This is a genomic window from Pseudomonas sp. M1 (assembly GCF_022760135.1).
GTDB classification, from domain to species: domain Bacteria; phylum Pseudomonadota; class Gammaproteobacteria; order Pseudomonadales; family Pseudomonadaceae; genus Pseudomonas; species Pseudomonas citronellolis.
On the sequence record NZ_CP094343.1, the window covers coordinates 6566755 to 6623857 of the forward strand.

A 57103-nucleotide genomic window follows, 5' to 3' on the forward strand; every position below is an offset into this window, starting at 1 on the left:
ACGGTCGCCTGGAGCCGGTCACGGTGACCGATCCGCACTCCCATACCTACCTGCCGGAGGTGGCCGCGGTGGCCTGGGCGATGGGCCTGCCGCGCGAGCTGATACCGCTCTGCGCCGATGGCGACGACTACTATGCGGTGGCCCAGGACGGCGAGGTGGTGCTCTGGGCGGACGGCGAACTGACCGAGGAAACCTGGGACTCGGTGTGGACCTGGGCACGCGACGTATGGTTGGACACCTGAGCCCGGAGCACTGAATTTCCAAGCGGAGCGGTTGTCACAGTGGCTACCGAGCGTGTACCCAAACCTTCTGCCAAGGCCGGTCCACGATGTCCCTTGGAGACTCTATGAAGCTGAAATTCCTACTCCTCAGCGCGCTGCTGTTCGGCCTGGCCGGCTGTGCCGACAAGGCCGTGGTGATGCTGAACGACGGCAGCGAGGTCCTGGTAAAGGACCATGCCGATTTCGACAAGTACCACGACTACTACGAATTCGAGCAGCTCGACGGGCAGACGATCCTCATCCGCAAGGAAAACGTCCGCTACATCAAGACCGAGTGACGCGCCCTCAGCGCGTCACGCTCGCCCCCGACTCCAGCGCCAGCAGATTCAGCAGGTATTGGCCGAAGTAGGCCAGGTCCTGCTCGATGGCCGCCCGCGCGCCGCGGGCATCGCCCCGCCGGATCGCGTCCAGGGTCTGGCCGTGGAAGTCGTTCAGGCGCAGCGACAGGTCGGCGCCGGTGAACAGCCGGTTGAAAAAGGGCCCGACCTGCAGCCACAGCGCCTCGATCATGCGCAATAGCGTAGGGTTGCCGCAGGCGCGGTAGAGCGTCAGGTGGAAGCGGCTGTTGTGTTCCAGGTAGGCCTGCACGTCGCGCCGCCGCACGGCCTCCTCCATGGCTTCGGTACAGGCCTGCAGGACCTCGATGTCCGCCCCTTGCAGGCGCGGCACCCCGTCCTCCACCGCAAGCCCCTCCAGTGACTGGCGAATCTGCAGGATCTGCAGGAAGCGCTCGCGGGTCATCAGCGGCACCCGCAGCGAGCGCTGCGGCTCGCCCTCCAGGGCGCCCTCGGCTACCAGCCGCTGCAACGCGGCGCGCACCGGCATCGGGCTGGTGCCCCATTCGTCGGCCAGATCGCGGATCTTCAACCGCTCGCCGGGCTGGAAGCGCCCGCTGAGCAGGGCCTGGCGCAGGTTCTGGTACAGCTGCTGCTGGAGGTTCTCGGCCATGGCGTCACTCCGCGCGGGCCGGCGGCGCCGGCAGTTGGGCGAAGGTCAGGCTGCAGTTGTGCGTCATTTTCTTTTCCCTTGTTCCGATCAGGCGCGCCAACTGGCCTTGCCAGTGCGCTCCCATGAGCCATTCTGTTTTGTGATCACAAATTCTGTTGAGAAGAAAGATTAACAGGCGTCCCGCAGCATGTATTGACTTTTTTGTGATCACAAATGGAAGATGTGCGAAAAAACGAACGAGGTGTGCAAGATGACCGCCAGCGGAATCGCCCAACAGGCCGTGGACGTATTCACTGCCCGCGAACGCCAACGCTTCCTGGAGCAGAACCCGAAATCCGTGGCCCTGGCCGAACGCGCGCGCAACTCGCTGTACGCCGGCGTGCCCATGCACTGGATGGCCGACTGGTCCACCCCCTGCCCGCTGTTCGTCGAGCGCGCCAAGGGCGCCCGCTTCTACGACGTGGACGGCCACGAGTACATCGACTTCTGCCTGGGCGACACCGGCACCATGTTCGGCCACTCGCCGGCCCCGGTGGCCCGCGCCATCGCCGAGCAGGCCAACAACGGCCTGACCACCATGCTCCCGGGCGAAGACGCCGTGGTCTGCGGCGAACTGCTGGCCGCGCGCTTCGGCCTGCCGTTCTGGCAGGTCACCGCCACCGCCACCGACTCCAACCGCTACGTGCTGCGCTGGGCCCGCGCCATCACCGGGCGCAACACCTTGCTGGTGTTCGACGGCTGCTACCACGGCACCGTCGACGACGTCATGGTGCGCTACCGCGACGGCGAGACCGTGCCGCGCTCCGGCTTGGTCGGCCAGGCCTACGACCTGACCCAGTACAGCCGCTCCATCCCCTTCAACGACGTCGAAGCGCTGGAAGCCGCGCTGGCCAGGGGCGACGTCTGCGCCCTGCTGTGCGAGCCGGCGATGACCAACATCGGCATGGTCCTGCCCGATCCGGGCTTCCTGCAGAAGTGCCGCGAGCTGACGCGCAAGTACGGCGCCCTGCTGATCATCGACGAGACCCACACCATCTCCACCGGCATCGGCGGCTGCACGAAACTGTGGAACCTCGACCCGGACTTCTTCGTGGTCGGCAAGCCGATCGCCGGCGGCGTGCCCTGCGGCATCTTCGGCTGCAGCGCAGACATGGCCGAGAAGATGCTCGCCTCGCGACAGAAGGCCCAGGAAGACAGCCATGGCCACGGCCACAGCGGCATGGGCACCACCCTCTCGGCCAACGCCCTGGCCATGCACTGCATGCGCGCCAACCTGGAACAGGTGATGACCCAGGCCGCCTACGAGCACATGCTGCCGCTGGCCAGGCGCCTGGCCGACGGCTTCCGCCGGCTGATCGCCAAGCACGGCCTGAAGTGGTCGGTGACCGAGCTGGGCGCGCGCAGCGAGTTCCAGTTCTGCCCGGTCTCGCCGCGCACCGGCGCCGAGGCCGAAGCGGCCTTCCACGACGAACTGCAGATGGCCCTGCACCTGTACCTGATCAACCGCGGCATCCTGATCACGCCGTTCCACAACATGACCCTGTGCTGCCCGGACACCAGCGAAGCCGACGTCGACCGCCTGATCGACACCCTCGACGCGGGCATCAGCGAGCTGCTGGCGATTCCCGGCGCGCGCGAGGCTTGATGCACCGCGCCCCTGGGCCCGCTCAAAACACCGTCGCAGGAGCGGACTCCGTCCACGATGCTTTCCGCCGCCTGCCGGCGGATCGCGGATGAATCCGCTCCTACAAGGAACAGGAGCAGCGCCGTCGTAGGATGGGTTGAGCGAAGCGATACCCATCACCACGGCAGCATGGGTTTCGCAGGCTCAACCCATCCTACGGTGCAGCCTGCAAGACAGTTGCTCCTACGAAGAGAACATCCGGCGCGCCGCGCCAACCGAGGACCACCATGCAATTCGCCGATCGAAAGGAAGCCGAAGCCTTCCTCGCCGCGCACCCCGAGGTACGCAGCATCGAGCTGTTCATCATCGACGCCAACGGCATCCCGCGCGGCAAGCTGCTGCACCGCGACGAGCTGCTGGCCATCTACGACAACGGCCGGCCGCTGCCCAGCTCGATCCTCGCGCTCACCGTGCAGGGCGAGGATGTCGAAGGCACCGGGCTGGTCTGGGAAGTGGCCGACGCCGACTGCTGGACCTACCCGCTGCCCGGCAGCCTGACCCTGCAACCCTGGCGCAGCTCGCCCACCGGCCAGCTGCAGGTCAGCATGCACCCGACCCAGGGCCTGCCGGCCACCCCGGCGGACCCGCGCCAGGCCCTGGTGCGCGTGGTCGAGCGGCTCAAGGCCGAGGGCCTGCACCCGGTGATGGCGGTGGAACTGGAGTTCTACCTGCTGGACAAGCAGCGCGACGCCCAGGGCCGCCCGCAGCCGGCGCTGCAGATGAACGGCGTGCGCCCGCAGGCGCCGCAGGTCTATGGCGTGTACGAGCTGGAACAGGTACAGCCCTTCCTCGACGACCTCTACGCCGCCTGCGAGGCCCAGGGCCTGCCGGTGCGCACGGCCATCTCCGAATACGCCCCTGGCCAACTGGAACTGACCCTGGAGCACCGCTTCGACGTGCTCCAGGCCATCGACGAAGGCGTGCGCTACAAGCGCCTGGTCAAGGGCGTGGCCAACAAGCACGGGCTGCAGGCCTGCTTCATGGCCAAGCCGTTCGGCGACCGTGCCGGCAGCGGCATGCACCTGCACGTCAGCCTGGCCGACGAACAGGGCAACAATCTCTACGCCAGCGAGCTTTCCGACCTTGAAGGCCCGCATGGCACGCCACTGCTGCGGCACTCCATCGGCGGCATGATGGCCACGCTGCTCGACTCCCTGGCCATCTTCTGCCCCAACGCCAACTCCTTCCGCCGCTTCCAAGCCAACAGCTACGCGCCGCTGGCCAAGAGCTGGGGGGTGAACAACCGCACCGTGTCCTTCCGCGTGCCCGGCGGCCCGGCCAAAAGCCGGCACATCGAGCACCGCATCTGCGGCGCCGACGCCAACCCCTACCTGGCCGCCGCGGCGATTCTCGCCGGCATCCACAAGGGCATCCGCGAACAGCTCGACCCGGGCGCGGCCATCGAGGGCAACGGCTACGAGCAGGCCCGCGAGTTCCTGCCCACCGACTGGCTCACCGCGCTGCGCGCCCTGGAGGCCTCCAGCTGGGCCCGCGAGGCGCTGGGCGAGGAGTTCCTCAAGGTATTCCTGGCCATCAAGTGGGAGGAATACCGCCAGTTCATGGGCGAGGTCGGCGAGCAGGACTGGCGCTGGTACCTGCACCACGCCTGAGCCAGCGCGACCATCAGTCGCCTACGAAAGCTCCAGCGGGATTTACGAAAAAATTACCCTGGCAAAGCGAAGATTCTGGTCTTTTCTTGGTCAGTAGAGACAGAGGGCCGCCCGTGCGGCCCTCTTCCTTGCGGCGTGCCGCCACTGCCTGACGGCGCGCCGTTTCCCTATCAGGCAGGGAGATCACTCAGTCAATGAGCACACCCGTTGTTCTGATCACCGGGGCCGCCGGCGGCCTCGGCAAGGCCATCGCCAAGCGCTTCGCCCAGAGCCACTGGCGCATCGCCGCCACCGACGTCGACAAGAGCGGGCTGCATGCGCTCAACGCCCAGGTGCCGCTGGACGCCAGCGCCGTGGCCGACCTGCGCCGGGCGGACCACTGCCAGAGCCTGGTGGCGGACATCCTCGCCCGCACCGGCCGCCTGGACGCGCTGATCAACGCCGCCGGGGTCTGGCGCGAGGGCCCGGTGGAGAACTTCAACGAGGACGACTTCGACCTGGTCCTGGGGGTCAACCTCAAGGCCGCGTTCTACATGTGCCAGGCCGCCACGCCCTACCTCAAGGACAACCGCGGCTGCATCGTGAACATCTCCAGCGACTCCGGGCGCCAGGCCTACCGCGGCTCGGCGGCCTACTGCGCGAGCAAGGCGGCGCTGACCATGCTCACCCGCACCCTGGCCCTGGAACTGGCCGCGGACGGCGTGCGCGTCAACGCCATCTCCCCGGCCGACATCGCCACGCCCATGCTCGACTACCAGGCCGAGCGCTACGGCCAGGGCAACCCCGCCGCCTACAAGCTCGGCCTGCTGCGGGATTATCCACAGGGCAAGGAAGCGCGCTTCATCCGCCCGGAAGAGGTCGCCGACCTGGTCTGGTACCTCTGCGGCCCGCAATCCGAAGCCATCACCGGCGCCGACCTGGCCATCGACTTCGGCCTCTCCGCCGGCCGCTGAGCCGCGCCGCGCGCCAATCGCCCGGCGATTGGCGCGCGCCCCTGTTCGCCGGGGCCAATGGGGGGTATAGAAAAGAGTGTGTCGCGGGGCTGGGCGCAGTGCGTCCAGTCTTGGCATCCCCCACCCGCCTTGCGAGAGCGATATGGAACCCGGCAACCACCAACTCAGCATGACCGTCCTGATGACCCCGGACATGGCCAACTTCTCCGGCAACGTCCACGGCGGCACCCTGCTCAAGTACCTCGACGAGGTCGCCTACGCCTGCGCCAGCCGCTACGCCGGCCATTACGTGGTGACACTCTCGGTCGACCAGGTGATCTTCCGCGAGCCGATCCACGTCGGCGAACTGGTGACCTTCCTCGCCTCGGTCAACTACACCGGCCGCACCTCCATGGAGATCGGCGTGAAGGTGGTCACCGAGAACATCCGCGAGAAATCCGTGCGCCACACCAACAGCTGCTTCTTCACCATGGTGGCGCTGGACGACGAGCGCAAACCCACTGCCGTGCCGCCGCTGCAGCCGGTCACCCGGGAGGAGCGCCGGCGCTTCGCCCAGGCCCAGCAGCGCCGCCAGCTGCGCCAGGAACTTGAGCAGCGTTACCAGGCAATTCGTGAAGAATGGGACAAGGATGCCGACATTTCTTGACAAGATTTCTCAAGTGCCGCTGAAAAAGTCCGGCGCGTCAACAAGTTAACCTTGAGCGTCGGCAAGGCCGAAAGCCTCGCCAGCGCCTAGACTTGCCCAATCCGCGGGTTTGCCCCCGTGATCCACCTTCGAACCACCGCCCTCCCGGGGCGGCAGTTCCCTGCGTGCCCGGAGCCCAGACCATGCACCACACACCGCTACTGACCACCCTCGCCGTCGGCTTCGTGCTGGCCTTCATCCTCGGCGCCCTGGCCAACCGCCTGCGCATCTCGCCGCTGGTCGGCTACCTGCTGGCCGGCGTACTGGCCGGGCCCTTCACCCCCGGCTACGTCGCCGACCAGGCGCTGTCGACGGAAATCGCCGAACTGGGGGTGATCCTGCTGATGTTCGGCGTCGGCCTGCACTTCTCGTTGAAAGACCTGCTCTCGGTGAAGGCCATCGCCATCCCCGGCGCGGTGGTGCAGATCGGCGTGGCCACCCTGCTCGGCATGGGCCTGGCCTGGATGATGGGCTGGCCGCTGGGCGGCGGCCTGGTGTTCGGCCTGGCGCTGTCGGTGGCCAGCACCGTGGTGCTGCTGCGCGCCCTGGAGCAACGCCAGCTGATCGACACCAAGCGCGGGCGCATCGCCATCGGCTGGCTGATCGTCGAAGACCTGGCCATGGTCCTCACCCTGGTGCTGCTGCCGGCGCTGGCCGGCACGCTTGGCGGCAAGGCCGAGGACGGCGCCAGCGGCGGCATCCTGCTGCCGATCCTGCTGACCCTGGGCAAGGTGGTGGCCTTCGTCGCGGTGATGATCCTCGGCGGCCGCCGCGTGGTGCCCTGGGCCCTGGAGAAGGTCGCGGCGACCGGCTCGCGCGAGCTGTTCACCCTCGCCGTGCTGGCCATCGCCCTGGGCATCGCCACCGGCTCGGCGGTGGTGTTCGGCGTGTCCTTCGCCCTCGGCGCCTTCTTCGCCGGGATGATCCTCAACGAATCCGAGCTCAGCCACGAGGCGGCGGAGAACTCGCTGCCCCTGCGCGACGCCTTCGCCGTGCTGTTCTTCGTCTCGGTGGGCATGCTGTTCAACCCGGCGATCCTGATCCACGAGCCGCTGCCGGTGCTGGCCACCTTCCTGGTCATCGTCTTCGGCAAGTCGGTGGCCGCCTACGTCATCGTGCGCCTGTTCGGCCACCCCAACAGCACCGCGCTGACCATCGCCGCCAGCCTGGCGCAGATCGGCGAGTTCTCCTTCATCCTGGTCGGCCTGGGCGTGACCCTCGAACTGCTGCCCGAGCAGGGCCGCGACCTGGTGCTGGCCGGCGCCATCCTGTCGATCCTGGTCAACCCGCTGCTGTTCATCGCCATCGAGCGCCTGCAGGCGCGCAAGGAAAGCGCCCAGCCCAGCGAGGCCCAGGCGCAGGACGAGGACCTGCCGCCGCCGGTGCGCGAGCACGAGCACGCCATCCTCATCGGCCACGGCCGCGTCGGCGAACTGGTCAGCGCGCGCCTGCAGAAGGACGGCACGCCGCTGGTGGTGATCGAGGACAAGCGCGAGAAGGCCGCCGAACTGCGCGAGCGCGGCCTCAGCGTGGTGGTCGGCAACGCCGCCAACCCGGAAGTGCTGGCCCTGGCCAACATCACCACCGCGCGCTGGCTGCTGATCGCCATCCCCAACGGCTTCGAGGCCGGGCAGATCGCCAGCCGCGCCCGCGCGGCCAACCCCGAGCTGGACATCATCGCCCGCGCGCACTTCGACGCCGAGGTGGAATACCTGGAACAGAACGGCGCCAGCCTGGTGATCATGGGCGAACGCGAGATCGCCCAGGGCATGTACCAGCGCGTCGAGCAGCACGGCACCCCGGCGCCGCAGCCGGATGGGTTGCCGCAGTCGGCTTGAGTTCGCAGCGGGTGCCGAGCGCTTTCGGCCCCGCCTCGACGACAGGGCCTGACGCCTCCCTCAGATCGCCTTCGCCTCGAAACGCACCCGCGGGTGCGCGATGCGGTCCTGGGCGCGCACCAGTTCCAGCTCGTAGCTGCCGCAGTGCTGGGTCTCCAGCAGCACTTCGTGCACCGCCGCGGCGGTGAATTCGAAGGCCGTGCAGGGCGCCTCGCCCAGCAGCAGGCGGGCCAGGAACAGGCCCGAGGTCAGGTCGCCGACGCCCACCGGCTGGCGCGGGAAGGCCAGCAGCGGGCGGCGCAGGTGCCAGCTGCCCTCGGCGCTGACCAGCAGCATCTCGAAGGCATCCGACGGCTTGCCCGGGTAGTTCAGGTGCTTCACCAGCACCGCCTTGGGGCCGCGTGCCAGCAGGCTGCGCGCCATCTCCACGCAATCCTCCAGGGACTGCGGGCTGCGCTGGCAGAAGCTGTCCAGCTCCAGCTGGTTGGGGCACAGGTAGTCGGCCACCGCGGCGGCTTCCTGGAGCAGGAACTCGCCGACCTCCGGCGCCACTATGCAGCCCTTATCCGGGTGGCCCATCACCGGGTCGCACAGGTAGATCGCCCGCGGGTTGGCCTCGCGGATGCGCGCCAGCGCCTCGAGGATCGCGCGGCCCTGGGCGGCGCTGCCCAGGTAGCCGGAAAGCACGGCGTCGCAGTTGCCCAGCTCGCCGATGGCGGCAATGCCCTCCACCAGCGCCGGAATCTGCTCCGGCGGCAGCACCTGGCCGGTCCAGTGGCCATACTGGGTATGGTTGGAGAACTGCACGGTGTTCAGCGGCCAGACGTTCACCCCGACGCGGCGCATCGGGAACACGGCGGCGCTGTTGCCGGCATGGCCGAAGACGACGTGGGACTGGATGGCGAGGACGTGGGGAGTGCGCGACGACATGACGAATTCCTGCAACTGGATGTGTCAGTATGGGGCGCAAATCACCACCTGGGAACCGGCGGCTCTCGCCGCGTTCCTACAGACTCGGTAAGCTGGAGCGCCTCTTCCCGAGCGGAGCCTTGAAGTGACCTTGGGCAACCTTTTCGTATTCCTCCTGCTGGCCACGGCCGCCGCCTGGTGGTGGCGCGCCCACGGCATCCGCGAGCGCGCCCTGCAGCTGGCGCGCCAGCACTGCGCGCGGCAGAGGGTGGAGCTGCTCGACGAGAACGTCGCCCTGCGCCGCCTGCGCCTGCGCCGCGGCGCCAACGGCATGCTCTGCCTGGCCCGGGAATACGGCTTCGAGTTCACCGCCAGCGGCCAGGACCGCTACAACGGCAGCATCACCATGCTCGGCCAGCGCCCCGGCCCGATCGAGCTGGAGCCCTTCCGCTTCCACCCCGAGCCCCACGAGGTGCACGCGGTGGTGGAAATCGCCCAGGCCCTGCCAGCGCCCACGGCAGAGCCACAGGCGCCACGGCACAAGGCCGAGGTGGTGCGGCTGGACGAGTGGCGGCGCAACCACGCCGACAAGAAGGTCGGCGACTGAACCTGACCGCTCACAAGGCATAGCCTGCCCCTCAGGCAAGGGATAAGACGAAACCCAGCGGACAATGGGCGCGACTCGCTTGCCCCTCCATGAACATGCCCGCGGCTTGTGCGCCCTAGGTCAAGGTGCATAGAGAATTCGCCGTTTCCCATTCATAGCCAGGACCGTTCCGATTGCCCCTGCGCGCAGGGCCAACCCAAGGTCATCCCTCATCAAATAATGAAGAGGGATGACCCATGCTCGATACCCCCATTATCCCCATCCTCCAATGCTGGATCGACAAGCCTCGCACGGGCCTTCCAGCCGCCTCTCCGTCGACCAGCGTGCCATCTGGCAAGGAAGCCGCGTGATGGGCAGGCGCATGAATATCCACGGCAAGGGCGTGGGCCTGGCGGACGATATCACCTCCACCGGGGCGAAGTGCCTGGCCGGGCAGACCACCTTCACCAACCATGACCGAGCGGTGCTGCGGGTGGGCGACATGACCACGCCCTGCCCACGCTGCGGCGTGCCGGGCATCATCCAGCAGGGCGACCTGACCACCGAACACCTCGGCATGCTGGTCGCCGTCGATGGCTGTACCGTCGCCTGCGGCTGCCCGCCGGGCAGCCACTACCTGATCGCCCCGCTCGACGGAGGCTCGGGGGCCGCCGTTTCTGGCGTGATGGGCCTTGGCGCCGCCCTTGCCGTACCGCTGGCGGGCACCAAGCCAGCCGGTCCCGGCAACGAGCAGGGCGAGACGCTGGCCGAAGAAGAGGAGGAAGAGGAAGAACTCACCGGGATCGTCCTGCGCCTGGGCCTGTTCTTCGACGGCACCGGCAACAACCAGAGCAACAGCGAGGCCGCCGCCGAGTGCCGCGCCATCAACGTGGGGCTGTCGCAGGAGGCGGCAGAGGATATCCGCCAGCACTGTGCCGCCTATGGTTTCGACGGTAGCGGCGCCACGCCGGATAACAGCTATGGCAATGATGTGAGCAATGTGGCGCGGCTATATGACCTCTATCCAGACCAGGCGGATGAGCATCTGCCACCTGAATCCGACATGGCTCATCTGAAGGTCTACCTCGAAGGCGTCGGCACCAGCGCCGGCCAGCAGGACTCGCCGTTCAGCCAGGGGACCGGCCGTGGCAGCACGGGAGTGCTTGCGCGGGTGAAGCAGATGCCGGCACTGGCCTTGGAACAGTTGCGTCGTTTACGGCAGGCCAATCCCGATCTGAAAATCCGACGTATCGAAATCGATCTGTTCGGCTTTAGCCGCGGGGCCGCCGCCGCGCGGCATTGCGCCAATGATCTGCTCAAGGGCGCGGACAGCCTGCTGGCCAAAGCCATACCGCCAGGAACGGAGGGCTTGGCCGAGAGCTTCGCCTGGCGCCACCGCACGGACTTCTCCCTGGGCTTCATCGGCCTGTTCGACACCGTGGCCGCGGTGGTGGCGCCCTGGCGTGGCGATTTCAGCCCGCACGATGGGCGCAATGCCGACCTGGAGCTGGGCCTGGCCCCCGGCTGCGCCCGCCAGGTGGTGCAACTGGTGGCCGCCAACGAGTACCGCCACAACTTCTCCCTGACCCGCACCGACCACGACATCCGCCTGCCCGGCGCCCACTCGGACATCGGTGGCGGCTACCTGCCCCTGGCCACGGAAAAGGTCTTCCTCAGCCCGCCGGAAAGCAACCAGGTCAGCCTGGGCACCGCCAACGAATGGACCCAGGCCTACCTGCGCACGCGTCAGACGCTGGAGCGCCGCCTGCCGGCCTGGCAACCCTATGCGCAACGCATCGGCATCGAGACCTGGGAGGTCCGGCTGCCCTTCAACAAGAAGCACGACCATTACCCGGAAAAACGCGTCTACGCCGCGGTGCGCAGCGAGCGCCAGGTGCGTGGGGAACTGTCGCGGGTGTACCTGCGCATCATGCGGGAACTGGCAGTGCGGGCTGGGGTGGCGTTCGACCCCATCGATCCCGATGACAATCGCACAGCATTACCAATGGAGCTGCAAGCCATCGCCGCGAAGTTGCAAGCCTATGCCCTGGGCGAATCCCTCCCTGGCTTGAGCGAGGAGGAAGTCGCCCTGTTGCAGCGCCGCTACATCCACCTCTCCGCCCACTGGAATGCAGCCAAGGGCAAGCATGAGAGCGAACTGGAAGTGATGTTCATCAATCGTCCCGCCAAGGGCGGCAAGCGCGCGGAGTATCCCAATGAATAGGCTGAAACCCCTGCTGGTAGTCGCCCTGGCCTGGCTGCTGAGCGGCTGCGCCACGGGCGCCAATGGCCTGCCCTACGACGCCTGGCGCCTGGGCTTTCTGGCGCCCAACTACATGGAGGTATGGATCGAGACCGCCGATGCGGTGGACGTACATGACCGCGTGTTCCGTCGTGCCATGAGCGGGGTGGCGGCGATCCAGACGCCAAAGAATCTCAAGGGCGATCCCCGTGGTTGGCCGGAACGCCCGAGTTGGGGGGCCGGTAAGCATGTCCGCGGTGCAGCCCTGCCGCGCTTGATCTACGTGCGCTGGCAATCGTTGGTGGAGCCGCAGACCTACGAGGCCTATATCGTCATTCCCGAAGCCACCCAGCGGGCCATGGTCAAGAGCGAAAAGGCCTTTTGCAGGTTCGATGAAAAGTGGATTACCGACTACCGCAAAGGCCTGACCATCGGCCTGGCGCCCGGCGGCATCGCCAAGGTCTGGATCATGGGACCTTGCCTGGATCCCATCGAGGTCACGCGGGTACAGGGGACGGTGGTGAAGAAAGGTCCCTATGACGGCACCTCAGAAGGACGGCATCGCCCCCTCTCCAATACAGCCAGAACCTACATCGAAAAATATGGCATCCCCTATGGCTCCTGGTGAGTTTTCCTCGACTGCCGTGGCCAAGGGCAAGCACGAGAGCGAACTGGACGCGATGTTCATCAACCGCCCCGCCAAGGGCGGCAAGCGCGCGGAGTATCCCAATGAATAGGCTGAAACCCCTGCTGGTAGTCGCCCTGGCCTGGCTGCTGAGCGGCTGCGCCACGGGCGCCAATGGCCTGCCCTACGATGCCTGGCGCCTGGGCTTCGGCGCGCCGCCTTACATGGAGGTGTGGATCGAGACCGCCGATGCGGTGGACGTACATGACCACGTGTTCCGCCGCGCCATGAGTGGTGTCGCCTCTACCATTCCCCCCACGAAACTCAAGATAGATGCCAGTGGCTGGCCAGAGCGCCCAGGCTGGGGAGCAGGCAAATACGTGCGTGGTGCAGCCTTACCACGGCTCATCTACGTGCGCTGGCAATCGCTGGCGGAGCCGCAGACCTACGAGGCCTATATCGTGATACCCGAAGCCACCCAGCGGGCCATGGTCAAGAGCGAAAAGGCCTTTTGCAGGTTCGATGAAAAGTGGATTACCGACTACCGCAAAGGCCTGACCATCGGCCTGGCGCCCGGCGGCATCGCCAAGGTCTGGATCATGGGACCTTGCCTGGATCCCATCGAGGTCACGCGGGTACAGGGAAAAGTGGTGAAGAAGGGGCCTTATGGCGGGCAATCAGATGGGCACTATTACCCATTAAGCGACATCTCCAAGACCTACATCGAAAAGTATGGCATCCCCTATGGCTCCTGGTGAAGGCTTCCTCGATTGTGGCGGCCTAGGGCTAGTACGAGAGTGAATTGGAAGTTCGGAAGCGGTTTCCGTGCCCTGACTGATTCCCGCACTACTCGTGCCCGAGCAGGAAGCGCGCCACCCGCTCGGCGCTGTCCTGGGGATATTCCTGCATGAAGCAATGCCCGCCGGCGACGCTCTGCCCGCCGACGTGGGTGTTCTGCGCGCACCAGCGGGCCACCGACCTGGGCACGAAGGGGTAGGTCCGCTCGCCGAACAGCACCAGGGTCGGCGTGCTCACTTTCGCCAGCGACGGCCACAGGCGCTTGGGGAAGGAACTGAAGATTTCCGCCTCGCGGCTCGGCCGGCACTTCAGTTCGACGCCGCCGTCCACCGCCTTGATGGCGTTCTCCACGTAGGCCCATAGCGCCTCGTCGGTCCAGCCCTTGAAGATGCCGCGGCCGTGCAGGCCGGCGTAGGCGGCGGCGCGGTCCGGCCACTGGCTGCGCCGCGCCCTGGCCTTCTGCGCCATGGCCCGGCGCTCGTGCAGGCCGAGCACCTCGGACAGCGCCATCACGCCGATCATCGCCGGGGTGAACAGCACCGGGTCGAGCAGCGCCGCGCGTTCGAACAGCTGCGGATGGCGCGCCAGGATCAGGCTGCTGAGCACGCCGCCGAAGCTGTGCCCGCAGGCGTAGCGCGGCACTTCGCCGTAGCCCCCGCGGCCGGCCTCGAAGGCTTCCACGGCCATCTCGGCGTTGCGGTTCCAGCCGTGGAAGCGCCCGCCGTGGTCGCTGTCGCCATGGCCCTGGACGTCGCACAGCCAGAGGTCGAAGTCCCGCGCCAGGTGCTTGAGCATCGGCTCGTAGGCGCGCCCGCAGAAACCATTGCCATGCAGGAAGTGCAGCAACGGCTTGCCGCTGGGTTCGCTGCGCCAGCCGCGCAGGGTGAAGCCGGCGGAGCAGGAATGGGACCAGGCGATCAACTGCATCGGACGTTCTCCTCGAGGGTCGCGCAGTGTAGCGACCCGCGGCCGCGCCGGACCAGTGCCCGGACGTGCTATGGTCGCGCTCCGCCCACCCGCACCGAGCGCCATGAGCCCGACCCGTCCCCTGCGCCTGATCCTCGCCAGCCTGCTGGTGCTGGCCGGCCTGCTGCTGTCGGTGTACTGGGCCGGGGAAAAGGCGCGGCACCGCTCGCTGCTCGCCGAGGCCGAGGCCGCCCACGAGCAGTTGGGGCTGTACGTCAGCTCCCTGCGCACCCTGCTGGAACGCTACCGCAGCCTGCCGGCGGTGCTGGCCCTGGACCCGGAACTGCGCCAGGCCCTGGCCGGCCCGGTCGCGGGCGAGCTGCAGCAGGCGCTGAACCTCAAGCTGGAGCGGATCAACGCCGCGGCGCGCTCCTCCACCCTGGAGCTGCTCGACCGCGACGGCCTGGCGGTGGCTGCCAGCAACTGGCGCCTGCCGACCAGCTACGTCGGCCACAACTACGCCTTCCGCCCCTACTTCCGCCAGACCATCGCCCAGGGCACCGGGCGCTTCTACGCGGTGGGCGTGACCACCGGCATCCCCGGCTACTTCCTGGCCAACGCGGTGCGCGACGAGGCCGGGCGCTTCCTCGGCGCCATCGTGGTCAAGCTGGAATTCCCCGACCTGGAACAGCAGTGGAGCCAGACCCCCGACCTGGTGCTGGTCAGCGACACCAAGGGCATCGTCTTCCTCGCCAACCACCCCGGCTGGCGCTACCGCGAATTGCAGCCGCTGGACACCTTCGCCCGCCTGGAACTGGCGCAGACCCGCCAGTACGACCGCCAGCCGCTGAGCCCGTTGCAGCACCGCACCCTGCAGCCGCTGGGCGAGGACAGCCGCCTGGTGCGCGTCGGCGCCAAGGACGACGAAACCGACTACCTCTGGCAGTCCCTGAGCCTGCCCGACGACGACTGGACCCTGCACCTGCTGCGCGACGCCCGCGGCGTACAGAGCGACGTCGCCACCGCTCGCCTGGCCGCCGCCGGGGCCTGGCTGGCGCTGGTGTTCCTGGCCCTGCTGCTGCAACAGCGCTGGCGCATCGCCCGCCTGCGCCAGCGCAGCCGCGAGGAACTGGAGCAGTTGGTGGAACAACGCACCGCCGCCCTGAAAACCGCCCAGGACGGCCTGGTGCAAGCCGCCAAGCTGGCCGCCCTGGGGCAGATGTCGGCGGCCCTGGCCCACGAGATCAACCAGCCGCTGACCGCCCAGCGCATGCACCTGGCCAGCGTGCGCCTGCTGCTGGACGCCGGGCGCAGCGACGAGGCGCGCGCCGCCCTGGCGCGCCTGGACGAGTTGCTGGAACGCATGGCCGCGCTAACCGGCCACCTGAAGACCTTCGCCCGCAAGACCCCCGGCGGCCTGCGCGAACGCATCGAGCTGGGCCACGTGCTGGACCAGGCCCTGCAATTGCTGGCGCCGCGCATCCGCGCCGAGCAGGTGGAGGTCAGCCAGGTGCTCAGCGTGCCGGCCTGGGTGCTGGGCGACGCCATCCGCCTGGAGCAGGTGCTGGTCAACCTGCTGCGCAACGCCCTGGACGCGGTGGCCGGCATCGAGCGCCCGCACATCGGGGTGGCGCTGCGTCGCGAGGACCCGTACTGGATTCTGGAAGTCGCCGACAACGGCGCGGGCATCGCCGCCGAGCACCTGGGCAACGTCTTCGATCCCTTCTTCACCACCAAGCCGGTGGGCGAGGGACTCGGCCTGGGACTGGCGGTATCCTACGGCATCGTCCACGAACTCGGCGGCCGCCTGGAGGCCGCCAACCGTCCCGAAGGCGGCGCGCTGTTCCGCCTGGTGCTGCCCGCCGCGAGCGAAGAGACATGACCGAACACGTGATTTTCGTCGATGACGAAGCCGCCATCCGCGAAGCCGTGCAGCAGTGGCTGCAGCTGTCCGGCTTCACGGTGCGCCTGTGCAAGAGCGCCGAGGAGTGCCTGAAGAACCTGGAGCGCGGCTTCGCCGGCGTGGTGATCAGCGACGTGCGCATGCCCGGCACGGACGGCCTGGCCCTGCTCGAACGCCTGCAGCAGCTGGACCGCGACCTGCCGGTGATCATGGTCACCGGCCACGGCGACGTGCCCATGGCGGTGCAGGCCATGCGCGACGGCGCCTACGACTTCATCGAGAAGCCCTTCACCCCCGAGCGCCTGCTGGACAGCCTGCGCCGCGCCCTGGAAAAGCGCCGCCTGGTGCTGGAGAACCGCCAGCTGCGCGAGCAGGCCACGCTCAAGGACCAGGTGGAGTCGCGCCTGCTCGGCGTGTCGAAGCCGATGGAGGCCCTGCGCCGCCAGGTGCTGGCCCTGGCCGGCACGCCGGTGAACGTGCTGATCCGCGGCGAGACCGGCGCCGGCAAGGAGCTGGTCGCCCGCTGCCTGCACGACTTCGGCCCGCGCGCCGACAAGCCCTTCGTCGCGCTGAACTGCGCGGCCATCCCCGAGCAGCTGTTCGAGAGCGAGCTGTTCGGCCACGAGAGCGGCGCCTTCACCGGCGCCCAGGGCAAGCGCATCGGCAAGCTGGAGCACGCCAACGGCGGCAGCCTGTTCCTCGACGAGATCGAAAGCATGCCGCTGGCCCAGCAGGTCAAGCTGCTGCGCGTGCTGCAGGAGCAGCAGTTGGAGCGCCTGGGCTCGAACCAGAGCATCCGCGTCGACCTGCGGGTGATCGCCGCGACCAAGCCGGACCTGCTGGAAGAGGCCCGCGCCGGGCGCTTCCGCGAAGACCTGGTGTACCGCCTGAACGTCGCCGAACTGCGCCTGCCGCCGCTGCGCGAAAGGCGCGAGGACATCCCGCTGCTGTTCGAACACTTCGCCCAGTTGGCCAGCGAGAAGCTCGGCCGCGAGGCGCCGCCGCTGTCCACCGCCGAACTGGCCCGGCTGCTGGCCCACGACTGGCCGGGCAACGTGCGCGAACTGGCCAACGCCGCCGAGCGCCACGTGCTCGGCCTGGACCGCGCCGCGCAACTGGAAGCGCCGGCCGGCAGCGGCCTGTTCGAACGCATGGAAGCCTACGAGGCCGAATGCATCCGCCAGGCCCTGAGCCAGTGCAAGGGCGACATCAAGGCGGTGATGGAACTGCTCGGCCTGCCGCGCCGCACCCTCAACGAGAAAATGCAGCGGCATGGGTTGAGCCGGGGGGATTATCTCGGAGAAGGCTGAGTCGCCTCCTCCAGGCGCTTGGCCAGGTACCCGCGCGAGATGCTCCCTGCCCCCCACCAGAGCAGCAGCAATGCGACGGCGGCTCCGAACAGAGCCAGCAGCGGCCAGCCCAGGCTTGCGCGGGGAGTGGCGAACAGGTTCGGCGTCATGCGTGGCATCCATGTCCAGACAGAAGGGATTCTGTCCTGCGCAACGGCACTTCGCCAATATCGCCTCGAGCGGCCGGCGCTTTTCCACAGGCAAAAAAACGGCCGCTGAGTGCAGCGGCCGGAAAGAAGACGTCGATTGGAGCAATCGGATATCGGCGTCGGGAAGCAAGGCCAGTCGGCGTTGGAGGAACCGGCTGGCGTGAGGGGCGGAAGTTCGCAGTCACCGCCCCTCGGTGACACATCAGGCTGATCGTGTCGGGCCTGCCGGGAGAGCCCGGCAGATAAAGACAAGTCTATTGACCTATCTAGTTTCGATAAAGCGCGGAGACGGCGAAAGACTTTTTCATAAAATGAAAAAATCACCGCCCCCGCCGGGATAAAAAAACGCCGCATTTCGTATGCGGCGCAAGGCATTGGGAATACCGGCTCACGCTCCGGGCTTCCCGGGGGAAAGTAACGCCGATCAGGAATCGGCGTTGGACTGGGCAGCGGCCTTGCCGGCGGTACGCTCGGCGTCGGAGGCCTGCTGGGCAGCGGCGATGGCGGCCTCGTTGGCTTTCACCATCTTGTCGGTCATCAGTCGGGATTCTTCGGCGAAGCTCAGTTGCACGAAGGACAGCGAGCAAACGGACAGCAGGGCAGCAACAACAAGTTTACGGGACATGATTTTCGAACCTTTGATTGGCCCCGCTCAGTGGGGGCGATGCAAAGGTTACGACTCGGCGACAGGCGGAAAAATAGCTGGCTCACCAACAGACCATTGCCTGAAAAGCAACAATCCGTTTTCAGGCCCAGTGCGCGGGGTCGTTCATCACCTGCTCGTCGGCGTCGAAGGCCTTGGGCAGTTCTTCCTTGAGGAACTCCACCCAGGTGCGGATCTTCGCGTCGAGGAAGCGCCGCGACGGGTAGAGCGCGAAGATCTGCCGCACGTGCAGGCTGCGCTCGGGCAACACGCGCACCAGTTCGCCCTGGCGCAGCGCCGGCGCAGCCACGTAGCTGGGCAGCAGGCAGATGCCCATGCCGGCGCGGGCGGCCCCGGCCAGGGCCTCGGCGACGTTGACCATGAAGGTGTCGCGCGGGCGGATCACGCTCGCCTCGTTGTCTTCCTCGAAGGCCCAGCCTTCCGGGAAGGTCGGGTCCTGCAGGCGCAGGCAGCGGTGCTCGCGCAGGTCCTCGATGGCGCGCGGGGTGCCGCGCTCGGCCAGGTAGCCGGGGCTGGCGCAGAGCACGCTGTAGATGGTGCCGAGGGTCTGGGCGACGTACTCGGAATCGGGCAGTTCGCGGTCGCGGGTGATGACCACGTCCTGGCCTTCTTCGAGGATGTCCGGCTGGCGCTGGGCCAGGGTCAGCTCGATGTAGACCTCCGGGTGCTGCTGGCAGTAGCGCGAGATCAGCGGGATGAGATGCTGCTGGCCGAGCCCGGTCAACGAGTGCACGCGCAGCCGCCCGCGCGGGCGCAGGTGCGCGCCGTTGGCCTCGGCCTCGGCTTCCTCGACGTCGAGGAGGATTTCCCGGCAACGCTGCAGGTAGCGTTCGCCGGTCTCGGTCAGGGCCAGGCGCCGCGTGGTGCGGTGCAGCAGGCGCGCCTGCAGGTAGGCCTCCAGGTCCGAGACCACGCGGGAGACCTGGGCGGTCGACAGGCCCAGGGCATTGGCGGCGGCGGTGAAGCTGCCGGCATCGACCACGCGGGCGAAGACCCGCATCGCATGTAAAGTGTCCACTGTTGCCCCGTCTGCAAAACTGAATCGCAGTATAGGGTCATTTTCCCGCGACAGTTGCCGAGTATAGTGGCAACCAGGTCGCTGCAGCAGCGATGGGTCCATCAGGCCCATCGTCTGGCACCCGGCACACCAGCCGCTTGCCAACACTCCCCCGCGCATACCCCGCTGCAGCGGCTGCCCTTTTCCTCCAAAGGCGCATGTCTTGATTGATGTGCGCCTTTTTTCGTTTGCAGGCGGCGCCGAGGTGCTTTCGTAGGATGGGTTGAGCTTGCGAAACCCATGCGGTCGCGGTGATGGGTATCGCTTCGCTCAACACCATCCTACGACGGTGCGCCACGGCATCGAGGCGTGCCAGTCAGCGCGGCAGCGGGTAGAGGCGTTCGTCGAACTGCGCCAGGCGCGGGAATTCCAGCGGTTGGTCGCCCTCCAGGTGCTGCAGGCGGTCCTGGTACTGGCGCAGGAAGTCCTGGCGCGCGTCGTTGCCGATGTAGGGCACGTGCCAGGCGACGAAGGGCGGCAGCACCGTCATGCCGGTGTAGGCCAGGGTGCCGCGCAGGATCGGCCGCAGCATGTCTTCCAGCGGGCCGTGGATGGCGCCTTCGCCGAACATGTGCTCGCGCCCGCCGAGGGTGACGGTGACCAGCGCCTTCTTGCCGGCCAGGCCGCCCTGGTCGTAGAAGCGCTTGCCGCCGTAGCAGATGCCCGAGACCAGCACGCGGTCGAACCAGCCCTTGAGGATGGCCGGGGCGGAGAACCAGTAGATCGGGAAGTTGAAGATCACCAGGTCCGCCCTGAGCAGCTTGTCCAGCTCGGCCTGGATGTCGGCGGCGATGGTCTGGTGCTTGGCGCCTTCGCGCTGCTCCAGGGCGTAGACCAGGTAGTCCGGGTTGGCGCGCGCGCCAAAGTCGGCGGCGCTGGCTACCGGGTTCCAGTTCATCGCGTAGAGGTCGGAGACCTGCACTTCGTGGCCCTGGCCCTTGAGGGTTTCCTCGGCCAGCTTGTACAGCGCGGTGCTGAAGGACTGGGGTTCGTTGTGGGCGTGGACGATCAGTACGTTCATGTGGATTCCTGGCTAGAAAAGCGCTACTTGGCGGATTGGCGTACTGGCTCAGCACCCTCTCCCCAGCCCTCGGCTGCGCGCCCCGCCCTGAAGGGAGAGGGGGCGTTCGTGTTCATCCTGCAGCGCCCTCTCCCGCCGGCACCGAAGCGCTTTTGCCCCCTCTCCCGCTAGCGGGAGAGGGCTGGGGAGAGGGTGCTCTTCAGGCGTTCAGAGTTGAATGGCCTTGTGTTCGACGAACTCCGCCAGACCTTCCTCGCCCCACTCGCGGCCGATGGTCTGCTCGGTGGCCGGGTTCTGCACCTCGGCCAGGCCCTGCCCTTGCGGCGCGACCCAGGCGCCGTCGATGTACAGCTGCAGGCGGTCATGCATAGCGCTTCTCCTTGAGCAGTTCGGCGGCGCACAGGGCGATGCGCCGGCAGGCTTCGCGCAGCGGCTCGGCGCCGAGCACCAGGCCCAGGCGGATGTGCCCGGCGGCGCTGGGGCCGAAGGCTTCGCCGGCCAGCACCGAGACGCCGTGGCGGTCCAGCAGCAGGTCGGCGAAGTCCTGGGCGGAGAGGCCGGTGGGGCGGATGTCGACCATCACGAACATGCCGCCGTCCGGGCGCAGGGCGCGCAGGCCGACGCAATCGGCGAGGCAGTCGAGCACCAGGTCGCGGCGCTGGCGGTAGGCCTCGCGCATGGCTTCCAGCTCCGGCAGCTGGGCTTCCAGCGCGGTGCAGGCGGCGTCCTGGACGAAGTCCGGCGAGCCGTAGAGCATGCACAGCGCGAGGTTTTCCAGGTGGCCGCAGAGGTCCTGCGGGCCAACCACCCAGCCCACCCGCCAGCCGGTCATGGCGTGGGACTTGGACAGGCTGTTGAGGGTCGCGGTGCGCTCGGCCATGCCCGGCAGGCTGGCCGGGCTGATGTGTTCGCCGTCGAAGATCAGCTCGCTGTAGACCTCGTCGGAAATCATCCACAGGTCGTGTTCGATGCACAGCCGCGACAGGGCCTCCCAGGTCGCGCGCGGCAGGCTGGCGCCGGAGGGGTTGTGCGGGCTGTTGATGGCGATGGCGCGGGTGCGCGGGGTGACCAGCCTGGCCACGTCCTCGGCCTGCACGCGGAAGCCGTGCTCGGAGCGCACCGACACCGGCACCACCTTGGCCCCGCAGGCGCCGAACACCGCCTCGTAGGTGACGTACATGGGCTCGGCGACTATCACCTCGTCGCCCGGGTTGAGCAGGCACTGCGCCACGGCGTAGAGCGCGCACTGCGCGCCGGCCAGCACCACCACGTCGTTCGCGTCCACCGCCTGGCCGCTGCGCTGCGTGTGGCGGCGGGCGATGGCCTCGCGCAAGTTGCGCTTGCCGCGCACGTCGGAGTAGTGGGTGTTGCCAGCCAGCAGGCTGTCGATGGCCGACTGCACGATGGGCGCCGGGGTGTCGAAGTCGGGGTCGCCCACCGACAGCAGCAGGATGTCGTCGCCCTGCTCCAGGCGCGCCAGGGCGCGGTAGTGGATGTCCCAGGCGGCGGCGCCGGGGCCTGCGATGCGTTGGGTGAGGTTCGAGAAGCGCATGACGGGGAGTCCTTCAATGCGCCGGGGCCTGCGCCCCGGCGGGTGCAACGGGGCCTACTTCGCGCAGGCGTGTTTCAGTTCGACCAGGGTCACGCCGGGGTGGGCGAAGCCTTCGCGCAGGTCGCGCTCCAGCTCGTCCAGGCTCTGCGGCTGGCGCATCTCGCAGCCGTAGGCGCGGCCGAGCAGGGCGAAGTCCGGGTTGCGCGGCAGCACGCCGACCGGCTCGATGTCCAGGCCGAGCATGTCGTCGCGGATCTGCCCGAGCGCGTCGTTGTTCCACAGCAGCACCACCAGCGGGCTGTCCAGCTCCTCGGTGGCGGTGGCCAGTTCCTGGGCGGTGTAGAGGAAGCCGCCGTCGCCCACCAGCACCAGGCCGGGGCGCTCCGGCGCGCCGAACTTGGCGCCGATGCCGGCCGGCACGCCGTAGCCGAGGGTGCCGTAGCCGGTGGGGTGCAGCCAGCCGCGCGGGGCCTGGCTGGGGTACAGGTAGTTGGCGGTGTAGGCCAGTTGGGTCATGTCGCTGGCGATGAAGGCGTTGGCCGGCAGCGCCTTGGCGATGCGTTCGAGGATCGCCTTGTGGATAAGCTGCAACGGCGCGTGGCTGGCATCCAGCTGCTGGCGCAGCTGGGCGACACGGTCGCTGGCACTGCCGGCGTCACGCTTGGCGGCCGGCAGCGCGGCGAGCAGCGCTTCGGCGGTGGCCTTCGAATCGCCCAGCAGGGCCACGGCGCTGGGGTAGAAGTCGTTGAACTTGCGCGAATCGATATCCACGCGGATCAGCTCGCCGCCCAGCGGCAGGCGCTCGCGCCAGTAGTCGGTGTCGGCCATCTCGGTGCCGATGGCCAGCACCACGTCGGCCTCGGCGATCATGTCCCAGCCGGCCTGGGTGCACAGGGTGGCGCCGGCGGACAGCGGCGCTTGCGGGGCCAGCAGGCCCTTGCCGGCGACGCTGGTGAACAGCGGCGCGGCCAGGCGCTCGCTGAGCGCGGCCAGGGCGTCGGCGGCGTGCAGCGCGCCGCCGCCGGCGATGATCATCGGGCGCTTGGCCGCGGCGAGTTTATCCACAGCCTGGCGCAGTGCGTCGGCGGCGGGCTGGCCACGGCCGGCGCGGCGCACTACTTCATTCGTCCAGTCGCGGGCGATGGGCGCGGCGAGCACGTCCAGCGGCACCGAGATGTGCACCGGGCGCGGGCGCTCGCTGTCGAACACGGCGTAGGCGCGGGCGATCAGCTCGGGCAGGTCTTCCGGGGTCAAGGCGACCGCCGAGAAGGCGGTGATCGGCGCGGTCATGGCGCGCTGGTCCTGGGTCTCGTGCAGGCAGCCCCAGCCCTTGCCCAGGCTGGCGGTGTGGTTGACGCTGGAGATCACCAGCATCGGCACCGAGTCGGCGTAAGCCTGGCCGATCGCGGTGGCGGCATTGGTCACGCCGGGGCCGGTGATGATGAAGGCCACGCCGGGCTTGCCGCTGACGCGGGCGTAGCCGTCGGCCATGAAGCCGGCGCCCTGCTCGTGGCGGGTGAGCACATGGCGGATGCCGCTGCCGGGCAGGCCGCGGTACAGCTCCAGGGTGTGCACGCCGGGGATGCCGAACACGGTGTCGACGCCGTAGTTGGCCAGCAGGCGGACCAGGGCCTGGCCGCCGGTGAGGGTCTTCTGTTGTTGCATGGGCAAATCCTCGTCTGTCCGGCGACGTGTGTGATCGCCGTTCGCGCCGTAGCGCTCTTGCCCCCTCTCCCGCTTGCGGGAGAGGGCTGGGGAGAGGGGCTCTTCGCCGGCCGCATCGGTGCGTCGGCCCGCCACCCTCTCCCCCAGCCCCTCTCCCTGAAGGGAGAGGGGAGCGTTCGTGTTCCCCTTCAGGTCCTCAGGCGTCGGCCAGCCGTATGAGCGCATCCACCGCCACGGCGCCTTCGGCGTTCACCAGCAGCGGGTTGACGTCCAGTTCCAGCAGGCTGTCGGCGTGCTCGCAGGCGTAGTCGGCCACCGCGCGGATGGCGTCCACCAGCTTGTCCATGTCCACCGCCGGGCGGCCGCGGAAGCCGCTGAGCAGCGGCGCGCTGCGCAGGCCCAGCAGGGCGTCGCGGATGGCCGCGTCGGTGGTCGGCAGCAGCAGGCTGCGGCTGTCCTTGAGCAGCTCGACGAGGATGCCGCCGGCGCCCAGCACCAGGGCCAGGCCGAAGCCGACCTCGCGCTTGATGCCGACGATCAGCTCGGCCAGCGGCGGGCTGGCCATGCGTTCCAGCAGCACTTGCTCGAACTTCAGCTGCGGGGCGTGCTTCGCCAGGTTCTCGCGCATATCGAACAGCGCCGCTTCCAGGGCCGCTTCGTTGCGCAGGTTGAGCGCCACGCCGCCGGCCTCGGTCTTGTGCGGCAGCTCGGCGCTGACCGCCTTGAGCACCAGCGGATAGCCCAGGTCGGCGGCGGCCTCGCGGGCCTGGCCGGGGGTGCTGAGCACGGCGGCCGGCAGCGGCAGGCCGAAGGGTTTCAGCACCTGCTTGGACTGCCACTCGTCGAGCAGCCGGCCCTGGCCGTCGATGGCCTGCGGGCACAGCGGCACCAGCGCCGCCTCGCCACGGGCCAGCAGCGCGTCGCGGCGCTGGCGGTAGTGGGCGATGCGGCCCCAGGCGGCGAGGCCGTCTTCCACACCTTGCAACGCGGCTACGCCGTGGCCGTGCAGCAGCTCGCGGGCGTGGGCCGGCAGCAGTTCGGGCAGCGCCGAGGCGATGAAGCCGACCTTGTCGTGGCGCTTCAGCGCCGCGCAATACAGTTCCAGCAGCAGGTCGCACTGCGGGCGCTCGCCGGTTTCCTCGCCGGGGTAGTCGAGCACCAGCAGGGCCGCGTCGGCCGGCGTGCGCAGGGCGCTGTCGAGCATCTTCTCCAGCGCCGGGCCGTCGCCCCAGATGGCGGTGGTGAAGTCCAGCGGGTTGGCGATGTTGGCGTAGTCCGGCAGCACCTGGGCCAGTTCGGCGCGCTGCGCGTCGACCAGCCTGGGCAACGGCAGGCCGTTGCGTTCGGCGTAGTCGGCGATCAGCCCGGCGTCGCCGCCGGAGCAGGCCAGCGCAGCCAGGCTCGGGCCGGCCGGCAGGTTGCCGCAGGCGGCGGCCTTGAGGGTTTCGATGAAGCTCACCGGGCCGCTCACGCGGATCACCCCGAGGCGCTCGAAGAGCGCGTCGTACAGCGCGTCGGAGCCGGCCAGCGAACTGGTGTGGCTGAGCGCCAGTTCCGCGCCTATCTGCGACACGCCGGTCTTCAGCGCGATCACCGGGATGCCCTTCTGCAACGCCTTATAGGCGGCGCGGGCGAAGCCGGGGACGTTCTTCAGGCCTTCCAGGTGCAGGCCGATGGCGGTGACGCGCGGCTCGTCGAGCAGCACGTCCATCAGCTCGGCCACGCCCAGCTGCGCCTGGTTGCCCACCGAGGCCATGTAGGCGATGGGCAGCGAGCGGTCGCTCATCGACAGGTTGTAGGCGAAGTTGCCGCTCTGCGTCAGCACCGCCACGCCCTTCTCGACGATGTGCCCGCCGTGGGCCACCGGCCACAGGGCGGCGCCGTGCAGGTAGTCGAGCAGGCCGTAGCAGTTGGGCCCGAGCAGGGCCATGTCGCCGGCCACATCGAGCAGGCACTGCTGCAGGGCCTGGCCTTCGGCGCCGGTTTCGGCGAAGCCGGAGGCGTAGCAGATGGCGCCGCCGGCGCCCTTGGCGGCCAGCTCGGCGACCGCGTTCAGGGTCAGGTCGCGGTTGGTGGCGATGAACACCGCGTCGGGGCCTTCGGGCAGCTCGGCGACGCTGCGCACGCAGGGCACGCCTTCCAGCTCGTCGTATTGCGGGTTGACCAGCCACAGCGGCCCGGCGAAGCCGCCCTCGGCGCAGCGCTTGAGCGCGCGGGCCATGCTGCGGCCGCCGATGAAGGCCAGGTGACGGGGCGCCAGCAGGCGCTTGAGGTTCTCTGTGTTCATATCAGGTCTCGGTGCAAGGCTCGTTGCCCTCTCCCCCAGCCCCTCTCCCGCAAGCGGGAGAGGGGAGCGAGGATCAGCGCAGCAGCGGCCGCAGCAGTTCGCGGGAGATGATGTGGCGCTGGATTTCCGAAGTGCCTTCCCAGATGCGCTCGATGCGCGCGTTGCGCCAGATGCGTTCCACCGGGCCTTCGTCCATCAGGCCCATGCCGCCGAATATCTGCACGGTCTCGTCGGCGACCTTGCCGAGCACTTCGCTGGCGAACAGCTTGGCCATGCCGGCCTCGCCGTCGGTCATGCTGCCCTGGTCCATCTTCCACGCGGTGTGCAGGGTCATCAGCTCGGCGGCGCGGATCTGCGTGGCCATGTCGGCCAGCTTGAAGGAAATGCCCTGGTAGCTGCCGATGGCCTGGCCGAACTGCTTGCGGTCGGCCGACCATTGCAGGGCCAGGTCCATGGCGCGCTGGGCCTGGCCGACGCAGTTGGCGGCGACCATCACGCGGCCGGCGGTGAGCCAGGCGTTGGCCACTTCCCAGCCCTTGTCGACTTCGCCGAGGACCTTGGAGGCCGGTACGCGGCAGTCGTCGAAGAAGATTTCGTAGGTGTGGTAGCCCTTGTTGCTGACGCATTTCGGGCCGCGGCGCACGGTCATGCCGGCGGTGCCCTTGTCGACCAGGAAGGCGGTCACGGCGTTGCGCTTCTTGCCGTTGCGCTCGTAGCTGTCGGTGACGGCGAAGACGATGGCGAAGTCGGCGTGCCCGGCGTGGCTGATGAAGTGCTTGGCACCGTTGATCACGAAGTCGTCGCCGTCGCGCACGGCGCGGGTCTTGATCGAGTTGGCGTCGGAGCCGGCGCCCGGCTCGGTGAGGGCGAAGCAGTCGATCTTCTCGCCGTTCACGCAGGGCAGCAGGTAGTCCTGCACCTGTTGGTCCTTGCAGGCCATGAGGATTTTCGAGGGCCGCGCGACGAACACGTGCAGCGCCCAGGAGACCTTGGACAGCTCGCGCTCGACCAGCGCCTGGGACAGGTAGTCGAGGCCGCCGCCGCCGACTTCCTCGGGCATGTTGAAGGCGTAGAAGCCGGCGGCCAGCGCCTTGCCGCGAATCTGCGCGGCGAGCTCCGGCGACACCGCGTCGGCGCGGTCGACTTCTTCCTCGTGGGGCAGCAGCTCTTTCTCGACGAAGGCCTTGACCGCCTCGACGAGCATTTCCTGTTCCTGGGTCAGTTTGAAATCCATGGGGAATACCTCGCCGCTCAACGGCCTTGGAATTGGGGGGAGCGTTTCTCGGCCACGGCGCGCAGGGCTTCGGCGGCGTCCTCGCTGCGGCCGCAGAGCAGCCCGGCGGCCTGCTCGGCCTCCAGTTGCTGGGCCAGCGTGCGGTTGGCGCCATCGCGGATCAGGCGCTTGGTCTGGGCGAAGGCGAAGGTCGGGCCGGCGGCCAGGCGCGCGGCGAATTCGCCGACCCGGGCCTGCAGCTGATCATCGGCGACCACTTCGCCGACCAGGCCGGCGTTCAGCGCGCGCTCGGCGTTCCACAGTTCGTCGAGGAACAGCAGGCGCTTGGCCGCTTCGCTGCCGATCAGCCGCGGCAGGTGCCAGCTGGCGCCGGCATCCGGGCAGTAGGCCATGCCGGTGTAGCCGGCCTTGAAGCGCGCCGAGGCGCCGGCGATGCGGAAGTCGCAGCACAGGGTGAGGTCCATCCCGGCGCCGACGGCGGTACCGTTGATGGCGGCGATGGTCGGCTTGTCCAGGCCGTGCAGGCGGCTCATCAGGGCGTGGGCGGTCTCGGTCCAGCCGTAGGTCTCCAGCTCGCCGCGGGCTTCCGCCTCGGCCCATTCGGCGAGGTCGGCGCCGGCGCAGAAGCTGCGGCCCTCGCCGGTCAGCACGATGACGCGCACGGCCGGGTCGACGGCGTAGTCATCGAGCAGCGCGTGCAGGTTCTTCAGCGTGGGAACGTCCAGCGCGTTGCGCTGTTCGGGGCGGTTCAGGGTGATCCAGGCGATGCCGTCCTGGACCCGGCTGAGCGGGGATGCGTGAGTCATGCTGGCCTCGTTGTTGTTGTCGCATGAGGGCGGTGTTGGCCACCATACTAAACAAGTGTTCAACAAGACGGCAATGCACCCGTTCGGGGGGCTTGTAACGCCCCGCCGGACGGCGGGAAGGCCACGTGGTGCGGGGGCTGTGGGCATTCGGAAGGGTTTTCCCCGGGACCTTGTTACAACTTCGCACAAACGGCCCTGCGGGCCTTCGCGGACGAAGTCTCCTACGGTTCCAGGAAGCACGGCTTTTCGTAGGATGGGTTGAGCTTGCGAAACCCATGCGGTTGCGGTGATGGGTATCGCTTCGCTCAACGCCATCCTACGAAAGGCCGAAAAGCGAAAAGCCCCGCGGGGCGGGGCTTCGTGGGCTCAACCGACGCTCGGCAGCGCCTCATCGATCACCTGCGGGCGCTTGCGCTTGAGCACGTAGTAGGCCAGGTAGCAGGCGGCGATGAAGCCGAAGCCCCAGTACAGCGACGGGCGCTGGGTCGGGTCCAGGGCCAGGAACACGAACAGCGCGCAGCAGATGGCGATGCAGGCCAGGGGGATCAGCGGGAACAGCGGCGCGGCGTATTTCAGGTCGGCCACCGTGCCGCCCTTGGCCATGTGTTCGCGGCGGAAACGGTACTGGGCGTAGGCGATGACGATCCAGGTCACGGTGCCGGACATGCCGCTCACCGCCATCAGCACCATGAACAGGGTGTCGGCGGCGACCACGCTGGTCAGCAGCGAGAGCAGGGCGAAGGCCAGGCTGATCAGCAACGCGTACAGCGGCACGCCGCGGGAACTGAGTTTGGACAGGCCCTTGGGCGCCATGCCGGTCTTGGACATGGCCCAGAGGATGCGGGTGGAGGCGTACAGGCCGGAGTTGCCCACCGAGAGGATGGCGGTGAGGATGACGAAGTTCATCAGGTCCGCCGCGTAGGGGATGCCGACCATGTCGAACACCTGCACGAACGGGCTTTCCACCAGCCCGGCCTGCTGCCAGGGGACGATGGCGGCCAGCACGACGATCGCCAGCACGTAGAAGATCAGCACGCGGAACACCACGTTGCGCACGGCGCGGGGGATGCTCTTCTCCGGCTGGTCGGTCTCGCCGGCGGCCACGCCCATGATCTCGCAGCCCTGGAAGGCGTAGACCACCGTCATCATCACCGCGAACACCGCCGACAGGCCGTTGGGGAACAGCTGGTCGCCGACCAGGTTGTCGAGCATGGGGGCGGGTGCGCCGTCGTTGAGGTGGATGCCGCCGAAGATCACCAGCACGCCGACGATGATGAAGGCGAGGATGGCCGCGACCTTGATCCCGGCGAACCAGTACTCGGCCTCGCCGAAGGCGCGGGTGGCCAGGGCGTTGAGGGAGAACAGCACGACCACGAAGAAGCCCGACCAGAGCCAGATCGGCACCTCGGGGAACCAGCGCGTCATCAGCATGCCGGCGGCGGTGAATTCCAGGCCGACGGTGGAAGCCCAGCTCATCCAGTACACCCAGCCGATCATGAACCCGGTGGCCGGGCCGATGAAGCGCGTGGCGTGGGCCTGGAAGGAGCCGGAGACGGGCATCTGCACCGACAGCTCGCCCAGGCAGACCATCACCAGATACATCAGCAGGCCAGCCACCAGGTAGGCCAGCACGGCGCCGGCCGGGCCGCCCTGGTTGATGGTGACGCCGGCGCCCATGAACAGGCCGGTGCCGATCACCCCGCCGAGGGACAGCATGAAGATGTGGCGGCTCTTGAGCGCGCGGGTGAGCTGGATCTTCGAATCAGACATGGCGCACCTCCGGCAAACGGCGGGCGCGGCGAAGCGGAACTCTACGTTGGATCATTGTTGTTATCTCCAATCAGTCAGAGGCCGTGGCTCGGGGCACGGATACCGCCGGATTATTCGAAGGGGATGTAAGGTCGCGTTGAACGGCGGGATCGAAGATGTAAAAAGCTGTAAGGAATTTGTAGCGGGCTAGTCCCCACGCCCTCGGGATAACGTCCGGCTGACGCCGAAACATCCAAGCCTGCCGAACGGCCCCCTCTCCCTTCAGGGCGGGGCGCGCAGCCGAGGGCTGGGGAGAGGGAACGGAGTCAGCCGAACGCACGGAGTTCATCTGGGAGCCCGCAACCCTCTCCCTAACCCTCTCCCTGAAGGGAGAGGGGACTGTCCGTGCCAGCGGGGAATGCGTGCCTCCCTGCTGGATCTGCGCATTCTGTGCTTTTCGTAGGAGCGAGCTTGCTCGCGAACCGCATGGCACCGCAGCCGCCGGGAGATTCGTTCGCGAGCAAAGGAATTTGTAGCGGGGGCTTTTCGGACGCATCGGCTGACGCCGAAACATCCAAGCCTGCCGATCGGCCCCCTCGCCCTTCAGGGCGGGGCGCGCAGCCGAGGGCTGGGGAGAGGGGACGGAGTCAGCCGAACGCACGGAGTTCATCTGGGAGCCCGCAACCCTCTCCCTAACCCTCTCCCTGAAGGGAGAGGGGACCGTCCGTGCCTGCTGTATGCGCGTGCCTCCCCGCTGGGTCTGCGCATTCTGTGCTTTTCGTAGGAACGAGCTTGCTCGCGAACCGCATGGCACCGCAGCCGCCGGGAGATTCGTTCGCGAGCAAAGGAATTTGTAGCGGGGGCTTTTCGGACGCACCGGCTGACGCCGAAACGTCCAAGCCTGCCGTGCGGCCCCCTCTCCCTTCAGGGCGGGGCGCGCAGCCGAGGGCTGGGGAGAGGGGACGGAGTCAGCCGAACGCACGGAGTTCATCTGGGAGCCCGCAACCCTCTCCCTGAAGGGAGAGGGGACCGTCCGTGCCTGCTGGATGCGCGTGCCTCCCTGCTGGGTCTGCGCATTCTGTGCTTTTCGTAGGAGCGAGCTTGCTCGCGAACCGCATGGCACCGCAGCCGCCGGGGGGATCCGTTCGCGAGCAAGCTCGCTCCTACAGGAGGTGCGGCCTGGCGGCGTGGAGTTGCGTGTCGAGCCTTTCGGCCCAGGCTTGCAGGGGCTCGCCGGCCAGCGCCGCTTCTTCCAGGCCGTGCAGGCATTCGCCCAGGCCGCGTAGGCCCATGGAATGGCAACTGCCCGCCAGGCGGTGGGCCAGGCCGGCGGCCTCGCTGGCGTCGCCGGCGCGGATGGCTTCGTGGAGCAGCGGCAGTTGCTGCGCCAGCAGCTCGCGCAGCACGCCGAGCAGTTCCTTCACCCGGTGCTCGCCCAGCAGTTCACGGTGGGTCGCCAGCACCTGCTCGTCGATCACCCCATCCACCTCGCGCTCGAGCACAGGCGCGTGCAGGCTGGCCAGCGCACGGCGCAAATCATCGACCCGCAACGGCTTGGCCAGCACGCCTTGCATGCCGGCTTCGAAGTAGGTGCGCACCAGCGCCGGCTGCACGCTGGCGGTGAAGGCGAGGATCGGCGTTTCCCGGTTGCGCCCGCCCTCCTGGCCGCGGATCGCCCGGCACAGTTCGATGCCGCCCAGGCCCGGCAGGTGCATGTCCAGCAGGATCAGGTCGAAGGCCTGCTCGCGACAGGCGACCAGCGCCGGTTCGGCATCCTCGGCCAGGCGCACGGCGTGACCGTCGCGCTCCAGCAGGCCCTGGGCCACTTCGCGATTGAGCGGCACGTCCTCCACCAGCAGCACGCTCAGGGCACGTTCGCTGCGCGGGGCCGCCTGCGGTTCCACCACGGGAGCCAGCGCGGCTTGCAGCTCGACCTCGAACCAGAAGGTGCTGCCCTGCCCTTCCCGGCTGCGCACGCCGATGCGTCCGCCCATGGCTTCCACCAGGCGCTTGCTGATGGCCAGGCCCAGGCCGCTGCCGCCGTAGCGGCGGGTGACTTCCTCGCTGGCCTGGGTGAAGCGTTCGAAGATGCGCGCCTGCACCGCCTCGGGAATGCCGATGCCATCGTCGACCACGGCGAAGCGCAGGCGCTGGCCTTCGCCCTGCTGCGCCAGCAGTTCCACCTCCACGCGCACTTCGCCGCCCTCGGTGAACTTCACCGCGTTGGCCACCAGGTTGCTCAGCACCTGGCGGAGGAACTGCTCGGCGCCGCGGCAACGGCGGCGCACGTCGTCGTCCAGGTGCAGCGACAGGCGCGTGGCATTGGCCGCCGCGCGGGGCTCCAGCAGCGTCAGCACCTCGTCGAGCAGCTCGCCGAGGTCGAAGTCCACCGGCTCCGGCAGGCTGGCGCCGTCCTCCAGCTTGGCGAAGTGCAGCACTTCGTTGAGCACCGCCAGCAGGCCTTCGCCGGCCTTGTGCAGGGCGTGCAGGCGCTTGCGTTCCAGCTCGCCCAGGGGCGCGTCGCGCAGCAGTTCGGCCATGCCGAGGATGCCGTTGAGCGGGGTGCGGATTTCGTGGCTCATGGTGGCCAGGAAGCGGCTCTTCGCCTCGTTGGCCGCCTCGGCCTCGTCCTTGGCCCGGCGCAGGCTGGCGGTGCGCCGCTCGACCTGGCGCTGCAGTTCGTCGCGCTCTTCGCGCAGGGCCTGGCGCATGTCGTCCAGGGAATGGGCCACGGTGTCGAGTTCGTCGGCCTCGGCGCGGATGCGCTTGTCCAGGCGCAGCGGCTGTTGCAGGTCGCCGCCGGCCATGCGCCCGGCGAACTCGGCCATGCGCTCCAGGTGGCGCGTCACCAGCTTGTGGAACAGCCAGCTCAGGGCCACCGCCAGGCCGCAGAGGAACAGACCCATCCACAGCAGGTTGCTCAGCCCGCCGTGCCAAAGGCGGCGGTACACGGCGCCCTGGTCGATGGCCACGGCCAGCTCGCCGAGAGCGCGCAGTTCGCCGTCCGGCGGCTGGTAGCTGAGCGGGAAGTGCTCGACGCGCAGCGGGCCGGGGGCCTGGATGTCGCCCTGGATCAGGTTGAAGTCGGCGCTGGCCAGGCTGGCCCAGGCGATGTCGGGGAAGTCCACCAGGCCGTGCAGTTGCACGTTGAGCTGGGCCTGGTTGAGGTCCCACAGGCTGCGCTCGAAGCTGGCCAGGTAGCCGCTGCGGATCAGCTCCAGACGGGTTTCGATGTCGCGCATCTCGCGGCGGTATTCCAGGTACAGCTGCAGGGCGCCGGCCAGCAGGGTGAAGCACAGACTGAAGCCCAGCACCCGCAGCAGCAGGCGCCGCGCCAGCGGGCCGGGGGCGCGCAGGGCCTTCATCGTTGCGCCCCGGCGGCGAGCATGGCGCGGTAGTCGCGCTCGCTCTCATCCAGCCAGCGCGCCAGGCTGCCGTCGGCCTGCAGGCGTTGCAGGGCCTTGTCGATCTCGCCCAGGCGCGCCTGCAACGGCGAGTGCCGCGACACCGCCAGGCGCAGGTAGTCGACGGTGATCGGTTGCGGCGCGTCTACTATGTCCGCGCCGCCGGGCAGGCGCTCGACCAGCAGCCGCCCGGTGCGCCGCTCGTAGGGGATGAAGTCGATGCGCTGGCGGATCAGCTTGCCGAAGTTCTGCGTGCTGTCGGAGACGTACTCGATGTTGTCGTGGCTGGCGACGAAGCGGTCGAACCCGGCGCCGTAGCTCTCGCCGAAAAGCAGGCCGCCGCGGTAATGGGAGAGGTCGTCGAGCGTCTGGAAGCGCACCGGCTTGTGGCGGTTGTAGAACAGCGCCACCTCCTCGCGCAGCACCGGCGCCTCGGCGAAGGCCAGGCCCTGGTCGCGCTGCGCCGTGCGGTAGGCCAGCACCACGTCGACGCGCCCGGCGGCGGCGTCCATCAGGCAGCGCTTCCAGTTGCCCAGCACCACCACCTGCACGTCGTAGCCGAGCCCGCCGAGCACGCGCTTCACCACCTGTGGCGCCAGCCCGCGCACTTCATGGCCGTCGCTCCAGGACACCGGCGGGTACACCGGATAGTCGCAGTAGCGCACGCGCTCGGCGGCCGGCGCCAGGCCGCCCCGGGCCAGGACGAGCAGCGCCAGGGCGAGCAGGGCCAGCCAGCGCACGTTCAGGCGTCGCTGGGGGCGGCGGTGAACAGGTAGCCGGCGCCGTGGATGGTGATGATCAGCTCGGGTTCGGCCGGGTCGTCGCGCAGCTTGCGGCGCAGGCGGCCGACCAGCACATCGATGGAGCGGTCGTTGGGCAGCCACTCGCGGTTGCGGATCTGGTCCATCAGTTGGTCGCGGCTGAGGGTGTGGCCGCTGTTGCGCAGGAACACGCTGAGCAGCTGGAACTCGCCGTGGGTGAGCAGGGTTTCGCCGCCGTCGCGGTCGACCAGGCGCCGGCGGTCCGGGTCCAGGCGCCACTGGGCGAAGCGCTTCAGCGGCTGGCGCGCCGGCGTCGCCGCGGCCGGGGCGCGGGCATGGCGCACGCGGCGGATCAGGTTCTTCGCCCGCGACACCAGCTCGCGCGGGTTCGGCGGCTTGATCACGTAGTCGTCGGCGCCGCATTCCAGGCCGACGATGCGGTCGATGTCGTCGTTGCGCCCGGTGATGAGGATGATGCCCACCTCCGAGCGCACGCGCAGTTCGCGGGTGAGGGTCAGGCCGTCCTTGCCGGGCAGGCGGATGTCCAGCAGCACCAGGTCGAAGGGCGGGCCGCCCTGCTCGGCTTCGGCCAGGCTGGCCTCGGCCTGTTCGGCGGTGCTGGCGCAGGCCACCTCGTAGCCCTCCCCGGCGAGGTAGGACTGGAGGAGTTCGTGGATCAGCGGATCGTCGTCGACGATCAGTACACGGGGAGCCATCGCCAATACCCTGCTGCGGCCGCCGGCGAGGTCGCGGCGGATTTCTTATTAGAGGATGGACGCCCATGGGAAATTTCCCAGGGGCCGGCGCAGAGTAGCGATTGCTGAACGGCCGATCAACAGTCCGCCGGCCGACGGCTGAAGCGCTGCCGCCCGCCGGCCTGCAGGCCGTCGACCCAGGCTTCGCAGACCTGGATGCCCTGCTCGGGGCTGAAGGTGTTGGGGTTCAGCCCGGATTCCAGCCACAGGCCGTCGAGCATGGCGGACAGGGCGATGGCGGCGAGGTCGGCATCGAAGTCGGCCCAGCCTTCCTCTTCGGCCAATTGGTTCAGCGCCTGGGCCAGCAGGGCGCGGTACTCGCCGTAGGAATGGTCGTGGGCACGGTTGATCGCCTCGGCGGTCTTCACCGCGCCCCAGAACGCCAGCCAGGCATCGAGTAGCTGCGGGTCGAGCAGCTCGGCGCTGAACGAGGCGCGGAAGAACGCCGACAGGCGTGCGCGAGGGTCCGGCGCGGCCTGGTCGATGGCTTCGCGCAGCAACTGCATGACGCGCCCGGTGACCGTCAGGTAGGCCTCGGCGACCAGCTCGTCCTTGCCCGCGTAGTGGTGGTTGATCAGCCCCACCGAGACCCCGGCCTCGGCGCAGATCTTGCGGATCGACGCGCCCTGGAAGCCGTGCTGCTTCAGGCACGCCAGGGTGGCCTCGATCAGCAGCGCCTTGCGCTGTTCGGGTTCCAGCCGGGAAAAGCGCACTGCCTGGTTCATCGCCTGCCGCTCCTGTGTCCGAGGCCGCCAATCTGAACGAATGTGCAACAGCATACCAGCCCCACCCACCCATTCGGGGAATGGCCCGGCGACGGCCGGCGGCGGACAGTGGCCACAGCCGACACGACCCTCGAACAACAACCACAGGTGGGAGTGACATGTACAAATCCTGCGCAGCGATCCTGGGCACGGCCCTGCTGCTGAGCCCCTTGCTCGGCCAGGCCGCGGACGCCGACGGCGGCAACACGCTGAGGCTGTACAACTGGACCGACTACATCGGCGAACACACCATCGCCGACTTCGAGAAAGCCACCGGGATCAAGGTGGTCTACGACACCTTCGACTCCTACGAGACGGTGCAGGGCAAGCTGCTGCCCGGCCGCTCCGGCTACGACCTGGTGGTGCTCAACGCCGCGCTGGTGCCGCCGCTGCTCAAGGCCGGGGTGTTCCAGCCGCTGGACAAGAGCAGGCTGCCCAGCTGGAGCAACCTCGACGCCGAGGTGCTCAAGCACCTGGACCACTACGACCCGGGCGTGCAGTACTCGGCGCCCTACACCTGGGGCAGCAACGGCATCACCTACAACATCGAGAAGATCAAGCAGCGCATGCCCGACGCACCCATCGGTTCGCTGGCGATGCTGTTCGATCCCAAGGTGGTGTCGAAATTCGCCGACTGCGGGGTGACCATCATCGACTCGCCCACCGACGTCATCCCGCTGGCCCTGGCCTACCTCAAGCGCGACCCGAACAGCGCCAACCCCGAGGACCTCAAGGCCGCCCAGGACCTGCTGCAGTCGATCCGCCCGTACATCCGCAAGTTCGACTCCACCAGCTACCTCAACGGCCTGGCCAACGGCGACCAGTGCATGGCCATGACCTGGTCCGGCGACTACGCCACCGCCCAGGCCCGCGCCGACGAGGCCGGGGCCAAGGTCAAGCTGGGCTACTTCGTGCCCAGGGAAGGCTCGCTGATCTGGTTCGACGACTTCTACATCCCGGCCGACGCGCCGCACGTGGCCAACGCCCACAAGTTCATCGAGTACATGCTGCAGCCGAAGGTGGCCGCCGACGTCAGCGACTACATCCGCTACGCCACCAGCAACGGCGCGGCCAAGCCGCTGCTGGCCAGCGAGGTGCGTGACGATCCGGCGATCTACCCGGATGCCGAGACGCGTTCGCGGCTGTTCACCCAGAAGGTCCAGGGGCCCAAGGCCACGCGGCTGATCACCCGGACGTGGAATGCGGTGAAGACGGGGACCTGATGAGCTGACTTTCAAGAGCCCCCTCTCCCCAGCCCTCGGCTGCGCGCCCCGCCCTGAAGGGAGAGGGAAACGGAATTAACGAGATGAAACCGCACTATCGAGGTACTGCCATGACCACCCCATCCGCCGCCTTCTTCGCCCAGTTCGATGACGAAAAGCTGGTCGCCGCCGACAAGGCCCACTACGTGCACGGCTACCACGTGTTCGACGACCACCGCGAGAACGGCGCGCTGAACATTGCCGCAGGCCAGGGCGCCTACATCTACGACACCAAGGGCAACCGCTACCTGGACGCCGTGGGCGGCATGTGGTGCACCAACATCGGCCTGGGCCGCGAGGAAATGGCCGAGGCCATCGCCGAGCAGGTGCGCCAGCTGGCCTACTCCAACCCCTTCTGCGACATGGCCAACGTCACCGCCATCCAGCTCTGCGAGAAGCTCGCCGAACTGGCCCCGGGCGACCTCGACCACGTGTTCCTCACCACCGGCGGCTCCACCGCCGTGGACACCGCCTACCGGCTGATCCAGTACTACCAGAACTGCCGCGGCAAGCACGCCAAGAAGCACATCATCAGCCGCGTCAACGCCTACCACGGCTCGACTTTCCTGACCATGTCGCTCGGCGGCAAGGTCGCCGACCACCCGGCCGAGTTCGACTTCCTCAAGGACTTCATCCACCACATTTCCTGCCCCAATCCCTACCGCGCGCCGGCGGGCATGACCGAGGGCGATTTCCTGGAGTTCCTGGTCAAGGAATTCGAGGACAAGATCCTGGAACTGGGCGCGGACAACGTGGCGGCCTTCTTCGCCGAGCCGATCATGGGCTCGGGCGGCGTGATCATCCCGCCCAAGGGTTACCACAAGCGCATGTGGGAGGTGTGCCGGAAGTACGACCTGCTCTACGTCGCCGACGAGGTGGTGACCTCCTTCGGCCGCCTGGGCGCGTTCTTCGCCTCCGAGGACGTGTTCGGCATGCAGCCGGACATCATCACCACCGCCAAGGGCCTGACCTCCGGCTACCTGCCGCTGGGCGCGTGCATCTTCTCCGGCCGTATCTGGAAGGTGATCGCCGAGCCGAACCAGGGCCGCTGCTTCAGCCACGGCTTCACCTACAGCGGGCACCCGGTGAGCTGCATCTCGGCGCTGAAGAACATCGAGATCATCCAGCGCGAGAACCTGCTGGAACACGTCAAGGACGTCGGCGCCTACCTGGAGCAGCGCCTGAAAGAGCTGGCCGAGCTGCCGCTGGTGGGCGACGTGCGCTGCCAGAAGCTGATGGCCTGCGTCGAGTTCGTCGCCGACAAGCGCAGCAAGACGCTGTTCCCCGAGGAGCTGAACATCGGCGAGAAGATCCACCTGCGCGCGCAGAAGCGCGGCCTGCTGGTGCGCCCCATCGTGCACCTGAACGTGATGTCGCCGCCGCTGACCATCACCCGCGAGCAGGTCGACGAAGTGGTCGACACCCTGCGCGAGGCGATTCTCGAAACTGCCGAGGACCTCAAGCGCAGCGGCGACTACGCGGGGCACTGATGCGCGGACACGGCGCTTTGCACCTGGTCGGCGGCGGCCGTATGCTGCCGACCATGAGCACACCGGCCACCCCACCCAACAGCCCGGCCCTGCATGCCTGGCATGCGGGGCTGGCGCGCGCCATGGCGGCGGTGGCCACGGCGGAGTTCCCGGCGCGGCTGGTGGAGGCGCTCGGCGCGCTGGTGCCCATCGAGTCCTCGCTGTTCGGCCTGGAGCGCAAGGGCCAGCCGCCGCGCCACCTGTTCCAGCACGGCATCCCCGCGCAATACCGCGAGCCGCTGACCGAGCGCTACTACGCCCGCGGCTACCTGCTCGACCCCTTCTGCCTGGCCATGGAAGGCGGCCTGGCCGAGGGCTTCTACCCGCTGGCGGAAATCGCCCCGGACGACTTCTTCGCCAGCGAGTACTACAAGACCTACTACCTCAAGTGCGGCTCGGTGGAAGACAGCCACTACATCGTCGACCTGGACGCCCAGCGCAAGCTTTCCCTGTGCGTGTACCAGGGCCGCAGCGGCGCGCGCTTCAGCGAGGAACAGACCGAACTGCTGCGCGCCGCGCTGCCGCTGGTGCGCGAGCTGTGCCGGCAGTTCGAGAGCCGCGGCGGCCTCGACCTGCTGCTGGCCGGCGGCGACGCCGGCGCGCAACCGGCGGCGGCGCTGAACCGGCACATCCGCGAAGCCTTCATGAACTTCGGCGGCGACTGCCTGACCGAACGCGAACGGGAAATCGCCCACTTGCTGCTGCGCGGCCACTCGGTGAAGTCCAGCGCGCGGGTGCTGGACATCTCGCCGGAGACGGTGCGCATGCACCGCAAGCACCTCTACACCAAGCTGGAGATCAACTCCCAGGCGGAGCTGTTCTCGCTGTTCATCGACTGGCTGACCCGCGACGGGCCCGCCTGAAACGCCGCCATCGCGAACGGAGTCACCTGTAGGAGCGCGCCCTGCGCGCGATTCGCGGGCAGGGCCCGCTCCTACAATACGGATAGGCACGGCTTCTCGTAGGATGGCGTTGAGCGCAGCGATACCCATCGCCGTGACTGCGTGCTCCACTCCGCAGCGTTACGCAACCCCGGTCAAACGGCGGATAACCGCGAACGGTTATCCGCCCTACGCCCTTGTGAGCCTCAAGCCTCCCCAGGCATGCTAGAGCATTCCCCCGCCCTCCCGAGGAAACCCCATGTTCCGACGCTGGCTCCCCGCCCTGCTGCTGGCCGCCGCCCTGCCGCTGCAGGCCGCCGAAACCCGGCCGAACTACGGTCCCGAACTGGAACGCTTCAACTACGCCTACCCGGTGGGACACTTCAGCTTCGCCTCCCAGGGCAAGCACGTGCACATGGCCTACATCGACGTGAAGCCGGCCAAGCCCAACGGCCGCGCGGTGGTGCTGCTGCACGGCAAGAACTTCTGCGCCGGCACCTGGGAGGCGAGCATCGCCGCTCTCAGCGCCGCCGGCTACCGGGTGGTGGCGCCGGACCAGATCGGTTTCTGCAAGTCGACCAAGCCGGAGCACTACCAGTACAGCTTCCAGCAACTGGCCAGCAACACCCACGCCCTGCTGGACAAGCTCAGGCTGCACAAGGTGACCATGCTCGGCCACTCCACCGGCGGCATGCTCGCCGCGCGCTACGCGCTGATGTACCCGCAGCAGGTCGAGCAGCTGGTGCTGGTCAACCCCATCGGCCTTGAGGACTGGAAGGCCCTGGGCGTGCCCTACCGCACCCCGGACCAGTGGTACGAGCGCGAGCTGAAGACCAGCGCCGAGAGCATCCGCAAGTACGAGCAAGCCACCTACTACGCCGGCCAGTGGAAGCCGGAGTACGACAAGTGGGTGAACATGCTCGCCGGCCTGTACAACGGCTCCGGCCACGAGCGCGTGGCGTGGAACTCGGCGCTGCAGTACGACATGATCTTCACCCAGCCGGTGGTCTACGAGTTCGGCCAGATCCAGGCGCCCACCCTGCTGATGATCGGCACCCAGGACAACACCGCGATCGGCAAGGACGTGGCCCCCGAGCCGCTGCGCGCCAAGCTGGGCAACTACGCCGAGCTGGGCAAGCGCACCGCCCAGGCCATCCCCCACGCCACCCTGGTGGAGTTCGACAAGCTCGGCCACGCGCCGCAGATCCAGGACCCGCAGGCCTTCCACGCGGCGCTGCTCAAGGGCCTGGCGGACCTCAAGCATTGAGAGTGGCTGCACCGATGGGCGCTTCGTAGGATGGGTTGAGCCTGCGAAACCCATCCTACGAAGTGCAGGAGAAACTCCGCGCAAAACGAAAACGCCGGGCATCTGCCCGGCGTTTTCGTTGCCTCGACCCCGTCAGCCCAGGTTCTTGCCCAGCAGCGCGTGGTACAGCTCGCTGTCGCCGAGCACGCCGACCACGCGGCTCTGCTCCTGCAGCACCAGCTTGTGGCCGGTCTGGTAGCGGATCTGCAGGGCGTCGCGCATGCGGATGCTGACGTCCACCAGGGTCGGCTCGTGCTTGAGCTTTTCCACCGGGTCGCCCGGGCGCCATTGCTGCAGGTCGATGATGTTGCTGCCCTGGCGCGCGGTCTTGATCTGGTTGGTCTCGGTGAGGCCGATCCAGCAGTCGCGGCCCTGGTCGAAGCACACCTCGCCGTCCTGCCGGCGGCACTGGTCCAGGCCGCGCATCAGGCTGGAGCCGCACAGCACGTTGAGCGGGTTGGTGTGGGCGACGAAGGTGCGCACGTAGTCGTCCGCCGGGTTCAGCACGATCTCCTCGGGCTTGCTGTGCTGGATGATGCGGCCGTCCTTCATGATGGCGATGCGCGAGCCGATCTTCAGCGCCTCGTCCAGGTCGTGGCTGACGAAGACGATGGTCTTGTGCAGCTGGCGTTGCAGCACCAGCAGTTCGTCCTGCAGCTGCTGGCGGATCAGCGGGTCCAGCGCCGAGAAGGGCTCGTCCATCAGCAGGATGTCGCCGTCCATGGCCAGCGCGCGGGCCAGGCCGACGCGCTGCTGCATGCCGCCGGAGAGTTCGTCCGGGCGCTTGTCGCGCCACTGCGACAGGCCCACCAGTTCGAGCTTCTCGTCGATCACCTTCTTGCGCTCGGCGGCCGGGCGGCCCTGCATCTCCAGGCCGAAGCCGATGTTCTCGGCCACGGTCAGCCAGGGCATCAGGGCGAACTTCTGGAACACCATGGCGATGCGCTTGGTGCGCATGGTCTTGAGCGTCGCCGGCGAGCAGTTGGCGACGTCCACCTGCTGGCCTTCGTGCTCGATCAGCAGCTTGCCGCGGCTGACCGTATTGAGGCCGTTGATGCAGCGCAGCAGGCTCGACTTGCCTGAGCCGGACAGGCCCATCATCACGCAGATTTCACCGCGCTCGACGTCCAGGTTGGCGTCCTCCACGCCCAGCACCTGGCCGGTGCGCTTGAGGATTTCCTGACGGCCCAGGCCTTCGTCGAGCAGGCGCAGGGCTTCCTTGGTGTTCTTGCCGAAGATCACATCGACGTTCTTGAATTCAATCGCAGCCATGGTTGCTTACCTCCCCCGCAGCGAGCGTTGCTTGCACACCCGGTCGAGCAGGATGGCGAGCAGGACGATGGCCAGGCCGGCCTCGAAGCCCAGGGAGATGTCCGCGGTGTTCAGCGCGTTCACCACCGGCTTGCCGAGGCCGTCGGCGCCTACCAGCGCGGAAATCACCACCATCGACAGCGACAGCATGATGCACTGGGTGATGCCGGCGCCGATGCTGGGCATGGCGTGCGGCAGTTCGATTCGGGTCAGCAGCTGCCAACGCGAGCAGCCGAAGGCCTTGCCGGCGTCCATCAGCTCCGCCGGCACGTCCTGGATGCCCAGGCAGGTCAGGCGGATGGGCGCGGCGATGGCGAAGATCACCGTGGAGATCAGCCCCGGCACCACACCCAGGCCGAACAGCGTCAGGGTGGGGATCAGGTAGACGAAGGTGGGCACCGTCTGCATCAGGTCCAGCAGCGGGCGCAGGGCGGTGTAGAACCAGGGCTTGTGCGCCGCGAGGATGCCCAGGGGCACGCCGATGGCGACGCACACCAGGGTGGCGAAGATGACCTGGGCCAGGGTCTCCATGGTTTCCTGCCAGTAGCCCAGGTTGAGGATCAATAGCAGCGAGGCCAGGGCGAACAGCGTCAGGCCGATGCTGCGCTGGATGAAGTGCACCAGGCCCACCATGATGGCGGTGAGCAGCAGCGGGTGGAACCACAGCAACCCGCCGGTGACACCGTGGATGAGGAACTCGAGGACGTCCGAGATCTTGTCGAAGACCGCCGAACCATGGCGGGTGAGCCAGTCGACGAAGGCGGCGATGTGCTCACCGAGGGGGATCTTGTGTTCAGTCAGAAACATAGTGCGGGCCCATCAAGCAAGGTGGAAGCGACCGGCCAGGGTCACTTGGCGAAAGCGACCTTGGCCGCGGCGAGCGCCGGCTTGCCGTCACGCGTGGTGACGCCAGCCAGCCAGGCATCGAGCAGTTCCGGGTGATCCTTCAACCAGGCCTTGGCCGCGTCCTCGGGCTTCTTGCCCTCGTTGAGCACGGCGTCCATCAGTTTGTTTTCCATGTCCAGGGTGAAAGTGAGGTTGGTCAGCAGCTTGCCGACGTTCGGGCATTCCTGGACGTAGCCCTTGCGCACGTTGGTGTAGATGGTCGCGCCGCCGTAGTTGGGGCCGAACACGTCATCGCCACCCTGCAGGTACTGCATCTTGAAGCGGGTGTTCATCGGGTGCGGTTCCCAGCCGAGGAACACGATCCACTGGCTGCGGCGGTCGGCGCGGCCCACCTGCGAGAGCATGCCGGCCTCGCTGGACTCCACCAGCTTGAACTTGCCCAGGTCGAACTGGTTCTTGTCGATCATGCCCTGGACCAGGCGGTTGCCGTCGTTGCCCGGCTCGATGCCGTAGATCTTGCCGCCGAGCTTGTCGGAGAACCTGGCGATGTCGGCGAAGGTCTTCAGCCCGCCGTCGTAGGCCGCCTGGGTGACCGCCAGGGTGTACTTGGCGCCCTCCAGGTTGGCCCGCACGGTTTCCACCGAGCCGTTGTCGGCGTAGGGCTTGATGTCGTTGGCCATGCTCGGCATCCAGTTGCCGAGGAAGACGTCGAGGTCCTTGTTCGCCAGCGAGCGATAGGTCACCGGCACGGAAAGCATGTTCACCTTGGTGGTGTAGCCGAGCGACTCCAGCACCTGGCGAGTGGTCGCGGTGGTGACGGTGATGTCGGTCCAGCCGACGTCGGAGAAGCGAACCGTGCCGCACGACTCAGGTTCAGCGGCCTGAACCACCAGCGGCGTACTCAGGGACACAGCCAGTAGCAAAGACTTGCAACCTTTCATGAGCGTACTCCTCTACGGGATGGGGCGATCTGCGTGGGTTTCTAGGTGGGCCGCGCCGGGACGCGGGCCCTTTCTTCGTCGATTCGGAAACGATCATGGAACAGGAAAAATCCGCCGCATACCGGGTGCGTCGCAACCAGTGCAGGCGAAGTCGCAATCAGCACCAGGGGTGTCGCATCCAGTTCCACGGCCCTGTTCCGGCGTCCCGGCGGCGTCGCTCTCACTGCTGGGCGACGGCCTTGGACTGGGCCTGGGCGCGCGGCTGCACGCCCTTGAGCCAGGCGTCGCGCACCTGCGGGTTGGCCTGCAACCAGTCCTTGGCGGCCTGGCGCGGATTGCTCCGTTCGTTGAGCACCGCGTCCATCAGGCGGTTCTCCATGGCCAGGTCGAATTTCAGGTTGCGCAGCAGCTGCGCGACGTTCGGGCATTCATCAAGATAGCCGGCCCTGACGTTGGTGTAGACGGTGGCGCCGCCGTAGTTCGGGCCGAAATAGGCATCGCCGCCTTCCAGGTAGCGCATCTGCAGGCGGGTGTTCATCGGGTGCGGTTCCCAGCCGAGGAACACGATCGGCTGCTTGAGGGCGCCGGCGCGGCGCACCGAGGCGAGCATGTCGGCCTCGCTGGACTCCACCAGCTGGAAGTCGCCCAGGCCGAAGGCCTTCTCGGCGATCATCTTGCGGATCAATTGGTTGCCGTCGTTGCCCGGCTCGATGCCGTAGATCTTGCCGCCCAACTGCTCCTTGAACCTGGCGATGTCGGCGAAGCTCTTCAGGCCGGCGTCGTAGGCATACTGGGGAACGGCGAGGGTGTACTTGGCGCCCTCCAGGTTGGCGCGCACCGTCTGCACCTGGCCGTTGTCGGCGTAGGGCTTGATGTCCGCGGCCATGCTCGGCATCCAGTTGCCGAGGAAGACGTCGATGCGCTTCTCGGCCATGGCCTTGTAGGTATCGGGGACGGAGAGACGCTCGACCTTGGTGCGGTAGCCCTGTTCACTGAGCACCAGGCGGGTGACGGCGGTGGTGACAGTGATGTCGGTCCAGCCGACATCGGCGAAACGGACCAGCGAGCAGGACTGTGGTTCGGCGGCCTGGGCCAGGCCTGAGCAAAGAACGGGTAACGCCAACAGCGACAACAGAAAACACTTCATGAGGTCAGCCTCTAGCAATTACGGGGAGGGGTCAAGCGCAGGTCCGAAGGCGAAACCCTAGCCGTTCGTCGACCGTTCATCATGAAACACCCCGAAATATGGGGCTGTCGACCGATTGATGTTGTCTATCGACCAAGTCTCAAATTCGTAATTATTTGTCGCATTAGCGACATCGCCTGGCACGATTCTTCCCGTGTCGCACGCCGCGGCGCTTTTGGATAAGGCCAAGTCGGTGCCGGACGCCGGCCCCGCCGGCCGAGGGCCGATGATGCCCCGCATCAGGAGTGCCCGCGGGCGCTCCGCATCACGCCCAGTTCCTGCGGAGGCCGGCATGGCTATCAGTGTGTTCGACCTGTTCAAGATCGGTATCGGCCCTTCCAGCTCGCATACCGTCGGCCCCATGCGCGCCGCCGCCCTGTTCGTCGGCGCCCTGCGCGAGCGCCAGCTGCTGCCGCGCATCGACCGCGTCGAAGTGAAGCTCTACGGCTCCCTCTCCGCCACCGGCGTCGGCCACGGCACCGACCGCGCCGTGATCATGGGCCTGATGGGCGAATGGCCCGACCGCATCGACCCCAGCCAGATCGCCCCGCGCATGGCCGAGTTGCTCGGCAGCGGCGAACTGCTCCTGGCCGGCGAGCGGCGCATTGCCTTCGACTGGGTGCGCGACATGCGCCTGCTGGAGGAGAACCTGCCCTACCACCCCAACGCCATGAGCCTGGTCGCCTACGAAAACGGCGCCGAGCTGTATGCCGACACCTACTACTCCATCGGCGGCGGCTTCGTCGTCGATGCCGAGCAGGCCGCCGCCGGTTCCCTCGACCAGGACGCCACCCGCCTGCCCTATGACTTCAACAGCGCCGCCGAGCTGCTGCAGCTGTGCCGCCGCCACAACCTGCGCGTGTCCCAGCTGATGCTCGCCAACGAGCGCATGTGGCGCAGCGACACCGACACCCGCGACGGCCTGATGCGCATCTGGCGCGCCATGCAGGACTGCGTGAACAACGGCCTCAAGGCCGAGGGCATCCTCCCCGGCGGCCTCAACGTGCAGCGTCGCGCCGCCCGCCTGCACCGCAACCTGCTGGAGATCGGCAAGCCCAACGTCATCGGCTCCACCCTCAGCGCCATGGAGTGGGTCAACCTCTACGCCCTGGCGGTCAACGAGGAGAATGCCGCCGGCGGGCGCATGGTCACTGCGCCCACCAACGGCGCGGCCGGCATCGTCCCGGCGGTGCTGCACTACTACATGCGCTTCAACCCCGATGCCAGCGAGCAGGACGTGGTGGACTTCTTCCTCGCCGCCGCCGCGGTGGGCATCCTGTGCAAGAAGAACGCCTCCATCTCCGGCGCCGAAGTCGGTTGCCAGGGCGAGGTCGGCTCGGCCTGCGCCATGGCCGCCGCCGGCCTGGCCGAAGTGCTCGGCGCCAGCCCCGAGCAGGTCGAGAACGCCGCCGAGATCGGCCTGGAGCACAACCTGGGCCTGACCTGCGACCCGGTCGGCGGCCTGGTCCAGGTGCCCTGCATCGAGCGCAACGCCATCGCCGCGGTGAAGGCCATCAACGCCGCACAGATGGCCCTGCGCGGCGACGGCCAGCACTTCATCAGCCTCGACCAGGCCATCCGCACCATGCGCGACACCGGCGCCGACATGCACGACAAGTACAAGGAAACCTCCCGCGGCGGCCTGGCCGTCAGCATCATCGAGTGCTGACCCCCTTTTGCTCACTCCGCGCGCCCGGCGCCACCTTTTGGCGCAGCGTCGCGCCGTTATCGGACAGGTCTGACAAGCGTTACTTTCGGAAAATGCTGGCACTCGGCAGCCACGGGCCGAGTGCTACCAAATGCCCCAGAGGCCGCGCCCCATAGGCGTTTGCGACATGTCTGGGGTCGCATCCAAGCTCCCAAAAGCGCCGTTCCCAGGCGCTTTTCTTTTTTTATTGAACGCCCAATCAACATAGGCACGGCATTTGCCTTGCTCTTGGAAGCGGTGGTGACCTGCGGGTCACCCAGGCAGAAAACAAGCATAAGAAAGCCCCTCAGGGGCAACCGTGACTAGCGTGAGGAGATCGAGCATCATGAATGCTTTCAACCCCGGAGTTCCCCCGCAAAACCGAGCTCCGCAGTCCATCGGCTTCCTGCTGCTGGACAACTTCACCCTGATCTCCCTGGCCTCGGCGGTGGAACCGCTGCGCATGGCCAACCAGCTCTCCGGCAGGGAGCTGTACCGCTGGCACACCCTCACCCTCGACGGCCGCCAGGTATGGGCCAGCGACGGCCTGCAGATCACTCCCGACGCCAGCACCGACGGCGCCCCGCCGATGGATTCGCTGATCGTGGTCGGCGGCGTGGGCATCCAGCGCAGCGTCACCCGCGAGCACGTGAGCTTCCTGCAGACCCAGGCGCGCCTGGGCCGCCGCCTCGGCGCGGTGTGCACCGGCAGCTGGGCGCTGGCCCGCGCCGGCCTGCTCGACGGCTACGACTGCAGCGTGCACTGGGAATGCCTGGCAGCGATGCAGGAGGCCTTCCCGCGGGTGGCCATGAGCACCCGCCTGTTCTCCATCGACCGCAACCGCTACACCTCCTCCGGCGGCACCGCGCCGATGGACATGATGCTGCACCTGATCGGCCGCGAGCACGGCCGCGAGCTGTCGGCGGCGATCTCCGAGATGTTCATCTACGAGCGCATCCGCAACGAGCAGGACCACCAGCGCGTGCCGCTCAAGCACATGCTCGGCACCAACCAGCCGAAGCTGCAGGAAATAGTCGCGCTGATGGAAGCCAACCTGGAAGAGCCAATCGACCTCGACGAACTGGCGGTCTACGTCAACGTCTCGCGGCGCCAGCTGGAGCGGCTGTTCCAGAAGTACCTGCACTGCTCGCCGTCGCGCTACTACCTGAAGCTGCGCCTGATCCGCGCGCGCCAGCTGCTCAAGCAGACCTCGATGTCGATCATCGAGGTGGCCTCGGTGTGCGGCTTCGTCTCCACCCCGCACTTCTCCAAGTGCTACCGCGAATACTTCGGCATCCCGCCACGCGACGAACGCCAGGGCCAGCCGATCGGCCAGCCGGTGATGGTCATGCCGATACCCCAGGACCTGGCGCTGATGCCGCACTCCTCGGCGATCTCGGCGCTGAGCCAGGCGCAGGGGGAGTCGACCTTTGCCAGTGTGAGGGTTTGAGGGGGCTTTTTGCTCCGACGGCGGATAACCGCGAACGGTTATACGTCCTACGTTCTTCACCTGTGGCTTTGGTGTCTCGGTTTGGCTCTGCCCCTCTCCCTAACCCTCTCCCTGAAGGGAGAGGGGACCGTTGGGCAGGGTTTGACGTTATGGCGTTAACCGGCTAGCGCAGAGGTTTCCGGCGGAAACCATTACCTTTCTCGGCACGGACAAGCCCCCTCTCCCTTCAGGGAGAGGGCTGGGGAGAGGGAATGGAGGTAACCTGAGACACCCATGCGACCGGCGAGCACCGTTCGCGAGCAAGAACTGGGCGTCCCCCTCGCTCCTACGAACAGCCATCAGGCCACAGGACGTAGCTCAACCACTCGTCACAGCACTCGCCACGCACTTGTCCCGCCCGCTGCGCTTGGCTTCCAGCAGTGCCGCATCGGCCCGGCTGAGTGTCTGCGAGTAGCTCTCGCCCAGGCGGTATTCGGCCACGCCGAAGCTGGCGGTCACCGACAGCGCCTCGGTGCCCACGCGCACGGCCAGCGAGCGGATGTCCTGGCGTACCCGGTCGATCACCTGGTCGGCGTCGGCCATGGCGGTTTCCGGCAGCAGCAGGAGGAACTCCTCGCCGCCCCAGCGCCCGCACAGGTCGTACTGGCGCAGCGCGGCCTGCATGGTGCAGCCGATCTCCACCAGCACGCGGTCGCCCACCTCGTGGCCCCAGGTGTCGTTGACCTGCTTGAAGTGGTCGATGTCGAGGATCACCAGCACGTAGGGCTTGCCGCTGCGCTGGGCGCGCTCGCTTTCCTCGCGCAGGCGCTCCATCAGCAGGCGGCGGTTGCCGATGCCGGTCAGCGGGTCGTGGGTGGAGGCCTCGCGCAGCGCCACGTTGAGGTCGCGCATCATGTTCTGGTAGCGGTCGGAGATGCGCGCGACCTTCTCCAGCTGGCGCAACTGCTTGTGGTAGCGCTCGGACAGCGTCGAGTTCTGCGCCCGCGCCATCGACTGGAAACCGTCGGAAATCCGCGCGATGCGCTCCAGGCGCGCGAGCTGGTCGAGGGACTGCTGGTGCTTGAGGAACAGCGCCTCGCGCAGCGGATGGTCGAAATACTGCGGGTCGGCCAGCAGCTCCTCGATCAACAGGTCCAGCTCGCGTTCGCTGTTCATGGCATCACTCGTCGTAGGGCTGTATGACGAACGGGAAGCTACAGTCTTCGCGGAATTCCTCGGCCAGTTCGGCGACGCGCTCGTTGCGGCGGTCGTAGTGCCAGCTCACCTGGGTCTGTCGACCGTTACGGTGGGCTTCCTCGAGCAGGTCGAAGATATCCATCATCGCCTTGATCGAACTGGTATTGAGGTATAGCAGACGCAGGTCCAGTGCCAGCGGGCGCTGCTCCCCGGCGAGGAAGCGTTCCACCCATTCGATCACCTGGCCGAAGAGTTCGTAGGAGTTCTCGGGATAGGAGTCGCCCTGCATGGCCAGGACGCCGGCTTCCCAGTCACCGTGGATCGACGGGGTGGACTGGGTGCCGCTGATGTGAAGGTCACTCATACCTTTGTATTCCTGAAACGCGTGGTCAGATCACGGCGCGCAGACTGAAGAACGCGCGCCCATCGGGTTGTTCGGTAAGGGAGGTCTGCAAGGGCATGCTGGACTTGCGGGCGATGTCCAGCAGGCCCAGGCCGGCGCCGCTGCTGACCCCGGAATCGCGCGGGCGGCGCAGCTGCTCCTTGTAGGCCGCCTTGAGCTGGGCCTTGTCGAGCCCGGCGATGGCCTCGATGTTGCGCACCAGCTCGCGGCCGTCCGCCAGCTCCACCAGGTTGCCGGCGGACACCACGTAGTGGCCGTCGTCGTCGCGGGCGATGGCCACGGTGGCCGAGGCGTCCTGGTCGCCGTAGCCGCGCTGGGTGGCGTAGTGGCGGATGTTCTGGGTCATCTCGATGTAGACCGCGAAGACGTCCATGGCCTCGCTGGGGTGCGCCTGCTCGGCCTGCATGTAGTTGCGCAGGGCGTGGCCGATCTCTTCGATCAGGCTGCGCGAGATCGGGCCGTTGAAGCACAGCAGGATGCGTTGTCGGGTGTAGCTTTCACGCATGGCCAACAGGTCTAGTGTCTCCATGGCGTACTCCTACTCGAATCGGAAGGACAGGATGGTGATGTCGTCGCGTTGCGGCCGTTCGCCCTGATAGTCCGCCAGGGTAGCGGCAAACACCCGCGCCTGCTCGGCCAATGGCAGACGTGAATGACGGCGCAGCAGTTCGGCGAAGCGGCTGTTGCCGAAACCGAAGCCGTGCTCGCCGCCGGCCTGGTCGAGGAAGCCGTCGGTGCACAGGTAGAAGGTCCAGCCCGGCTCCAGCGGCAGCTGGATATTCTCGTACTCTCCCTGGCGCTTGTCGCCGATGGCGCGACGGCCGCCCTTGTATTCGCGAACCTCGTCACCATTGCTGGCGAACAACGAGATCTTCGCCCCGGAGAAGTGCAGCAGCCGGCGGCCGTGGTCGACGCGCACGAAGCCGGCATCCATGTTGGTGGCCAGGGCCTGGGTCACCCGCTCCTGGCCGATCATGCCGCGCATCACCTGGTCGGTCTCGCGCAGGATCGACGCAGGGTCGTGGCTCTGCACGCTGTCGATGGCGTGGTCGATGGCGGCCAGCGCCAGCATGGTCATGAGCGCGCCGGGCACGCCGTGGCCGGCGCAGTCGACCACGCCGATCAGGCTGTCCTCGCTGCCTTCGCGGTAGATGTAGAAGTCGCCGCCGACCACGTCGCGCGGCTTCCACAGCACGAAATGGTGCTGGCCGAGGGACGACTGCAGCTGGCGGTCGGGCAGGATGGCGCGCTGGATCAGGCTGGCGTAGTCGATGGAATCGCCGATCTTCTTCTGCGCCGCGGCCATCTCGCGGTTGGCCTGCTCCAGGGCCTGGGTGCGCTGGCGCACCTTGTCCTCCAGGTCCTCGGTGTGCCGGCGGACCTGGTTGGCCATGCTGGCGAAGGCGTCGGACAGCTCGCCGATCTCGTCGCCGCGGGACTTGGGCAGCGGGTTGTCGTACTGCCCGGCGGCAATCGCCTTGGCCGACTGGCGCAGGCCGCGCAGCGGCTTGAGCAGCAGCAGCTCGACGGTGTAGGCGAAGCCGATCAGCAGTAGCGCCAGCAGGCCCAGCAGGGTGCCCGCCAGCGGCCAGATCCAGCGGCTGTCGAGCACCTGCGCGGCATGCAGGTCGACGGCGCTGAGCACGTGCCAGCGCAGCTCGGGAATGTACGCGGTGGCCAGCAGCTGCCGCTTGCCGTCGAGGGTGGCCCAGAAGGTGCGCACCTCGCCCGGGTGCGCCTGGGCGTCGTCCAGCACCTGGCGCAGGCCCTTGCGTTCCTCGTCGCTGGCCAGCAGGTCGAAGACCCGGTGGCCATCGTTCCCGGCGGTGCCGGCGCCGGAACTCAGGGCGATCAGCTTGCGGTCCGGGTGCGCCTGGATGGCGCCGTCGGCGTCGACGATCATCGGCGTCACCCCGGGCTCGCGGCGCGAGATGAACTGGTCGAGGAAGGCGGTCAGGTCCAGCCCGCCGCCGGCCAGGCCGACCTTGTGGTTGCCGGCGATGACCTGGACGTTGAACCAGACCTTGGTGGCGCGCAGCTTGGCGTCGTAGTTGACGTTGATGTTGTAGGGGCTGTCGCTGGCCATGGTCGCGAAGTACCAGGCGTCCTGCGGGTCGTCGCGGCTGAGGGTGTAGCGCGGGGCGTTGGACAGCGGCGAGGTGGAGTCATTGAAGTAGTAGTGCAGCGAGGAGTCGACGATGACGAAGTAGGAATACTCGCCCTGGTCGCCGCGGTAACCGTCGGCCTCACGGAAAAAGCGCGTGCGCCGCTCGGAACTGCTCTCGTCCAGCAGCCAGTCCTGGGTCACCACCGACTCGGCCAGGCGCCGCGACAGCGACAGCTCGCGGATCACCGGGGCGAGAATCTTCTGCTGGTTGAGCAGAGTGAAGTTCTTCGCATAGGCCAGGCCGAAGTGCGTGCGGATGTCCTCCATCGCCTTCCAGCCGAGCAGCACCGCGGGAACCAACGCCAGAACGCAGGCCAGTAACAGCGCTACCACCGATTTGCCGCGCAATCCCCATCGTGCCGCCATGGCTGTCCCCAGAAATCCCGTTCGCCGAGTCAGTGTCGTTCTTTTGGCGAAAGCGCAATTGTGCAGGCGAGCCTTTCCCCAGGCAATGCAAATTAATGGCTATTTGCCATATTTTTGACGTCATCCGACTGACTCATTCTAGACGCGATTTCCCCCGCCGCCACGGCGCACCCGCTGCAGCACAGGGAGGCGGTCCTCCCGGGGTCTTGCGCCTCAGCCGGCGGCGAAGGCCGCGTGCAGTTCGCCCAGGTTGGCGAAGTAGTGCGCCGGGCTTTCGGCCAGCAGCTCCTCGCGGCTGCCGAAGCCATAGCCGACGCCGGCGGCGCTCAGGCCGTTGCGGTGCGCGCCGATCAGGTCGTGCTTGCGGTCGCCGATCATCAGCGTCTGCGCCGGGTCCAGGCCTTCGAGGCGCAGCAGGTGCTCGATCAGCTCCACCTTGTTGGTGCGAGTGCCGTCCAGCTCGCTGCCGTAGATCACCTTGAAGTGCCGGGCGAAGTCGAAATGCCGGGCGATCTCGGCGGCGAACACGGTGGGCTTGCTGGTGGCGATGAACAGCGTGCGGCCCTGGCCGCCAAGCAGCGCCAGCAACTCGCCGACGCCGTCGAACACCCGGTTCTCGTACAACCCGGTGTCCTTGAAGCGCACCCGGTAATGGTTCACCGCCTCCCAGGCCCGCGCCTCGTCGAAGCCATAGGTGCTCATGAAGCACTGCAGCAGCGGCGGGCCGATGAAGTGTTCGAGCCGGCGCAGGTCCGGCTCGTCGATGCCCAGCTGCGCCAGGGCATACTGGATCGAACGGGTGATGCCCTCGCGCGGGTCGGTGAGGGTGCCGTCGAGGTCGAAGAGGATGTTCTGGTAGTGCATGGGAACTCACTTGGGCTGGGCCGGGCGCAGATTGACGCTGACGCCGCCTGGCGAAAAGAGATGGCTGACGGACGGCCTACCCGGCATAGCCCTCCGCAATGTGCTGGTCCTTCAGCTTCACGTAGTTGCCCGCGGTATAGGCGAAGAAGGACCTTTCCTTGTCGCTCAGCGGGCGGGCCTTCTTCGCCGGGCTGCCGACGTAGAGGAAGCCGCTTTCCAGCACCTTGCCCGGCGGGACCAGGCTGCCGGCGCCGAGGATGACTTCGTCTTCTATCACCGCGCCGTCCATGACGATGCAGCCCATGCCCACCAGCACGCGGTTGCCGACGCTGCAGCCGTGCAGCAGGACCTTGTGGCCGACGGTCACTTCGTCGCCGATGGTCAGCGGGAAGCCGTCGGGGTTGTAGGGGCCGGCGTGGGTGATGTGCAGCACGCTGCCGTCCTGGATGCTGGTCCGGTTGCCGATGCGGATGCGGTGCATGTCGCCGCGGATGGTCACCTGCGGCCACACCGAGCTGTCGGCGCCGATTTCGATGTCGCCGATGAGCACGGCGCTGGGGTCGACGAAGACGCGTTCGCCGAGTTGCGGCGTTTTACCCTGATACGAACGTATGGCCACGATAGTTTTCCTTCAGGCTGCGGATGCCGTCGATTGTATTTAAGATGGCCGGGTGTTTCCTCAGCCAAGGTTGCCACCGTGAGCGCGAATCCCCTTCTGCAGTCCTACGACCTGCCGCCCTTCTCCGCCATCCGCCCCGAGCATGTGAAGCCGGCCATCGAGCAGATACTCGCCGACAACCGCGCCGGCATTGCGCGCATCCTCGCCGAACAGGGCGCCAACCCCAGCTGGGACGGCCTGGTGCTGGCCATGGACGAACTGCATGCGCGCCTGGGCGCGGCCTGGAGCCCGGTGAGCCACCTCAACGCCGTGTGCAACAGCGCCGAACTGCGCGAGGCCTATGAAGGCTGCCTGCCGCTGCTCTCGGCCTACTGGACCGAGCTGGGCCAGAACCGCGAGCTGTTCAAGGCCTACGAGGCCCTGGCCGCCAGCCCCGCCGCGGCGAACTTCGACGTGGCGCAGAAGACCATCCTGGAACATGCCCTGCGCGATTTCCGCCTGTCGGGCATCGACTTGCCGGCCGAGCAGCAGAAGCGCTACGCCGAGATCCAGGCGCGCCTGTCCGAGCTGGGCAGCCGCTTCTCCAACCAGTTGCTGGACGCCACCCAGGCCTGGACCAAGCACGTCACCGACGAGGCGGCGCTGGCCGGCCTGACCGACTCGGCCAAGGCGCAGATGCAGCAGGCCGCGCAGGCCAAGGGCCTGGACGGCTGGCTGATCAGCCTGGAATTCCCCAGCTATTTCGCGGTGATGACCTACGCCGACGACCGCGCCCTGCGCGAAGAGGTCTACGCCGCCTACTGCACCCGCGCCTCCGACCAAGGCCCCAACGCCGGGCAGAACGACAACGGCCCGGTGATGCAGGAAATCCTCGACCTGCGCCAGGAGCTGGCGCGCCTGCTGGGCTACGCCAACTTCTCGGCGCTGTCGCTGGCGACCAAGATGGCCGAATCCCCGGAGCAGGTGCTGCACTTCCTGCGCGACCTGGCGGTGCGCAGCAAGCCCTACGCCCAGCAGGACCTCGACCAGCTCAAGGCCTACGCCGCCGAGCAGGGCTGCGCGCAGCTGCAGAGCTGGGACTCCGGCTACTACGGCGAGAAGCTGCGCGAGGCGCGCTACAGCGTGTCGCAGGAAGCGCTGCGCGCGTACTTCCCGGTGGACAAGGTGCTGTCCGGCCTGTTCGCCATCGTGCAGAAGCTCTACGGCATCCAGATCCGCGAGCTGCATGACTTCGAGCGCTGGCACCCGGACGTGCGCCTGTTCGAGATCGAGGAGAACGGCCAGCACGTCGGGCGCTTCTACTTCGACCTCTACGCCCGCGCCAACAAGCGCGGCGGCGCCTGGATGGACGGCGCCCGCGACCGCCGCCGCGACGCCGCCGGCCAGCTGATCGCCCCGGTCGCCTACCTGGTGTGCAACTTCACCCCGGCGGTGAACGGCAAGCCGGCGCTGCTCACCCACGACGAAGTGACCACGCTGTTCCACGAATTCGGCCATGGCCTGCACCACCTGCTGACCCGCGTCGAGCACGCCGGCGCCTCGGGCATCAACGGCGTGGCCTGGGACGCGGTGGAGCTGCCCAGCCAGTTCATGGAGAACTGGTGCTGGGAGCCCGAGGGCCTGGCGCTGATCTCCGGCCACTACGAGACCGGCGCGCCGCTGCCCCAGGACATCCTGGAGAAGATGCTGGCGGCGAAGAATTTCCAGTCCGGCCTGATGATGGTGCGCCAGCTGGAGTTCTCGCTGTTCGACTTCGAGCTGCACACCAGCCACGGCGACGGCCGCAGCGTGCTCGACGTGCTCAACGGCGTGCGCGACGAGGTGGCGGTGATGCGCCCACCGGCGTACAACCGCTTCGCCAACAGCTTCGCGCACATCTTCGCCGGCGGCTACGCGGCCGGTTACTACAGCTACAAGTGGGCGGAAGTGCTGTCGGCAGACGCCTTCTCGCGCTTCGAGGAAGAGGGCGTGTTCAACCCGCAGACCGGCGCGGCCTTCCGCGAGGCCATCCTGGCCAAGGGCGGCTCCCAGGAGCCGATGGCGCTGTTCGTCGCCTTCCGCGGCCGCGAGCCGTCGATCGACGCGCTGCTGCGCCATTCCGGCCTGACCGGGGAGGCTGCGTGATGGCCGAGGTGAAGAAGCGCTTCATCGCCGGCGCGGTATGCCCGGCCTGCAGCGAGCAGGACAAGATCCTGATGTGGGACGAGGACGGCGTGCCGCACCGCGAGTGCGTGGCCTGCGGCTACGCCGACACGCTCAATGCCCAGGGGCAGTCGGTGCCGAAGGAGTTGGCTACGCGGGTCAATACCAGTGGGTTGAAGAAGCCGGATGATCCGAAGGTGCAGGGGGTGCAGTTCTTTCCTAATCCGAAGCTGAAGAAGAAGGATTGAGGTTGCTGGGGGCTATCGGTGCTGGGGGTTAGAGCGCCCTCTCCCTAACCCTCTCCCTGAAGGGAGAGGGGACCGTTCGGCGTGCTTGGGTATTCCTGAGTCAGCCGGCAACTCTGCAGGTTTCAGGTGAAACCAAACTTTCTCTCAGCACGGACTAGCCCCCTCTCCCTTCAGGGCGGGGCGCGCAGCCGAGGGCTGGGGAGAGGGTTGCGGAGGCGACCTCATACACCAGCGCAGCCGGTAGACTCCATTCGCGAGCAATCTCGCTCCTACCCCTCTCTCCCCCTCCTCACCAACCACTCCTCCAGCGCCGCCGCCGGCAACGGCCGCGAGAACAGGTAGCCCTGGGCCACCGGGTAGCCCTGCTGGCGCAACAGCTCCAGTTGCGCCTCGTCCTCCACTCCTTCGGCGACCACCATCAGCTCCAGGCTGCGGCCGATGTTCATCACCGCGTCGGTCAGCGCCTGCGCCGCCGCGCCGGCGTTCAGCTCGGCGACGAAGCTGCGGTCGAGCTTCAGCTCGCTGATCGGCAGGCGGTGCAGGTAGCCGAGGCTGGAGTAGCCGGTGCCGAAGTCGTCCATCGACAGGCGCACGCCCAAGCCATGCACGGCGCGGAGGATGTCGAGGGTCGCCGGGTGGTTGTCCAGCAGCATGCCTTCGGTGATTTCCACCACCAGGTCGGTGCCGGCCAGGCCGTTGCGCTGCAGCAGGTCCTGCAGGCGGGCCGGCAGGTCGGGATCGCGGAAGTCGGCGGGGGACAGGTTGACCGCCACCGCCGGAACGTGGATGCCGCGCCGGCGCCAGTCGGCCAGTTGCCGGCAGGCCTCGCGCAGCACCCACTGGCTGAGTTCGCCGATGATGCCGCACTCCTCGGCCAGGGGAATGAAGCGGTTCGGCGCCACCGCGCCGAGTTGCGGGTGGCGCCAGCGGGCCAGGGCTTCCACCGCGTGCACGCGGCCGTCGTCCAGGCGCACCTGGGGCTGGTAGTGCAGGCTCAGTGCCTGGCGCTGCACGGCCTCGCGCAGCGCGCTTTCCAGGGCCAGGCGTTCCTGGGCGCGCTGGTTCATCTCTTCGCTGAAGAAGCGGTAGCTGCCGCGCCCGCCGTTCTTCGCCTGGTACATGGCGATGTCGGCGCGGTGCAGCAGCGTCTCCATGTCCCGGCCGTTGCTGGGGAACAGGCTGATGCCGATGCTCGCCAGGGTGATCAGGCTGACGCCGCCCACCCGGTGCGCCAGGGCCAGGCGGGCGAGGATGCGCTCGGCGATCTGCGAGGCGAGCAGGCCGCCGCAGTACGGCAGCACCACCACGAACTCGTCGCCCGAAAGACGCCCCACCAGGCCCTGCTCGCGCACCACTTCCTGCAGGCGCGCCGCCACCAGGCGCAACAGCTCGTCGCCGGCCGGGTGGCCGAGGGAATCGTTGATCTGCTTGAAGCGGTCCAGGTCGATGAACAGCACCGCCATTTCCGCCTCGTCGTTCTCGATGCGCGTCATCGCCTGCTCGGCCTCGGCCAGCAGCAGGCTGCGGTTGGGCA

The 57103-nt window shown here is 67.8% G+C and carries 49 protein-coding genes and 1 pseudogene (2 of these 50 running past the window's edge); 22 read left to right on the forward strand and 28 right to left on the reverse strand.

Going from position 1 to position 57103, the window contains the following annotated elements; genetic code table 11:
- A protein-coding gene (locus PM1_RS29210) for an SMI1/KNR4 family protein (RefSeq protein WP_009614862.1) crosses the window boundary here: on the forward strand, positions 1–242 show its 3' portion. 160 nt of this gene lie to the left of the window's left edge; the window shows 242 of its 402 coding nt (coding positions 161–402); its start codon lies off the left edge, out of view; the stop codon is at positions 240–242.
- A gap of 104 nt (positions 243–346) precedes the next feature.
- Entirely contained in the window at positions 347–559 is a 213-nt protein-coding gene (locus PM1_RS29215) for a YgdI/YgdR family lipoprotein (protein WP_009614860.1), read from the forward strand.
- A gap of 7 nt (positions 560–566) precedes the next feature.
- Here the strand turns inward: PM1_RS29215 and PM1_RS29220 are convergent, their stop codons facing one another.
- The gene (locus tag PM1_RS29220) at positions 567–1229 is read right to left on the reverse strand and encodes a GntR family transcriptional regulator (RefSeq protein ID WP_009614858.1); all 663 of its coding nucleotides are present in this window, start codon (positions 1227–1229) and stop codon (positions 567–569) included.
- Positions 1230–1479: 250 nt separating this feature from the next.
- On the opposite strand from PM1_RS29220, the gene PM1_RS29225 reads away from it, so the two are divergent.
- The 5 genes from PM1_RS29225 (at position 1480) to ybaL (ending at position 7999) form a co-directional block, all read left to right on the forward strand.
- Complete coding sequence (locus tag PM1_RS29225; RefSeq protein ID WP_009614856.1) at positions 1480–2874, forward strand: aspartate aminotransferase family protein; 1395 nt, start codon at positions 1480–1482, stop codon at positions 2872–2874.
- Between the two features lie 266 nt (positions 2875–3140).
- Complete coding sequence (locus PM1_RS29230; protein ID WP_009614854.1) at positions 3141–4523, forward strand: glutamine synthetase family protein; 1383 nt, start codon at positions 3141–3143, stop codon at positions 4521–4523.
- A gap of 194 nt (positions 4524–4717) precedes the next feature.
- Positions 4718–5476: an SDR family NAD(P)-dependent oxidoreductase gene (locus tag PM1_RS29235; RefSeq protein ID WP_009614852.1), complete on the forward strand. Its 759-nt coding sequence runs from the start codon at positions 4718–4720 to the stop codon at positions 5474–5476.
- A gap of 142 nt (positions 5477–5618) precedes the next feature.
- A complete protein-coding gene (locus PM1_RS29240) occupies positions 5619–6122 on the forward strand; it encodes an acyl-CoA thioesterase (protein ID WP_009614849.1) in 504 nt (167 codons plus the stop codon).
- Between the two features lie 182 nt (positions 6123–6304).
- A complete protein-coding gene (gene ybaL / locus PM1_RS29245; protein ID WP_009614847.1) occupies positions 6305–7999 on the forward strand; it encodes a YbaL family putative K(+) efflux transporter in 1695 nt (564 codons plus the stop codon).
- 60 nt (positions 8000–8059) lie between these two features.
- Here ybaL and pdxY read toward each other — a convergent pair whose 3' ends face one another.
- Positions 8060–8929, reverse strand: a complete 870-nt coding sequence (gene pdxY / locus PM1_RS29250; RefSeq protein ID WP_009614845.1) for a pyridoxal kinase PdxY — start codon at positions 8927–8929, stop codon at positions 8060–8062.
- A 124-nt stretch (positions 8930–9053) separates the two neighbouring features.
- On the opposite strand from pdxY, the gene PM1_RS29255 reads away from it, so the two are divergent.
- From PM1_RS29255 to PM1_RS29270, 5 genes are all read left to right on the forward strand, one after another.
- Positions 9054–9515: a DUF3301 domain-containing protein gene (locus PM1_RS29255; protein ID WP_009614843.1), complete on the forward strand. Its 462-nt coding sequence runs from the start codon at positions 9054–9056 to the stop codon at positions 9513–9515.
- Positions 9516–9864: 349 nt separating this feature from the next.
- The gene (locus PM1_RS29260; RefSeq protein ID WP_009614841.1) at positions 9865–11718 is read left to right on the forward strand and encodes a PAAR domain-containing protein; all 1854 of its coding nucleotides are present in this window, start codon (positions 9865–9867) and stop codon (positions 11716–11718) included.
- Entirely contained in the window at positions 11711–12364 is a 654-nt protein-coding gene (locus tag PM1_RS29265) for a DUF2931 family protein (RefSeq protein WP_009614839.1), read from the forward strand. The genes PM1_RS29260 and PM1_RS29265 overlap by 8 nt, the downstream gene beginning before the upstream one ends.
- On the forward strand, positions 12351–12473 hold the full coding sequence (locus PM1_RS31200) for a hypothetical protein (RefSeq protein ID WP_256665661.1): 123 nt from the start codon (positions 12351–12353) through the stop codon (positions 12471–12473). The genes PM1_RS29265 and PM1_RS31200 overlap by 14 nt, the downstream gene beginning before the upstream one ends.
- Positions 12466–13119 (forward strand): DUF2931 family protein, encoded by a 654-nt coding sequence (locus PM1_RS29270; RefSeq protein WP_009614837.1) that lies wholly within the window; start codon positions 12466–12468, stop codon positions 13117–13119. The genes PM1_RS31200 and PM1_RS29270 overlap by 8 nt, the downstream gene beginning before the upstream one ends.
- Positions 13120–13207: 88 nt before the next feature.
- Here the strand turns inward: PM1_RS29270 and PM1_RS29275 are convergent, their stop codons facing one another.
- Positions 13208–14086 (reverse strand): alpha/beta fold hydrolase, encoded by an 879-nt coding sequence (locus PM1_RS29275; RefSeq protein ID WP_009614835.1) that lies wholly within the window; start codon positions 14084–14086, stop codon positions 13208–13210.
- Positions 14087–14189: 103 nt separating this feature from the next.
- On the opposite strand from PM1_RS29275, the gene PM1_RS29280 reads away from it, so the two are divergent.
- Both PM1_RS29280 and PM1_RS29285 read left to right on the forward strand, forming a co-directional pair.
- Positions 14190–15947: a sensor histidine kinase gene (locus PM1_RS29280; RefSeq protein WP_009614833.1), complete on the forward strand. Its 1758-nt coding sequence runs from the start codon at positions 14190–14192 to the stop codon at positions 15945–15947.
- Positions 15944–17278, forward strand: a complete 1335-nt coding sequence (locus tag PM1_RS29285; protein WP_009614830.1) for a sigma-54-dependent transcriptional regulator — start codon at positions 15944–15946, stop codon at positions 17276–17278. The genes PM1_RS29280 and PM1_RS29285 overlap by 4 nt, the downstream gene beginning before the upstream one ends.
- A 612-nt stretch (positions 17279–17890) precedes the next feature.
- Here the strand turns inward: PM1_RS29285 and PM1_RS29290 are convergent.
- The 14 genes and pseudogenes from PM1_RS29290 to PM1_RS29355 all read right to left on the reverse strand — a co-directional run bounded on the left by PM1_RS29290 (position 17891) and on the right by PM1_RS29355 (position 35146).
- Positions 17891–18091, reverse strand: coding sequence for a hypothetical protein (locus tag PM1_RS29290; RefSeq protein ID WP_009614826.1), 201 nt, complete (start codon positions 18089–18091; stop codon positions 17891–17893).
- 121 nt (positions 18092–18212) lie between these two features.
- The gene (locus PM1_RS29295) at positions 18213–19148 is read right to left on the reverse strand and encodes a LysR family transcriptional regulator (RefSeq protein ID WP_024128827.1); all 936 of its coding nucleotides are present in this window, start codon (positions 19146–19148) and stop codon (positions 18213–18215) included.
- Between the two features lie 355 nt (positions 19149–19503).
- A complete protein-coding gene (locus tag PM1_RS29300) occupies positions 19504–20208 on the reverse strand; it encodes an NAD(P)H-dependent oxidoreductase (RefSeq protein WP_009614824.1) in 705 nt (234 codons plus the stop codon).
- A gap of 207 nt (positions 20209–20415) precedes the next feature.
- Complete coding sequence (locus PM1_RS29305) at positions 20416–20577, reverse strand: aldehyde dehydrogenase (RefSeq protein WP_009614823.1); 162 nt, start codon at positions 20575–20577, stop codon at positions 20416–20418.
- On the reverse strand, positions 20570–21760 hold the full coding sequence (locus PM1_RS29310) for a pyridoxal phosphate-dependent aminotransferase (RefSeq protein WP_009614822.1): 1191 nt from the start codon (positions 21758–21760) through the stop codon (positions 20570–20572). Before PM1_RS29310 ends, PM1_RS29305 begins: the two co-directional genes overlap by 8 nt.
- Positions 21761–21814: 54 nt before the next feature.
- Positions 21815–23489 (reverse strand): annotated as a pseudogene (locus PM1_RS29315) (5-guanidino-2-oxopentanoate decarboxylase); the annotation flags it as partial.
- 132 nt (positions 23490–23621) lie between these two features.
- Positions 23622–25712 carry an acetate--CoA ligase family protein gene (locus PM1_RS29320; protein ID WP_009614820.1) on the reverse strand — a complete coding sequence of 697 codons (2091 nt, stop codon included), beginning with the start codon at positions 25710–25712 and terminating at the stop codon, positions 23622–23624.
- A 73-nt stretch (positions 25713–25785) separates the two neighbouring features.
- On the reverse strand, positions 25786–26946 hold the full coding sequence (locus PM1_RS29325; protein ID WP_009614819.1) for an acyl-CoA dehydrogenase family protein: 1161 nt from the start codon (positions 26944–26946) through the stop codon (positions 25786–25788).
- A gap of 17 nt (positions 26947–26963) precedes the next feature.
- The gene (locus PM1_RS29330; RefSeq protein ID WP_009614817.1) at positions 26964–27752 is read right to left on the reverse strand and encodes an enoyl-CoA hydratase/isomerase family protein; all 789 of its coding nucleotides are present in this window, start codon (positions 27750–27752) and stop codon (positions 26964–26966) included.
- 366 nt (positions 27753–28118) lie between these two features.
- Entirely contained in the window at positions 28119–29522 is a 1404-nt protein-coding gene (locus PM1_RS29335) for an amino acid permease (protein WP_009614815.1), read from the reverse strand.
- A gap of 1142 nt (positions 29523–30664) precedes the next feature.
- Positions 30665–32866 (reverse strand): ATP-binding protein, encoded by a 2202-nt coding sequence (locus tag PM1_RS29340; protein ID WP_009614813.1) that lies wholly within the window; start codon positions 32864–32866, stop codon positions 30665–30667.
- Positions 32863–33645: a substrate-binding periplasmic protein gene (locus PM1_RS29345; RefSeq protein WP_009614811.1), complete on the reverse strand. Its 783-nt coding sequence runs from the start codon at positions 33643–33645 to the stop codon at positions 32863–32865. Before PM1_RS29345 ends, PM1_RS29340 begins: the two co-directional genes overlap by 4 nt.
- Before the next feature lie 2 nt (positions 33646–33647).
- Positions 33648–34388, reverse strand: coding sequence for a response regulator (locus PM1_RS29350; RefSeq protein WP_099049016.1), 741 nt, complete (start codon positions 34386–34388; stop codon positions 33648–33650).
- 110 nt (positions 34389–34498) lie between these two features.
- On the reverse strand, positions 34499–35146 hold the full coding sequence (locus PM1_RS29355) for a TetR family transcriptional regulator C-terminal domain-containing protein (RefSeq protein ID WP_009614807.1): 648 nt from the start codon (positions 35144–35146) through the stop codon (positions 34499–34501).
- A 158-nt stretch (positions 35147–35304) separates the two neighbouring features.
- Between PM1_RS29355 and PM1_RS29360 the strand changes: the two genes are divergently transcribed.
- From PM1_RS29360 to PM1_RS29375, 4 genes are all read left to right on the forward strand, one after another.
- Entirely contained in the window at positions 35305–36408 is a 1104-nt protein-coding gene (locus tag PM1_RS29360; RefSeq protein ID WP_009614805.1) for a polyamine ABC transporter substrate-binding protein, read from the forward strand.
- A 110-nt stretch (positions 36409–36518) separates the two neighbouring features.
- The gene (locus tag PM1_RS29365; RefSeq protein WP_009614803.1) at positions 36519–37937 is read left to right on the forward strand and encodes an aminotransferase; all 1419 of its coding nucleotides are present in this window, start codon (positions 36519–36521) and stop codon (positions 37935–37937) included.
- Between the two features lie 53 nt (positions 37938–37990).
- Positions 37991–38839, forward strand: coding sequence for a helix-turn-helix transcriptional regulator (locus PM1_RS29370; RefSeq protein WP_024128830.1), 849 nt, complete (start codon positions 37991–37993; stop codon positions 38837–38839).
- A gap of 277 nt (positions 38840–39116) precedes the next feature.
- Positions 39117–40124 (forward strand): alpha/beta fold hydrolase, encoded by a 1008-nt coding sequence (locus PM1_RS29375; RefSeq protein ID WP_009614799.1) that lies wholly within the window; start codon positions 39117–39119, stop codon positions 40122–40124.
- 132 nt (positions 40125–40256) lie between these two features.
- Here the strand turns inward: PM1_RS29375 and choV are convergent, their stop codons facing one another.
- From choV to PM1_RS29395, 4 genes are all read right to left on the reverse strand, one after another.
- Positions 40257–41435, reverse strand: coding sequence for a choline ABC transporter ATP-binding protein (gene choV / locus PM1_RS29380; protein WP_009614797.1), 1179 nt, complete (start codon positions 41433–41435; stop codon positions 40257–40259).
- Between the two features lie 6 nt (positions 41436–41441).
- Complete coding sequence (gene choW, locus PM1_RS29385; RefSeq protein ID WP_009614795.1) at positions 41442–42281, reverse strand: choline ABC transporter permease subunit; 840 nt, start codon at positions 42279–42281, stop codon at positions 41442–41444.
- A 41-nt stretch (positions 42282–42322) separates the two neighbouring features.
- On the reverse strand, positions 42323–43261 hold the full coding sequence (locus PM1_RS29390; RefSeq protein ID WP_009614794.1) for a choline ABC transporter substrate-binding protein: 939 nt from the start codon (positions 43259–43261) through the stop codon (positions 42323–42325).
- Positions 43262–43481: 220 nt separating this feature from the next.
- Positions 43482–44357 carry a choline ABC transporter substrate-binding protein gene (locus PM1_RS29395; protein ID WP_372241070.1) on the reverse strand — a complete coding sequence of 292 codons (876 nt, stop codon included), beginning with the start codon at positions 44355–44357 and terminating at the stop codon, positions 43482–43484.
- 382 nt (positions 44358–44739) lie between these two features.
- On the opposite strand from PM1_RS29395, the gene PM1_RS29400 reads away from it, so the two are divergent.
- Both PM1_RS29400 and gbdR read left to right on the forward strand, forming a co-directional pair.
- Entirely contained in the window at positions 44740–46116 is a 1377-nt protein-coding gene (locus tag PM1_RS29400; RefSeq protein WP_009614791.1) for an L-serine ammonia-lyase, read from the forward strand.
- 364 nt (positions 46117–46480) lie between these two features.
- Positions 46481–47584 carry a choline metabolism transcriptional regulator GbdR gene (gbdR, locus tag PM1_RS29405; RefSeq protein WP_009614790.1) on the forward strand — a complete coding sequence of 368 codons (1104 nt, stop codon included), beginning with the start codon at positions 46481–46483 and terminating at the stop codon, positions 47582–47584.
- 357 nt (positions 47585–47941) lie between these two features.
- Here the strand turns inward: gbdR and siaD are convergent, their stop codons facing one another.
- The 6 genes from siaD to PM1_RS29435 form a co-directional block, all read right to left on the reverse strand.
- A complete protein-coding gene (gene siaD, locus PM1_RS29410; protein WP_009614789.1) occupies positions 47942–48739 on the reverse strand; it encodes a biofilm regulation diguanylate cyclase SiaD in 798 nt (265 codons plus the stop codon).
- A gap of 4 nt (positions 48740–48743) precedes the next feature.
- Positions 48744–49124 carry a biofilm regulation phosphoprotein SiaC gene (gene siaC, locus PM1_RS29415; RefSeq protein ID WP_009614788.1) on the reverse strand — a complete coding sequence of 127 codons (381 nt, stop codon included), beginning with the start codon at positions 49122–49124 and terminating at the stop codon, positions 48744–48746.
- Between the two features lie 25 nt (positions 49125–49149).
- Positions 49150–49692: a biofilm regulation protein kinase SiaB gene (gene siaB / locus PM1_RS29420; RefSeq protein ID WP_009614787.1), complete on the reverse strand. Its 543-nt coding sequence runs from the start codon at positions 49690–49692 to the stop codon at positions 49150–49152.
- A gap of 9 nt (positions 49693–49701) precedes the next feature.
- Complete coding sequence (gene siaA, locus PM1_RS29425) at positions 49702–51696, reverse strand: biofilm regulation protein phosphatase SiaA (protein ID WP_009614786.1); 1995 nt, start codon at positions 51694–51696, stop codon at positions 49702–49704.
- A 213-nt stretch (positions 51697–51909) separates the two neighbouring features.
- Entirely contained in the window at positions 51910–52560 is a 651-nt protein-coding gene (locus PM1_RS29430) for an HAD family hydrolase (protein WP_009614777.1), read from the reverse strand.
- A 76-nt stretch (positions 52561–52636) separates the two neighbouring features.
- On the reverse strand, positions 52637–53179 hold the full coding sequence (locus tag PM1_RS29435) for a gamma carbonic anhydrase family protein (RefSeq protein ID WP_009614776.1): 543 nt from the start codon (positions 53177–53179) through the stop codon (positions 52637–52639).
- Positions 53180–53257: 78 nt separating this feature from the next.
- On the opposite strand from PM1_RS29435, the gene prlC reads away from it, so the two are divergent.
- Together prlC and PM1_RS29445 are read left to right on the forward strand one after the other, a co-directional pair.
- Complete coding sequence (gene prlC, locus PM1_RS29440) at positions 53258–55303, forward strand: oligopeptidase A (protein ID WP_009614775.1); 2046 nt, start codon at positions 53258–53260, stop codon at positions 55301–55303.
- The gene (locus PM1_RS29445) at positions 55303–55569 is read left to right on the forward strand and encodes a YheV family putative zinc ribbon protein (RefSeq protein WP_009614774.1); all 267 of its coding nucleotides are present in this window, start codon (positions 55303–55305) and stop codon (positions 55567–55569) included. Before prlC ends, PM1_RS29445 begins: the two co-directional genes overlap by 1 nt.
- A 269-nt stretch (positions 55570–55838) precedes the next feature.
- Here PM1_RS29445 and PM1_RS29450 read toward each other — a convergent pair whose 3' ends face one another.
- Positions 55839–57103, reverse strand: the 3' portion of a protein-coding gene (locus PM1_RS29450) for an EAL domain-containing protein (protein WP_009614773.1). The gene runs 1249 nt beyond the window's last position; the window shows 1265 of its 2514 coding nt (coding positions 1250–2514); its start codon lies beyond the right edge, outside the window; it ends in the stop codon at positions 55839–55841.

Bases quoted from the DNA above. Each gene is read 5' to 3' on its own strand.
- PM1_RS29330 (WP_009614817.1), bottom strand. From the start codon at position 27,752: ATGACTCACGCATCCCCGCTCAGCCGGGTCCAGGACGGCATCGCCTGG.
- pdxY (WP_009614845.1), bottom strand. From the start codon at position 8,929: ATGTCGTCGCGCACTCCCCACGTCCTCGCCATCCAGTCCCACGTCGTC.
- PM1_RS29390 (WP_009614794.1), bottom strand. From the start codon at position 43,261: ATGAAAGGTTGCAAGTCTTTGCTACTGGCTGTGTCCCTGAGTACGCCG.
- siaA (WP_009614786.1), bottom strand. From the start codon at position 51,696: ATGGCGGCACGATGGGGATTGCGCGGCAAATCGGTGGTAGCGCTGTTA.
- PM1_RS29285 (WP_009614830.1), top strand. From the start codon at position 15,944: ATGACCGAACACGTGATTTTCGTCGATGACGAAGCCGCCATCCGCGAA.
- PM1_RS29270 (WP_009614837.1), top strand. From the start codon at position 12,466: ATGAATAGGCTGAAACCCCTGCTGGTAGTCGCCCTGGCCTGGCTGCTG.
- PM1_RS29445 (WP_009614774.1), top strand. From the start codon at position 55,303: ATGGCCGAGGTGAAGAAGCGCTTCATCGCCGGCGCGGTATGCCCGGCC.
- PM1_RS29340 (WP_009614813.1), bottom strand. From the start codon at position 32,866: ATGAAGGCCCTGCGCGCCCCCGGCCCGCTGGCGCGGCGCCTGCTGCTG.
- PM1_RS29370 (WP_024128830.1), top strand. From the start codon at position 37,991: ATGAGCACACCGGCCACCCCACCCAACAGCCCGGCCCTGCATGCCTGG.
- PM1_RS29320 (WP_009614820.1), bottom strand. From the start codon at position 25,712: ATGAACACAGAGAACCTCAAGCGCCTGCTGGCGCCCCGTCACCTGGCC.
- PM1_RS29230 (WP_009614854.1), top strand. From the start codon at position 3,141: ATGCAATTCGCCGATCGAAAGGAAGCCGAAGCCTTCCTCGCCGCGCAC.
- PM1_RS29265 (WP_009614839.1), top strand. From the start codon at position 11,711: ATGAATAGGCTGAAACCCCTGCTGGTAGTCGCCCTGGCCTGGCTGCTG.
- PM1_RS29335 (WP_009614815.1), bottom strand. From the start codon at position 29,522: ATGTCTGATTCGAAGATCCAGCTCACCCGCGCGCTCAAGAGCCGCCAC.
- PM1_RS29240 (WP_009614849.1), top strand. From the start codon at position 5,619: ATGGAACCCGGCAACCACCAACTCAGCATGACCGTCCTGATGACCCCG.
- PM1_RS29375 (WP_009614799.1), top strand. From the start codon at position 39,117: ATGTTCCGACGCTGGCTCCCCGCCCTGCTGCTGGCCGCCGCCCTGCCG.
- PM1_RS29430 (WP_009614777.1), bottom strand. From the start codon at position 52,560: ATGCACTACCAGAACATCCTCTTCGACCTCGACGGCACCCTCACCGAC.
- PM1_RS29275 (WP_009614835.1), bottom strand. From the start codon at position 14,086: ATGCAGTTGATCGCCTGGTCCCATTCCTGCTCCGCCGGCTTCACCCTG.
- PM1_RS29235 (WP_009614852.1), top strand. From the start codon at position 4,718: ATGAGCACACCCGTTGTTCTGATCACCGGGGCCGCCGGCGGCCTCGGC.
- choV (WP_009614797.1), bottom strand. From the start codon at position 41,435: ATGGCTGCGATTGAATTCAAGAACGTCGATGTGATCTTCGGCAAGAAC.
- PM1_RS29290 (WP_009614826.1), bottom strand. From the start codon at position 18,091: ATGTCCCGTAAACTTGTTGTTGCTGCCCTGCTGTCCGTTTGCTCGCTG.
- PM1_RS29280 (WP_009614833.1), top strand. From the start codon at position 14,190: ATGAGCCCGACCCGTCCCCTGCGCCTGATCCTCGCCAGCCTGCTGGTG.
- siaD (WP_009614789.1), bottom strand. From the start codon at position 48,739: ATGAACAGCGAACGCGAGCTGGACCTGTTGATCGAGGAGCTGCTGGCC.
- PM1_RS29360 (WP_009614805.1), top strand. From the start codon at position 35,305: ATGTACAAATCCTGCGCAGCGATCCTGGGCACGGCCCTGCTGCTGAGC.
- ybaL (WP_009614847.1), top strand. From the start codon at position 6,305: ATGCACCACACACCGCTACTGACCACCCTCGCCGTCGGCTTCGTGCTG.
- PM1_RS29305 (WP_009614823.1), bottom strand. From the start codon at position 20,577: ATGCATGACCGCCTGCAGCTGTACATCGACGGCGCCTGGGTCGCGCCG.
- PM1_RS29300 (WP_009614824.1), bottom strand. From the start codon at position 20,208: ATGAACGTACTGATCGTCCACGCCCACAACGAACCCCAGTCCTTCAGC.
- PM1_RS29355 (WP_009614807.1), bottom strand. From the start codon at position 35,146: ATGAACCAGGCAGTGCGCTTTTCCCGGCTGGAACCCGAACAGCGCAAG.
- PM1_RS31200 (WP_256665661.1), top strand. From the start codon at position 12,351: ATGGCTCCTGGTGAGTTTTCCTCGACTGCCGTGGCCAAGGGCAAGCAC.
- PM1_RS29215 (WP_009614860.1), top strand. From the start codon at position 347: ATGAAGCTGAAATTCCTACTCCTCAGCGCGCTGCTGTTCGGCCTGGCC.
- choW (WP_009614795.1), bottom strand. From the start codon at position 42,281: ATGTTTCTGACTGAACACAAGATCCCCCTCGGTGAGCACATCGCCGCC.
- siaC (WP_009614788.1), bottom strand. From the start codon at position 49,124: ATGAGTGACCTTCACATCAGCGGCACCCAGTCCACCCCGTCGATCCAC.
- PM1_RS29220 (WP_009614858.1), bottom strand. From the start codon at position 1,229: ATGGCCGAGAACCTCCAGCAGCAGCTGTACCAGAACCTGCGCCAGGCC.
- PM1_RS29310 (WP_009614822.1), bottom strand. From the start codon at position 21,760: ATGCGCTTCTCGAACCTCACCCAACGCATCGCAGGCCCCGGCGCCGCC.
- PM1_RS29325 (WP_009614819.1), bottom strand. From the start codon at position 26,946: ATGGATTTCAAACTGACCCAGGAACAGGAAATGCTCGTCGAGGCGGTC.
- PM1_RS29260 (WP_009614841.1), top strand. From the start codon at position 9,865: ATGGGCAGGCGCATGAATATCCACGGCAAGGGCGTGGGCCTGGCGGAC.
- gbdR (WP_009614790.1), top strand. From the start codon at position 46,481: ATGAATGCTTTCAACCCCGGAGTTCCCCCGCAAAACCGAGCTCCGCAG.
- siaB (WP_009614787.1), bottom strand. From the start codon at position 49,692: ATGGAGACACTAGACCTGTTGGCCATGCGTGAAAGCTACACCCGACAA.
- PM1_RS29365 (WP_009614803.1), top strand. From the start codon at position 36,519: ATGACCACCCCATCCGCCGCCTTCTTCGCCCAGTTCGATGACGAAAAG.
- PM1_RS29400 (WP_009614791.1), top strand. From the start codon at position 44,740: ATGGCTATCAGTGTGTTCGACCTGTTCAAGATCGGTATCGGCCCTTCC.
- PM1_RS29225 (WP_009614856.1), top strand. From the start codon at position 1,480: ATGACCGCCAGCGGAATCGCCCAACAGGCCGTGGACGTATTCACTGCC.